Source organism: Stenotrophomonas sp. ZAC14D1_NAIMI4_1 (assembly GCF_003086775.1).
Lineage (GTDB): Bacteria > Pseudomonadota > Gammaproteobacteria > Xanthomonadales > Xanthomonadaceae > Stenotrophomonas.
This window is the reverse complement of record NZ_CP026001.1, coordinates 1,039,834-1,093,412: the sequence shown is the minus strand read 5'-3', so window position 1 is coordinate 1,093,412 and position 53,579 is coordinate 1,039,834. Positions and strand designations below refer to the sequence as shown.

The 53,579-nt window shown below is 67.2% G+C and carries 55 protein-coding genes, 14 tRNA genes and 1 other RNA gene (2 of these 70 only partly in view); 21 read left to right on the top strand and 49 right to left on the bottom strand.

Annotated features, from left to right (window positions below; genetic code table 11):
* From C1927_RS05040 to C1927_RS05000, 9 genes are all read right to left on the bottom strand, one after another.
* A protein-coding gene (locus C1927_RS05040; protein ID WP_108747772.1) for an aminodeoxychorismate synthase component I crosses the window boundary here: on the bottom strand, positions 1–487 show its beginning. It extends 878 nt beyond the left edge of the window; 487 of the gene's 1,365 nt are visible here — the first part of the coding sequence; it begins with the start codon at positions 485–487; the stop codon falls past the left edge of the window.
* 223 nt (positions 488–710) lie between these two features.
* Entirely contained in the window at positions 711–1,973 is a 1,263-nt protein-coding gene (gene fabF / locus C1927_RS05035) for a beta-ketoacyl-ACP synthase II (RefSeq protein WP_108746061.1), read from the bottom strand.
* Positions 1,974–2,115: 142 nt separating this feature from the next.
* Complete coding sequence (gene acpP, locus C1927_RS05030; protein WP_005415509.1) at positions 2,116–2,355, bottom strand: acyl carrier protein; 240 nt, start codon at positions 2,353–2,355, stop codon at positions 2,116–2,118.
* A gap of 153 nt (positions 2,356–2,508) precedes the next feature.
* Positions 2,509–3,252, bottom strand: a complete 744-nt coding sequence (gene fabG, locus C1927_RS05025) for a 3-oxoacyl-ACP reductase FabG (RefSeq protein WP_108746060.1) — start codon at positions 3,250–3,252, stop codon at positions 2,509–2,511.
* A gap of 81 nt (positions 3,253–3,333) precedes the next feature.
* A complete protein-coding gene (fabD, locus tag C1927_RS05020) occupies positions 3,334–4,278 on the bottom strand; it encodes an ACP S-malonyltransferase (protein WP_079220843.1) in 945 nt (314 codons plus the stop codon).
* Between the two features lie 119 nt (positions 4,279–4,397).
* The gene (locus tag C1927_RS05015; RefSeq protein ID WP_079220842.1) at positions 4,398–5,180 is read right to left on the bottom strand and encodes a serine/threonine protein phosphatase; all 783 of its coding nucleotides are present in this window, start codon (positions 5,178–5,180) and stop codon (positions 4,398–4,400) included.
* A 74-nt stretch (positions 5,181–5,254) separates the two neighbouring features.
* Positions 5,255–6,235: a beta-ketoacyl-ACP synthase III gene (locus C1927_RS05010; RefSeq protein ID WP_079220841.1), complete on the bottom strand. Its 981-nt coding sequence runs from the start codon at positions 6,233–6,235 to the stop codon at positions 5,255–5,257.
* Positions 6,236–6,325: 90 nt separating this feature from the next.
* Complete coding sequence (gene rpmF / locus C1927_RS05005; RefSeq protein ID WP_004154640.1) at positions 6,326–6,520, bottom strand: 50S ribosomal protein L32; 195 nt, start codon at positions 6,518–6,520, stop codon at positions 6,326–6,328.
* Between the two features lie 116 nt (positions 6,521–6,636).
* Positions 6,637–7,146, bottom strand: coding sequence for a YceD family protein (locus C1927_RS05000; protein WP_079220840.1), 510 nt, complete (start codon positions 7,144–7,146; stop codon positions 6,637–6,639).
* Between the two features lie 114 nt (positions 7,147–7,260).
* Between C1927_RS05000 and C1927_RS04995 the strand changes: the two genes are divergently transcribed.
* Positions 7,261–7,833, top strand: coding sequence for a Maf family nucleotide pyrophosphatase (locus C1927_RS04995; RefSeq protein ID WP_079220839.1), 573 nt, complete (start codon positions 7,261–7,263; stop codon positions 7,831–7,833).
* 68 nt (positions 7,834–7,901) lie between these two features.
* Here the strand turns inward: C1927_RS04995 and C1927_RS04990 are convergent, their stop codons facing one another.
* Positions 7,902–9,740, bottom strand: a complete 1,839-nt coding sequence (locus C1927_RS04990) for a glycosyltransferase family 39 protein (protein WP_079220838.1) — start codon at positions 9,738–9,740, stop codon at positions 7,902–7,904.
* Positions 9,741–9,784: 44 nt separating this feature from the next.
* Here C1927_RS04990 and C1927_RS04985 point away from each other — a divergent pair, with 44 nt between their 5' ends.
* From C1927_RS04985 to C1927_RS04970, 4 genes are read left to right on the top strand one after another with little or no spacing between them, the layout of a single operon-like run.
* The gene (locus C1927_RS04985) at positions 9,785–10,738 is read left to right on the top strand and encodes a MoxR family ATPase (protein ID WP_079225108.1); all 954 of its coding nucleotides are present in this window, start codon (positions 9,785–9,787) and stop codon (positions 10,736–10,738) included.
* Between the two features lie 2 nt (positions 10,739–10,740).
* Complete coding sequence (locus tag C1927_RS04980; RefSeq protein ID WP_108746059.1) at positions 10,741–11,685, top strand: DUF58 domain-containing protein; 945 nt, start codon at positions 10,741–10,743, stop codon at positions 11,683–11,685.
* Positions 11,678–13,627 carry a DUF3488 and transglutaminase-like domain-containing protein gene (locus C1927_RS04975; protein WP_108746058.1) on the top strand — a complete coding sequence of 650 codons (1,950 nt, stop codon included), beginning with the start codon at positions 11,678–11,680 and terminating at the stop codon, positions 13,625–13,627. Before C1927_RS04980 ends, C1927_RS04975 begins: the two co-directional genes overlap by 8 nt.
* Entirely contained in the window at positions 13,624–14,151 is a 528-nt protein-coding gene (locus tag C1927_RS04970; protein WP_079220835.1) for a Slp family lipoprotein, read from the top strand. The genes C1927_RS04975 and C1927_RS04970 overlap by 4 nt, the downstream gene beginning before the upstream one ends.
* Before the next feature lie 102 nt (positions 14,152–14,253).
* Here C1927_RS04970 and C1927_RS04965 read toward each other — a convergent pair whose 3' ends face one another.
* The 4 genes from C1927_RS04965 to dnaX form a co-directional block, all read right to left on the bottom strand.
* Positions 14,254–14,613: a histidine triad nucleotide-binding protein gene (locus tag C1927_RS04965; protein WP_108747771.1), complete on the bottom strand. Its 360-nt coding sequence runs from the start codon at positions 14,611–14,613 to the stop codon at positions 14,254–14,256.
* 60 nt (positions 14,614–14,673) lie between these two features.
* The gene (recR, locus tag C1927_RS04960) at positions 14,674–15,273 is read right to left on the bottom strand and encodes a recombination mediator RecR (protein ID WP_108746057.1); all 600 of its coding nucleotides are present in this window, start codon (positions 15,271–15,273) and stop codon (positions 14,674–14,676) included.
* A gap of 142 nt (positions 15,274–15,415) precedes the next feature.
* On the bottom strand, positions 15,416–15,736 hold the full coding sequence (locus C1927_RS04955; RefSeq protein WP_004154630.1) for a YbaB/EbfC family nucleoid-associated protein: 321 nt from the start codon (positions 15,734–15,736) through the stop codon (positions 15,416–15,418).
* 6 nt (positions 15,737–15,742) lie between these two features.
* A complete protein-coding gene (gene dnaX, locus C1927_RS04950) occupies positions 15,743–17,803 on the bottom strand; it encodes a DNA polymerase III subunit gamma/tau (RefSeq protein WP_079220833.1) in 2,061 nt (686 codons plus the stop codon).
* A gap of 145 nt (positions 17,804–17,948) precedes the next feature.
* On the opposite strand from dnaX, the gene C1927_RS04945 reads away from it, so the two are divergent.
* Both C1927_RS04945 and C1927_RS04940 read left to right on the top strand, forming a co-directional pair.
* Positions 17,949–18,041: transfer RNA gene (locus tag C1927_RS04945), tRNA-Ser, on the top strand.
* 683 nt (positions 18,042–18,724) lie between these two features.
* On the top strand, positions 18,725–19,873 hold the full coding sequence (locus C1927_RS04940) for a DUF3667 domain-containing protein (RefSeq protein ID WP_108746056.1): 1,149 nt from the start codon (positions 18,725–18,727) through the stop codon (positions 19,871–19,873).
* 11 nt (positions 19,874–19,884) lie between these two features.
* Here C1927_RS04940 and sugE read toward each other — a convergent pair whose 3' ends face one another.
* Positions 19,885–20,202: a quaternary ammonium compound efflux SMR transporter SugE gene (gene sugE, locus C1927_RS04935; protein ID WP_079220830.1), complete on the bottom strand. Its 318-nt coding sequence runs from the start codon at positions 20,200–20,202 to the stop codon at positions 19,885–19,887.
* 185 nt (positions 20,203–20,387) lie between these two features.
* Between sugE and C1927_RS04930 the strand changes: the two genes are divergently transcribed.
* On the top strand, positions 20,388–20,777 hold the full coding sequence (locus tag C1927_RS04930) for a hypothetical protein (protein WP_108746055.1): 390 nt from the start codon (positions 20,388–20,390) through the stop codon (positions 20,775–20,777).
* Positions 20,778–20,942: 165 nt separating this feature from the next.
* Positions 20,943–21,039, top strand: an RNA gene (ffs, locus tag C1927_RS04925) — signal recognition particle sRNA small type.
* A 180-nt stretch (positions 21,040–21,219) separates the two neighbouring features.
* Here ffs and C1927_RS04920 read toward each other — a convergent pair.
* Complete coding sequence (locus C1927_RS04920) at positions 21,220–21,987, bottom strand: MBL fold metallo-hydrolase (RefSeq protein ID WP_079220827.1); 768 nt, start codon at positions 21,985–21,987, stop codon at positions 21,220–21,222.
* Positions 21,987–22,736, bottom strand: a complete 750-nt coding sequence (locus C1927_RS04915; RefSeq protein WP_079225105.1) for a 3-deoxy-D-manno-octulosonic acid kinase — start codon at positions 22,734–22,736, stop codon at positions 21,987–21,989. Before C1927_RS04915 ends, C1927_RS04920 begins: the two co-directional genes overlap by 1 nt.
* Before the next feature lie 21 nt (positions 22,737–22,757).
* Between C1927_RS04915 and C1927_RS04910 the strand changes: the two genes are divergently transcribed.
* The gene (locus tag C1927_RS04910; RefSeq protein ID WP_079220826.1) at positions 22,758–23,804 is read left to right on the top strand and encodes a glycosyltransferase family 9 protein; all 1,047 of its coding nucleotides are present in this window, start codon (positions 22,758–22,760) and stop codon (positions 23,802–23,804) included.
* 51 nt (positions 23,805–23,855) lie between these two features.
* Here the strand turns inward: C1927_RS04910 and C1927_RS04905 are convergent, their stop codons facing one another.
* Positions 23,856–24,242 (bottom strand): DUF6165 family protein, encoded by a 387-nt coding sequence (locus C1927_RS04905; RefSeq protein WP_079220825.1) that lies wholly within the window; start codon positions 24,240–24,242, stop codon positions 23,856–23,858.
* Positions 24,243–24,391: 149 nt separating this feature from the next.
* Positions 24,392–24,482: transfer RNA gene (locus C1927_RS04900), tRNA-Ser, on the bottom strand.
* A 166-nt stretch (positions 24,483–24,648) separates the two neighbouring features.
* Between C1927_RS04900 and C1927_RS04895 the strand changes: the two genes are divergently transcribed.
* Positions 24,649–25,353 (top strand): protein phosphatase 2C domain-containing protein, encoded by a 705-nt coding sequence (locus C1927_RS04895; protein WP_079220824.1) that lies wholly within the window; start codon positions 24,649–24,651, stop codon positions 25,351–25,353.
* 97 nt (positions 25,354–25,450) lie between these two features.
* Here C1927_RS04895 and dnaQ read toward each other — a convergent pair whose 3' ends face one another.
* From dnaQ to C1927_RS04880, 3 genes are read right to left on the bottom strand one after another with little or no spacing between them, the layout of a single operon-like run.
* Positions 25,451–26,179 (bottom strand): DNA polymerase III subunit epsilon, encoded by a 729-nt coding sequence (gene dnaQ, locus C1927_RS04890; protein ID WP_079220823.1) that lies wholly within the window; start codon positions 26,177–26,179, stop codon positions 25,451–25,453.
* 4 nt (positions 26,180–26,183) lie between these two features.
* Positions 26,184–26,636: a ribonuclease HI gene (gene rnhA / locus C1927_RS04885; RefSeq protein WP_079220822.1), complete on the bottom strand. Its 453-nt coding sequence runs from the start codon at positions 26,634–26,636 to the stop codon at positions 26,184–26,186.
* A 12-nt stretch (positions 26,637–26,648) separates the two neighbouring features.
* Complete coding sequence (locus tag C1927_RS04880; RefSeq protein ID WP_079220821.1) at positions 26,649–27,293, bottom strand: class I SAM-dependent methyltransferase; 645 nt, start codon at positions 27,291–27,293, stop codon at positions 26,649–26,651.
* An 11-nt stretch (positions 27,294–27,304) separates the two neighbouring features.
* Between C1927_RS04880 and gloB the strand changes: the two genes are divergently transcribed.
* Both gloB and C1927_RS04870 read left to right on the top strand, forming a co-directional pair.
* The gene (gloB, locus tag C1927_RS04875; protein WP_108746054.1) at positions 27,305–28,069 is read left to right on the top strand and encodes a hydroxyacylglutathione hydrolase; all 765 of its coding nucleotides are present in this window, start codon (positions 27,305–27,307) and stop codon (positions 28,067–28,069) included.
* Entirely contained in the window at positions 28,066–29,271 is a 1,206-nt protein-coding gene (locus tag C1927_RS04870) for a lytic transglycosylase domain-containing protein (RefSeq protein WP_108746053.1), read from the top strand. Before gloB ends, C1927_RS04870 begins: the two co-directional genes overlap by 4 nt.
* 204 nt (positions 29,272–29,475) lie before the next feature.
* On the opposite strand, the gene C1927_RS04865 is transcribed toward C1927_RS04870, so the two are convergent.
* Positions 29,476–31,431, bottom strand: a complete 1,956-nt coding sequence (locus C1927_RS04865) for a peptidyl-prolyl cis-trans isomerase (protein WP_108746052.1) — start codon at positions 31,429–31,431, stop codon at positions 29,476–29,478.
* Between the two features lie 226 nt (positions 31,432–31,657).
* Here C1927_RS04865 and C1927_RS04860 point away from each other — a divergent pair, with 226 nt between their 5' ends.
* From C1927_RS04860 to C1927_RS04845, 4 genes are read left to right on the top strand one after another with little or no spacing between them, the layout of a single operon-like run.
* Complete coding sequence (locus C1927_RS04860) at positions 31,658–32,614, top strand: NAD(P)-dependent oxidoreductase (RefSeq protein ID WP_108746051.1); 957 nt, start codon at positions 31,658–31,660, stop codon at positions 32,612–32,614.
* On the top strand, positions 32,602–33,786 hold the full coding sequence (locus C1927_RS04855; protein ID WP_108746050.1) for a glycosyltransferase: 1,185 nt from the start codon (positions 32,602–32,604) through the stop codon (positions 33,784–33,786). Before C1927_RS04860 ends, C1927_RS04855 begins: the two co-directional genes overlap by 13 nt.
* A complete protein-coding gene (locus C1927_RS04850; RefSeq protein ID WP_159095295.1) occupies positions 33,767–34,369 on the top strand; it encodes a hypothetical protein in 603 nt (200 codons plus the stop codon). The genes C1927_RS04855 and C1927_RS04850 overlap by 20 nt, the downstream gene beginning before the upstream one ends.
* Positions 34,366–35,604: a nucleotide disphospho-sugar-binding domain-containing protein gene (locus C1927_RS04845; RefSeq protein WP_108746048.1), complete on the top strand. Its 1,239-nt coding sequence runs from the start codon at positions 34,366–34,368 to the stop codon at positions 35,602–35,604. Before C1927_RS04850 ends, C1927_RS04845 begins: the two co-directional genes overlap by 4 nt.
* 95 nt (positions 35,605–35,699) lie before the next feature.
* Here C1927_RS04845 and C1927_RS04840 read toward each other — a convergent pair.
* The 12 genes from C1927_RS04840 to C1927_RS04785 form a co-directional block, all read right to left on the bottom strand.
* Positions 35,700–35,776: transfer RNA gene (locus C1927_RS04840), tRNA-Asp, on the bottom strand.
* A gap of 29 nt (positions 35,777–35,805) precedes the next feature.
* Positions 35,806–35,882, bottom strand: a tRNA-Asp gene (locus C1927_RS04835).
* Between the two features lie 31 nt (positions 35,883–35,913).
* Positions 35,914–35,990, bottom strand: a tRNA-Asp gene (locus tag C1927_RS04830).
* Between the two features lie 81 nt (positions 35,991–36,071).
* Positions 36,072–36,148, bottom strand: a tRNA-Asp gene (locus tag C1927_RS04825).
* A gap of 79 nt (positions 36,149–36,227) precedes the next feature.
* Positions 36,228–36,304, bottom strand: a tRNA-Asp gene (locus C1927_RS04820).
* Positions 36,305–36,329: 25 nt separating this feature from the next.
* A tRNA-Val gene (locus tag C1927_RS04815) sits at positions 36,330–36,404 on the bottom strand.
* Positions 36,405–36,415: 11 nt separating this feature from the next.
* Positions 36,416–36,688, bottom strand: coding sequence for an HU family DNA-binding protein (locus C1927_RS04810; protein ID WP_004146343.1), 273 nt, complete (start codon positions 36,686–36,688; stop codon positions 36,416–36,418).
* Between the two features lie 219 nt (positions 36,689–36,907).
* The gene (lon, locus tag C1927_RS04805) at positions 36,908–39,358 is read right to left on the bottom strand and encodes an endopeptidase La (RefSeq protein ID WP_079220813.1); all 2,451 of its coding nucleotides are present in this window, start codon (positions 39,356–39,358) and stop codon (positions 36,908–36,910) included.
* Positions 39,359–39,500: 142 nt separating this feature from the next.
* Positions 39,501–40,790 carry an ATP-dependent Clp protease ATP-binding subunit ClpX gene (clpX, locus tag C1927_RS04800; protein ID WP_079220812.1) on the bottom strand — a complete coding sequence of 430 codons (1,290 nt, stop codon included), beginning with the start codon at positions 40,788–40,790 and terminating at the stop codon, positions 39,501–39,503.
* Positions 40,791–40,917: 127 nt separating this feature from the next.
* Positions 40,918–41,544, bottom strand: a complete 627-nt coding sequence (clpP, locus tag C1927_RS04795) for an ATP-dependent Clp endopeptidase proteolytic subunit ClpP (protein WP_079220811.1) — start codon at positions 41,542–41,544, stop codon at positions 40,918–40,920.
* Positions 41,545–41,619: 75 nt separating this feature from the next.
* Positions 41,620–42,915, bottom strand: coding sequence for a trigger factor (gene tig / locus C1927_RS04790; protein WP_079220810.1), 1,296 nt, complete (start codon positions 42,913–42,915; stop codon positions 41,620–41,622).
* 189 nt (positions 42,916–43,104) lie between these two features.
* A tRNA-Leu gene (locus C1927_RS04785) sits at positions 43,105–43,189 on the bottom strand.
* Between the two features lie 122 nt (positions 43,190–43,311).
* Here C1927_RS04785 and C1927_RS04780 point away from each other — a divergent pair.
* Positions 43,312–43,974, top strand: coding sequence for a DUF2306 domain-containing protein (locus C1927_RS04780; protein WP_108746047.1), 663 nt, complete (start codon positions 43,312–43,314; stop codon positions 43,972–43,974).
* Positions 43,975–43,995: 21 nt separating this feature from the next.
* Here C1927_RS04780 and C1927_RS04775 read toward each other — a convergent pair whose 3' ends face one another.
* The 8 genes from C1927_RS04775 to C1927_RS04740 all read right to left on the bottom strand — a co-directional run bounded on the left by C1927_RS04775 (position 43,996) and on the right by C1927_RS04740 (position 47,090).
* Positions 43,996–44,289, bottom strand: coding sequence for a hypothetical protein (locus C1927_RS04775; RefSeq protein WP_108747770.1), 294 nt, complete (start codon positions 44,287–44,289; stop codon positions 43,996–43,998).
* A 203-nt stretch (positions 44,290–44,492) separates the two neighbouring features.
* Positions 44,493–44,568 (bottom strand) — tRNA-Lys (locus C1927_RS04770).
* Between the two features lie 138 nt (positions 44,569–44,706).
* A tRNA-Lys gene (locus C1927_RS04765) sits at positions 44,707–44,782 on the bottom strand.
* A gap of 79 nt (positions 44,783–44,861) precedes the next feature.
* Positions 44,862–44,938 (bottom strand) — tRNA-His (locus C1927_RS04760).
* A 186-nt stretch (positions 44,939–45,124) separates the two neighbouring features.
* A complete protein-coding gene (locus tag C1927_RS04755) occupies positions 45,125–45,853 on the bottom strand; it encodes a hypothetical protein (RefSeq protein ID WP_108746046.1) in 729 nt (242 codons plus the stop codon).
* 144 nt (positions 45,854–45,997) lie between these two features.
* Positions 45,998–46,723, bottom strand: a complete 726-nt coding sequence (locus tag C1927_RS04750; protein WP_152027038.1) for a hypothetical protein — start codon at positions 46,721–46,723, stop codon at positions 45,998–46,000.
* 176 nt (positions 46,724–46,899) lie between these two features.
* Positions 46,900–46,976 (bottom strand) — tRNA-Arg (locus C1927_RS04745).
* A gap of 37 nt (positions 46,977–47,013) precedes the next feature.
* Positions 47,014–47,090: transfer RNA gene (locus tag C1927_RS04740), tRNA-Pro, on the bottom strand.
* A gap of 180 nt (positions 47,091–47,270) precedes the next feature.
* On the opposite strand from C1927_RS04740, the gene C1927_RS04735 reads away from it, so the two are divergent.
* Positions 47,271–48,029, top strand: a complete 759-nt coding sequence (locus tag C1927_RS04735; protein WP_159095294.1) for a Bax inhibitor-1/YccA family protein — start codon at positions 47,271–47,273, stop codon at positions 48,027–48,029.
* A 137-nt stretch (positions 48,030–48,166) separates the two neighbouring features.
* A complete protein-coding gene (locus tag C1927_RS04730) occupies positions 48,167–48,787 on the top strand; it encodes a flavin reductase family protein (RefSeq protein WP_079220804.1) in 621 nt (206 codons plus the stop codon).
* A 3-nt stretch (positions 48,788–48,790) separates the two neighbouring features.
* Here the strand turns inward: C1927_RS04730 and C1927_RS04725 are convergent, their stop codons facing one another.
* The 6 genes from C1927_RS04725 to grxC all read right to left on the bottom strand — a co-directional run bounded on the left by C1927_RS04725 (position 48,791) and on the right by grxC (position 53,432).
* Positions 48,791–49,540, bottom strand: coding sequence for a sulfite exporter TauE/SafE family protein (locus C1927_RS04725; RefSeq protein ID WP_108746045.1), 750 nt, complete (start codon positions 49,538–49,540; stop codon positions 48,791–48,793).
* A gap of 25 nt (positions 49,541–49,565) precedes the next feature.
* A complete protein-coding gene (locus tag C1927_RS04720) occupies positions 49,566–50,474 on the bottom strand; it encodes a LysR family transcriptional regulator (RefSeq protein ID WP_079220802.1) in 909 nt (302 codons plus the stop codon).
* A 52-nt stretch (positions 50,475–50,526) separates the two neighbouring features.
* Positions 50,527–51,270, bottom strand: coding sequence for a cysteine hydrolase (locus tag C1927_RS04715; RefSeq protein ID WP_079220801.1), 744 nt, complete (start codon positions 51,268–51,270; stop codon positions 50,527–50,529).
* Between the two features lie 166 nt (positions 51,271–51,436).
* Entirely contained in the window at positions 51,437–52,441 is a 1,005-nt protein-coding gene (locus tag C1927_RS04710) for an isocitrate dehydrogenase (protein ID WP_079220800.1), read from the bottom strand.
* A 311-nt stretch (positions 52,442–52,752) separates the two neighbouring features.
* Complete coding sequence (locus C1927_RS04705) at positions 52,753–53,145, bottom strand: carboxymuconolactone decarboxylase family protein (protein ID WP_046986956.1); 393 nt, start codon at positions 53,143–53,145, stop codon at positions 52,753–52,755.
* The gene (gene grxC, locus C1927_RS04700; protein WP_079225103.1) at positions 53,142–53,432 is read right to left on the bottom strand and encodes a glutaredoxin 3; all 291 of its coding nucleotides are present in this window, start codon (positions 53,430–53,432) and stop codon (positions 53,142–53,144) included. The genes C1927_RS04705 and grxC overlap by 4 nt, the downstream gene beginning before the upstream one ends.
* Before the next feature lie 88 nt (positions 53,433–53,520).
* Between grxC and C1927_RS04695 the strand changes: the two genes are divergently transcribed.
* Positions 53,521–53,579, top strand: partial view of a M48 family metalloprotease gene (locus C1927_RS04695; RefSeq protein WP_174208670.1) — the beginning only. Its footprint extends 1,642 nt past the window's final position; 59 of the gene's 1,701 nt are visible here — the first part of the coding sequence; its start codon is at positions 53,521–53,523; its stop codon lies beyond the right edge, outside the window.

The following is a 53,579-nucleotide window of genomic DNA, read 5'->3' as shown; positions in this document are numbered from 1 at the left end:
GCAGTGCATCCAGCAGCGCCTGTTCGCCCGCTTCGGCGATGACGAAGCTGGCATCGTTCTCGTGGTCGTGCAGCACGGCCGCCGGGCAGCGCAGGGCCAGCGCGGTCGGGCGACCGTCGTCGCGCGCACGCGCCGGCAGCACGGTTTCAATCTGGCTGGCGACTTCGTAATCGAGCATCAGCGCCCAGCCGCCACGGAACGGCAGGCTGTGGCTGCCATCGTGCGGCAGGCGCGCGGCCTGCCAGGCACGGTCCAGCACCTGCAGGAAGCTGCCGGCGTGTATGGCGTCGTGCTGGTCGCGCACCTGGCCGTCGGCGTCCAGCCGCAGGCTGTCGCCCTGCGCGGCCAGCAGCAGGCTCCAGCGGCCCTGGGCGGTGCCCGAGGCGGTGGATTCCATCAGCAGCGGGAAGCGCGCCGGGTCGTGCTGCTGCAGGGCCAGCAGGTCGATCGGGTGCGGCAGCGGGTGGATCAGCGGGGCGTGGGTCATGGCGGCCAGTTCGGGGTTCAGATGCACGGAAGCCGCCTTGCGGCGGCTCCGTGGTGCACGGCGTTGATCCGTTTGTCGGATTGCCGATAGGTAGAGTCGACTGTCAGTCGACTGCTTTCCCATCAACGATCACCGCGGCGGATCGAAAGGCAGTCGACTAACAGTCGACTAACAGTCGACTCTACCAATGCGACGTCGAGCATGGCGCGACGTCGCAACTCGGTCAGACGCGCTTGAAGATCAGCGTGCCGTTGGTGCCGCCGAAGCCGAAGCCATTGGACATCACCACGTCGACCTTGGCCTGGCGTGCTTCGTTGGGCACGTAGTCCAGGTCGCAGCCTTCGCCCGGCTGCTGCAGGTTGATGGTCGGCGGGATGATGTTGTCCTGCAGCGCCATCACCGAGAAGATCGCTTCCACGCCGCCAGCAGCACCCAGCAGGTGGCCGGTCATCGACTTGGTGGAGCTGACCATCATCTTGTAGGCGTGGTCGCCGAAGGCGGCCTTCATGGCCATGGTTTCGCCCAGGTCGCCCAGCGGCGTGGAGGTGCCGTGTGCGTTGAGGTAACCGACCTGTTCCGGGGTCACGCCGGCGTCGCGCATGGCCATGGCCATGCAGCGGGCAGCGCCTTCGCCGTTCTCGCTCGGCGCGGTCATGTGGTACGCGTCGGAGCTGGCGCCGAAGCCGGCCAGTTCGCAGTAGATCTTGGCGCCACGGGCCTTGGCGTGTTCGTACTCTTCCAGCACCAGGATGCCGGCGCCGTCACCCAGCACGAAGCCGTCGCGGTCCTTGTCCCACGGGCGCGAGGCCTGATCCGGGGCATCGTTGCGGGTGCTCATGGCCTTCATCGCGCAGAAGCCGCCCAGGGCGGTCGGCGAGGAACCGCGCTCGGCGCCACCGGCCACCATCACGTCGGCATCGCCGTACTGGATCATGCGCATGGCGGTACCGATCGAATGGTTCGAGGTCGCGCACGCCGAGACCGCCGAGAACGACGGGCCCTTCAGGCCGGTGATGATGCTCAGCTGGCCCGGCAGCATGTTGATGATGGTCTTGGGCACGTAGAAGGGCGAGATCTTCTTGCCCTCGTGGAAATCGATGGTCTGCTCTTCAATGCCCAGCAGGCCGCCGATGCCGGCGCCGACGATCGCGCCGATGCGCTCGGCGTTGGCTTCGGTGATCTCCAGGCCCGCATCATGCAGGGCCATGAAGGAGGCACCGAGGCCGTAATGGATGAACGGGTCCATCTTCTTGGCATCCTTGCCGCTGACCCGGTACTTGCCGAACAGTTCGTTGTCGGCGGTGATGTCAAAGCCTTTGACCTCACCTGCAATCTTGGTGGTGAACCGATCCAGGTAGGCATCAGAAACGTTGGTCAGCGGACCGATGCCCGAACGACCCTGGGTGATGCCTTCCCAGCTGCTGGCCAGATCATTGCCCAACGGCGAGACGATACCCAGGCCGGTTACGACGACGCGACGCTTCATTGCTGATTCTCCTGACCCGATGATGTCAACGGGCAACTCGGTTCTACTGCGGTGTGATGCTCAAACACACGGGGCCGCAACTGCGGCCCCATGGGGTGCGGTGCGCGGCGAGCGGAACCCGCGCGCGCACTGCCGTCTGACATCAGGCCTTGACGTGGGCCTTGATGTAGTCGATGGCGGCCTGCACGGTGCTGATCTTCTCGGCTTCTTCGTCCGGGATCTCGCACTCGAACTCTTCTTCCAGGGCCATCACCAGCTCAACGGTGTCCAGCGAGTCAGCGCCCAGGTCATCGACGAACGATGCGCTGTTGGTGACTTCTTCTTCCTTGACGCCAAGCTGTTCGACGACGATTTTCTTGACGCGTTCTTCGATGGTGCTCATGGGGTATCGCTCCAGATGGAGTAGTGGTTCAAAAGTGGTCGCCATCGGATGGCGATGGCCGTGGGATAGTGTAGTGGAAACCGGCGGGGCCTTGCATAGGTGCAAAAAACCCAGCAGATCAACCACTTGCGGCGCAATCCGTGCGCCCCTTGCTTACGGCATGTACATGCCGCCGTTCACATGGAGGGTTTCGCCGGTGATGTAGCCGGCCGCCGGGCTGGCCAGGAAGGCCACCGCATGGGCGATGTCTTCCGGCGAACCGAGGCGTTCGAGGGCGATGTCGTTGATCAGGGCGGTGCGGGCTTCTTCCGGCAGCGCCTTGGTCATGTCGGTGTCGATGAAGCCGGGAGCCACGACATTGACGGTGACGCCGCGCGAGCCGATTTCCTTGGCCAGCGACTTGCTGAAACCGATGATGCCGGCCTTGGCGGCGGCGTAGTTGGCCTGGCCGGCATTGCCGGTCACGCCCACCACCGATGCGATGTTGATGATGCGGCCCTTGCGCGCCTTCATCATGCCGCGCATGACCGCCTTGCTGGTGCGGAACACGCTGGTCAGGTTGGTGTCGATGATCGACGCCCAATCGTCTTCCTTCATGCGCATCAGCAGGTTGTCGCGGGTGATGCCGGCGTTGTTGACCAGGATCGAGATGGCGCCGAATTCCTTGGCGATGCCGTCCAGCACGCTTTCCAGGGCGGCAGCGTCGGTGACGTTCAGCGCGCGGCCGTGGCCGCCGTGGGCCGCCAGGCGCTCGCCGATCGCGGCAGCGCCGGATTCGGTGGTGGCGGTGCCGATGACGGTGGCGCCCTGGGCGGCCAGCAGATCGGCGATGGCGGCACCAATGCCACGGCTGGCGCCAGTGACCAGTGCGATTTCACCCTGCAGGGGCTTGCTCATGATGTTGTCCTCAAACGTGGGCAGCGACCGCGCCCGTGCCGCTTGCAGCGGCCACCGGCACGGTCGGCAGGAACAGGGGGATCAGGCCGACCACGCCTCGCGGGCGCCTTCGAAGTCGCCCGGGGTGGCCAGGGAACGGCCGTCGATGGACTTGTCGATGCGCTTGATAAGGCCGGTAAGCACCTTGCCCGGGCCACACTCGGCGATCTGGGTGATGCCACGGGCCGCCAGGGCCTGCACGCAACCGGTCCACTGCACCGGCTGGTACAGCTGCTGCACCAGCGCGGTACGGATGGCATCGACGCCGTCATGCACCTTGGCATCGACGTTCTGCACCACCGGCAGCTGCGGTGCCTGCCAGGACAGGCCGGCCATCACTTCGGCCAGGCGGTTGGCGGCTTCGCGCATCAGCGGGGTGTGCGAGGGCACGCTGACGGCCAGCTTCACGGCCTTGCGCACGCCCTTTTCGGCCAGCAGCGCCAGCGCGCGATCGACCGCGGCAGCGTCGCCACCGATGACAATCTGGCCCGGCGAGTTGAAGTTGGCCGGCACCACGATCTGGCTGCCCGCCGCTTCGGCGCAGACGTCCAGCACCAGCTGGTCCTCGGCGCCAAGCACAGCGGCCATGGCACCAACGCCGGCCGGCGCGGCTTCCTGCATCAGCTGGCCGCGCAGGCGCACCAGGTGCGCACCGTCATGCAGGCTCAGTGCGCCGGCAGCGACCAGCGCGGTGTATTCGCCCAGGCTGTGGCCAGCCAGGACCGACGGGCGCGGACCGCCTGCGGCGTTCCAGGCGCGCCATGCGCCGATGCTTGCGGCCAGCAGGGCCGGCTGGGTGTATTCGGTACGGTTGAGCATTTCCTCCGGGCCACCCTGGGACAGCGCCCACAGGTCGACGCCGGCACCATCGGATGCTTCGGTGAAGGCTTCACGCACCTGCGGGTGCAGCTCGGCCAGCTCGGCCAGCATGCCCACGGACTGCGAGCCCTGACCGGGGAAGACAAATGCGAGGGTGGATACGGTCACGCGGTCATCCGCTTGTTGCAATCGAAGCGGGCCATGATAAGGGCGAATCCCCCGTGTCGTCTGTACGTGCGCGTATGCAGGGCGTATGGAGTCCGCCGGGCATGGCCCGGCGGATGCGATCAGCAGAACAGCTGCAGGACGTCCAGCTCGCCATCGGCGAACCAGTCCACGCACAGGCCCACCACCATGATCAGGCCCAGCGTCGTGGCGCCGTGGGTGATGAAGATCGACTGCGCCAGCGCGCGGGCCGAGCGGCCCAGCTTCATGCAGACCCGGGCCAGGCCCTGCAGCCGGCCACTGACCGAATGCACGTGCGCGCGCACCGGCGCCTGCACGCCATTCATGGCCTCGGCCATCATCGCCTGCAGGTGCTGCGGGCGGTCGGCGTAATACTTGGCCACGCCATAGCCGAACATCAGCCAGTCGCGCGCCTGGGCCTCGGCCAGGTCCATCACTTCCAGCGGGTCTTCCTCGAAATCGATGAAGCCCACGTTCTGCCCGTCCCAGGTGAGGTTGCGCGGCACCGGCTGGCCGAAATACGCGCCACGGCCATGGGCCTCGGCGAGCGCCTTCATGGCCGCCGCCACCAGCCGGTCACGACCGGCATCATCGGCTTCGCGCAGGCAGGTATTGAAGGACCCGCCGTTGTCACCGATCACCAGCGCGGCGTGGCCGCTGCCGATCACTTCGGGCACGTTGACGCCCTGCGCATGCAGCTCGCCCAGGCGGCGCGCCTCGGTTTTGCACGCAGCATCTCCCCCGCGGTGCGGCGGCGGACGCAGGGCATCGAGGTGGAAGCGGCGGGCGATGAAATTGAGCAGGCCCAAGGCGAATGCGCGGCTTCCCTTGCCGTACTGCTTCAGCCAGGCGCGCTGCCCTTCGATGACGATGGGCTCAACCATGACGGATCTCCTGAAACGCGTTACGGCCCCAGAGGGGCCGTAACGACAGACTTCACGTTGTCGTAACTACGCTATCAATAGCGCAGCAGGGCCGAACCCCACGTGAAGCCGCCACCGAAGGCTTCCAGCAGCAGCAACTGGCCGCGCTCGACCTTGCCCGAACGCACCGCGGCGTCCAGCGCCAGCGGCACCGAGCCGGAGGAGGTGTTGCCGTGGCGGTCGACGGTAACCACGACCTGATCCATCGACATGTCCAGCCGCTTGGCGGTGGCTTCGATGATGCGCAGGTTGGCCTGGTGCGGGATCAGCCAATCCAGGTCGGACTTGCCCAGGCCATTGGCCTCCAGGGTTTCGTCCACGACCGAGTCCAGCGCCTTGACGGCGTACTTGAACACGTCGTTGCCCTTCATGTTGATGGTGCCGCCGCCGTTGCCGCTACCATCCTTGAAACCGACCGACACGCCGACCGGGTTCCACAGCAGCTCTTTCTTGCTGCCATCGGAATGCAGGTGGGTGCTGAGGATGCCGGTTTCTTCGTCGGCCTTGAGCACGACCGCGCCGGCACCGTCGCCGAACAGCACGCAGGTGGTGCGGTCTTCCCAGTCGACGATGCGGGTCAGCGTTTCGGCGCCGATCACCAGCACATGGCGGGCGTCACCGGAACGGATGAACTTGTCGGCCACGCTGAGCGCGAACACGAAGCCCGAGCAGGCCGCGTTGACGTCGAAGGCGGGGCAGCCCGACGCACCGAGCTTGGCCTGGATAAGGCACGCGGTGGACGGGAAAATAAGGTCAGGGGTGGTCGTACCGACCACGATCATGTCGAGCTGGGAAGCGTCGATACCGGCCGCTTCAAGCGCACGCACCGCGGCGTGGTAGCCGAGGTCGCTGGTGGTTTCGCCTTCGGCCGCGATGTGCCGTTCACGAATACCGGTGCGCGACTGGATCCACTCATCCGAGGTTTCGACCATTTTTTCCAGGTCGGCGTTGGTCAGGACTTTTTCCGGCAAATAGCTACCGGTGCCCGCGATCCTCGAGTAGATCCGCTTGCTCATCATGTTTCCTGTTGCGCAGGCTGCCGATCACCGGCATGCCCGGGGAAGAAGGCAAAGGCCGCTGCCCTGGGGCAGCGGCCTTCCGGCACATCAATCTTCTTCGACGGCCGAGGTCTTGGTCTGGATGACCTTCTTGCCGCGGTAGAAACCGTCAGCAGTGATGTGGTGACGCAGGTGCACTTCGCCGGTGGTCGGGTCGGTCGACAGCTGCTTGGCGCTCAGGGCGTCATGCGCACGGCGCATACCGCGGCGGGACGGGGTGACACGGGATTTCTGGACAGCCATGGGATTGCTCCAAACTCGGTTCGATTTGCTTCGTCGTATCGTCGCGCAGGACGCCAGCGCCCAGCACACTTTCGCTTTCGCCGCAGCCGCCGACGACAATCCGGCTGCTAATGCTTTTACTCTTTCTTCAGTGCCGCCAACGCCGCAAACGGGTTGGCCTGCTTTGTTTCTTCTTCGGTCGGCGCCCAGTCCTTGTTGACTGCCTCACCGTCCGGCGACAGCGGTACCACCGGTACTGCCAGCACCAATTCATCTTCGACCAGGTCCAGCGGACGCAGCTGCCCATCTTCCGGCACCAGCAACGCCTCGTACTCCTCGGGCAGGGACGATTCCTCGTCCTCGTCGCGGATCAGGCCAAGCCTCTGGGTCATCTTCACCGGCAACAGGAATCGCTGCATGCTGCGCTGACAGGTCAGCGGCAACGCGGTATCGATGGTCAGTTCCACATAGGATACCCGCAAGATGTCGTCGCGACCGAATTCAAGCGAGTAATTGCACTCACCGTCGGTATCGGCGACCAACCCTTGCAGGCGAGTCAAATCAGCCAAAGAGACCTGGCCGTCGAAGCGCCTTCGCGCTACGACCATCCGCCAAGCATCCAGCGTTTCGGGCACGTTCGCGGACATAAGCCGCTGAATACTAAGGATCGGGACCGCCGCTGTCAAATGCCCGCCATACAGGGGCTTGCTGGCAGCGCCGATACCGGGCCAGACTGCCGCGCCCTGCCCCGGAATTGTCGCATGTCTGCCCTGCTCCTGGCCTCCACTTCCCGCTACCGCCGCGAGCTGCTGCAGCGCCTCGGCCTGCCCTTCGACTGCGCACGCCCGGAGGTGGACGAGACCCCGCAGGCCGGCGAGGCGCCACTGGCCCTGGCCGGACGGTTGGCGGCCGCGAAGGCCGCCGAGGTCGCCGCACGGCACCCCGGCGCGTGGGTGATCGGCTCGGACCAGGTGGCGGACCTGAATGGACAGCCGCTGGGCAAGCCCGGCACGGTCGAGGCCGCCTGCGCGCAGCTGGCGGCGATGGCCGGGCAGACAGTGCGCTTTCATACGGCCATCAGTCTCACGCGCGATGGAGAATCGCTTGCGGCAATGGACCTGACCGAAGTGCGCTTCCGCCCGCTGCAGGCCGAGGAAATCGCCCGCTACGTGGCCGCCGAACAACCGTTGGACTGCGCCGGCAGCTTCAAGTGCGAAGGCTTGGGCATCAGCCTGTTCGAGGCGATCGACAACCGCGATCCCACCGCCCTGATCGGCCTGCCGCTGATTGCCCTGTGTGCGCTGCTGCGCCGGGCCGGGTTCGCAGTGCCGTAATTTGTAGAGTCGAGCCATGCTCGACTGGATGTAGGGAGCAGTCGAGCATGGCTCGACTCTACAAAGGTTTACCGACCCACCTCGAACGGCTGTTCCTGCCAGTCCTCCACGCTGCCATCGCGGCCATGCAGGCGCAGGCCCAGCCAATGCCGGCCAGGTGACAGCCCCAGCGTCTCCACGCTGGCATCGAAGCCGGCATTCGGGTGCTGCGGGTCGTTGGACATCGGCCACATCGGGCGGATGTCGAGCTCGCGACCGTACTGGGCATCGCCCACCGGCTGCCCGTCCACCAGCACTTCCACGCGCGCCAGGCCGACGCCGTCCTTGAACGCCCACCCCTTCACCGCCAACGTGCCCGACACCGCTTCGCCATTGCCCGGCGAATCGAGATAGGCCACCGCCGGCGTCACGCACTCGCCCTCGTCACGCTGCGCAGGCAGGCGGAACAGCAGGAAGCGCTGGAAGCCGTGATCGTTGCTGACCACCCGCGGCGGCGGCAGCGGCCCGACCTGCGCGCACACCGCGTGGTAGCGCGGCACCAGATCACGGAAGCGCTGGTCGCTGGGCGACAGCACCAGCAGCATCGGCCCGCTGCGCTCGCCTTCGTGCACCTGGCCCCACTGCGCCAGCTGCGCGGTGCGCCCGTGCTTGTCGTTCAGCGGGTGCGGCAGCACCAGGATATCGGCGTCGCCCAGTTGGAAGCCGAGCTCGGCACCCACCTTGAAGTTGCCAGCCAGCACGCGCGTGCCTTCCGGCATCTTTGCCAGTTCGTCGCGCACGGCGGCGGCCAGCGGCTCCCAGCCGGCGAAGTTGCGCGGGTAGTACTTGTCACCGGCCAGCTGCTCGCGCAGCGAGGGCGTGGATGCCATCAGGTAATAGCCGAAGGACAGCGCCATGCCGATGCCGGCCAGCCACCAACCGGTACGGCGCAGCCAGCGCGGCCAGCCGTTGAGCACCACCGGCACCGCCACCAGCAGCGCCAGGTAGCCGGGCAGCGGCCAGTGGAAGCTGATGCGCTCGACATCGGTGAAGAAGCCCAGCAGGAAGATGCCCAGGGTGGACACGCCACCGACCAGTCCGAAGTAGCGCCACTGCACGCGCGCGCCACCACCACTGCGCGTACCGGCCAGCGCCACTTTCCACATCGCGATGCACAGGATGGGCGTGACCAGCATCGGCTGGATGACCAGGAACCACAGGCCCCGCCACTCGAACGCCCAGGGATGGCGCTCGACCACCTGGAATTTCAGGCCGGCATCATGGTTGTCGGCATTCCAGGCCAGCAGCGGCAACCAGGCCAGCACGCCCACCGCCAGCGCCACCCACACGCGCGGGTCGGTCAGCATCCGCCGGCCCTGCGGCAGTGCCAGCAGCGCGATGAAGCCGACGCCGATCACGCCGATGAAGCGGTAATGGCTGAGCGCGCCGATCAGCAGGCCAAGGCCCAGCATGATGGCCGAGGACGCATCGACGTTGCGCAGCAGGCGTGCACCGGCATCCAGGCACAGCACAGCGGCCAGTGCCATCGGCACATCGGGCACGGCCAGCAGGCCCAGCGTGGCCGACAACGGCATCAGCAGGGTCAGGCTGCCCGCCTGCCAGCCAGCCACGTTGCCGAACCAGCGCGTGGCGATGCGCATGACCAGCAGTGGCAACAGGGCGCCGATGGCCAGGAACGGAAGACGCAGGGCCAGCACGTGATGGCCACCGATCTCCACGCCCAGGCGCGCCAGCCACGCGGTCAGCCCGGGCAGGTCGGAGTACGCGGCGGCCAGGTGCTGGCCTTCCTGCCAGTAGAACGCTTCATCCACGAACAAAGGCAGACGTGCGGCCACAAGCAGCTTGGCCGCTGTGACCAGCGTCCACAACCAGAGAAAAATCGTGCGTGCGCGTTGTTCGCCCTGCATTGCTCTATGGATAGAATCGAATGGTTCCCGAACGTGAGACGACCATGCCAGCTCCGTCCCCCATGCCCAGCATGCTAACCGATCAACTGCGCCAGGCCCTGCGGGAGGCACAGGATCAGGTCAATGCACTGGTGCTCGGCAAGGTGCCGGAAGTCAGGCTGGCTTTTGTCGCCCTGCTTTCCGGTGGCCACCTGCTCATCGAAGATCTGCCCGGCCTGGGCAAGACAACGCTGGCCCATGCACTGGCCAGCAGCCTGGGCTTGAGCTTCCAGCGCGTGCAGTTCACGTCCGACCTGCTGCCGGCCGATGTGCTGGGCGTATCGGTCTACGACGCCGGTACGCGCCAGTTCCAGTTCCACCCCGGCCCGGTGTTCTCGCACGTGCTGCTGGCCGACGAGATCAACCGCGCGCCGCCGCGCACGCAGAGCGCATTGCTGGAGGCGATGGCCGAACAGCAGGTGACCCTGGACGGGCAGACCCATCCGCTGCCCGATCCGTTCTTCGTGATCGCCACGCAGAATCCGGTCGATCTCTCCGGCACGTTCCCGCTGCCCGATTCGCAGCTGGATCGCTTCCTGCTGCGGCTGGCCATGGGCTACCCCAGCCCGCAGGCCGAGCGCGAACTGCTGCGCGGCACCGACCGCCGCGACCTGATCGCGCGTGCCGTGCCACAGCTGGATGACAACCAGGTGCGCGAACTGCGCGCTGCAGTCAGCCAGATCCACGTGAGCGACGCCCTGGTGGATTACGTGCAGGCCCTGCTGACCCGCAGCCGCCAGCATGCCGGCGTGCGCGTGGGCCTGTCGCCACGTGCCGGCCTGGCCCTGCTGCGCGCCGCCAAGGCGCACGCGCTGCTGCTCGGCCGCGGCCACGTGGTGCCCGAAGACGTGCAGACCCTGTTCGTCGCCGTGGCCGGCCACCGCCTGGTCGGCGAGTCCGAGTCGAACACGGGGCCGGCGCTGGCGCGCGCGATCCTGCAGACCGTCGCGGTGGATTGAGGATGCCTGCACGCGGCTCACGCCTGCTGCGCCTGGCGCGCCCGCGCACGCCCGAAGCATTGCCGCAGCGGCTCCACCGCCGGCGCATCTATGTGCTGCCCACGCGCTTCGGGCTGTTCGTGGCCGTGTTGCTGTCGGCCATGCTGCTGGGCGCACTGAACTACAACAACAACCCGGCCCTGCTGCTGGCGTTGCTGTTGGCGGCAGCCGCCATCGCCAGCACCATCGCCGCCCACCTGCAGCTGTCGGGCGTGCAGGTCGATGCGATCTCGGCCGAACCGGTGCCTGCCGGCCAGCCGCTGCGCCTGCGCGTGGACCTGTCGCTGCGCGATCCGCGGCCACGGCACGGCCTGGAACTGCAGGTCGGCGACAGCCAGGCCTGGACCGACCTTCCCGCACAGGGCCGGGGCGAAGTGGAACTGGACGTGCCCACCGAACGCCGTGGCTGGCTCGACCTGCCACGCATCCGCCTGTCCAGCACCCAGCCGCTGGGCCTGGTGCGCGCATGGTCCTGGGTGTGGCCGGAACAACCGCTGCTGGTGCACCCGGTGGCCGAAGCAGTGGCGCAGCCCCTGCCCGAACAGGGCAGCGACCCGCTGCACACCCGCGCCCATGCCAGCGGCGAAGAACTGCACCAGCTGCGCCCGTACCGCGCCGGCGACCCGCCGCGCAGCATCGCCTGGAAACACTCGGCACGGCGCGACACCCTGCTGGTACGCGAATACGAGAAGCCGGTCGGCATCGAAGTGGTGCTGGACTGGCGTGCACTGGCCACGCTGCCGACGGAAGTGCGCATTTCGCGCCTGGCGCGCTGGGTCGACAGCGCCGAACGCGAAGGGCGCCGCTACACGCTGCTGCTGCCCGGCCAGCCCGCGCTCGGCCCCGGCCAGGGCGCGAGCCACCATCAAGCGTGCCTGCGCGCACTGGCACTGATGCCCCATGACTGAGCCCGCCCTCCTGCTGGATCGCAATGCACGTGGCTGGACCCTGGCCAGCGCTGCGCTGGCACTGCTGCCCCTGCTGCTGCAGCTGCCCGGGCCGCTGGCGGCACTGATCGCGGTGGCGGGCGTGGCCACCGCTGCGCTGTCGCTGCGAGGCGTACTGCCCATACCGGTGCGCCTGCTGCTGGTGCTGGCCATGCTGGGTGCCATCGTCTGGCAGATGGGCGCGGTGCGCCCGGGGCGTGACACCGGCTGCGCATTGCTGGCAGCGATGCTGGCGATCAAATCCAGCGAGCTGCGCAGCGTACGCGATGCACGCAGCCTGCTCGGCTTCGCCCTGTTCGCGCCGTTTGCCGCCTTCCTGCTCGACCAGGGGCCGCTGACCACCCTGCTGGCCGCGCTGGCCGGCATCACCGCCCTGCTCGCCCTGCAGCGGCTGGCCCACAACGAAGGCCGCAGCGCGCCGCTGCCGCTCACTGGCCAGGTGCGCGGCGTCGGCCGCCTGCTGCTGATCGGCCTGCCGCTGGCACTGGCCTGCTTCTGGCTGTTTCCGCGGCTGACCTCGCCGCTGTGGGGCGTGCCCGAGCGCGCGGTCGGCACGCCGGGCCTGTCCGAATCGATGGAGCCGGACCAGTGGCTGGACCTGATGGCCGACGACACCCCGGCGCTGCGCGTGCAGTTCTTCGGTGCCGCGCCTCAACCGGAGCAGCGCTACTGGCGCGGACCGGTGCTGAGCCGGTTCGATGGCCACGTCTGGACGCGCGACCGCAACGCCGATTACCGGCCCATGCCGCAGGTGGCGCATGAAGGCCAGGGCTGGGACTACCAGATCGACTACGAGCCGACGGACCGCCGCCTGCTGGTTGCGCTGGACCTGCCCACGGCAGCGCCGGAAGGTGCGATGCTCAATGCCGAGATGAGCCTGGCCAGCCAGCGCACGCTGTCGGCGCTGAGCCGCTGGCGCCTGCACTCGGCACCCGCAGCACGCTTCGATGCCGACCTGCCGGACAACCAGCGGCGGGCGGCGCTGCAGCTGCCGGCCAACTTCAACCCGCGCACCGCGGCGCTGGCCCGGCAGTGGCGGCAGGAAGCCGGCACCGACGATGCTGCCGTGGTCCGCCGCGCGCTGGACTGGATCAAGGCTGATTTCTCCTACACGCTGGTGACGCCGCCGCCCGGGCGCGATCCGGTGGATGAGTTCCTGTTCGGCTACAAGGCCGGCTTCTGCCAGCACTTCAGTTCGGCCTTCGTGGTGCTGATGCGCAATGCCGGCGTTCCCGCGCGCGTGGTGACCGGCTTCGCCGGCGGCACCCGCAACCGGGTGGGCGATTACTGGGTGGTGCGGCGCATGGATGCCCATGCCTGGGCCGAAGTCTGGCTGCCCCAGCGTGGCTGGGTGCGGGTGGACCCGACCGCAGCGGTCGCGCCCGAGCGCATCCTCGATACGCTGGAAGACCGCCTTCCCGAAGGCGGCGACCTCAACCTGCAGCAGCGCTGGCTGCAGGCTGGCCAGCTCGGCGACTGGCTGCGCCGGGGCTGGAACGACCTGGTGCTGTCCTTCGACGCGCGCCGCCAGCAGCAGCTGCTGCAGCCGCTGGGCCTGGATGACCTGGGCCCGGGCCAGCTGCTGGCCGGGTTCGTGGCAGCCGCCGTGCTGGCGCTGGGCTGGATGGCCTGGCTGCTGGCCCGTGGCGAACGCGAGCGCGACCCCTTGCTGCGCGCCTGGCACCGGCTGGGCCGTCGCTACGCGCGGCTGGGGCTGGCCCGCGAGGCGCACGAACCGGCCCTGGCCTGGGCCCAGCGGGTGCACGCCCAGCGCCCCGATCCGGGCCTCATCGCACTCAGCCAGCGTTTCGTCGAAGCGCGCTACGCTGGCACTCGAACCGAGCTCGCCCCATTATTGCGGGACCTGCGCAGGCATCGCCCGACTTCCGGAGCTACTTCATGAACACCAAGTTCCTTCTCACCGCCGTGGCCGCCCTGGCCCTGTCGGCCTGCGCCACGGCCCCCAAGCCGCTGCAGGGTCAGTTCAGCGTGGTTTCCCCGCGCGACTCGGTTGCCACCCAGCAGGTCGGCACCCCCGTTCGCTGGGGTGGCCGCATCATTGAAACCCAGCCTGGCCAGGGCGAGACCTGCTTCCAGATCATCTCGCGCCCGCTCAATGGCAGTGGCCGCCCGAACACCACCTCGTCCGACGCCAGCGACGGCCGCTTCATCGCCTGCCGCGCCGGCTTCTACGACCCGGCCGTCTTCGAGGAAGGCCGTGACGTGACCTTCATCGGCAAGATCGATGGTTACGCCAACACCCGCATCGGCGAGTACGACTACCGCCTGCCCAAGCTCTCGGCCGACGTCATCTACCTGTGGCCGGAACAGCGCCAGGTCGATGTGGTGCCCTACCCGTACAGCCCGTGGGGCCCGGGTCCGTGGGGCCCGTACTGGGGCGGCTACCGCGGCTGGGGCTGGTGGTAAGCCCGCGACGGTTGACGTAATGCAGAAGGCCGCCCTCGGGCGGCCTTTTTGTTGGCGCCATCCACGGTGGGTGCCAACCGTGGGTCGGCACGGAAGGTTGCCTCAACGCCCCGGGGTACCGAAATGGCCCAGCGGCGCACCGGCCAGCAGGTGCATGTGGATATGGAACACTGTCTGCCCGGCATCCTCGCGGCAGTTCATCACGATGCGGTAGCCCTCTTCGGCGAAGCCTTCGCTGCGCGCATACGCGGCGGCGGCCAGGGCCAGCTTGCCGATCAGGTGCGCCTGCGAGGGCTGCAGGTCGTCCAGGGTCGGGATGATCTCGTTCTTCGGAATGAACAGCACGTGCACCGGCGCCTGCGGCGCGATGTCCTTGAAGCCCAGCACCTCGTCATCCTCGTAGACGATGGTGGCCGGGATCTCGCGACGGATGATCTTGCTGAAGAGGGTTTCGGTGCTCATGGTCGGCCTCGGCGGGATGTCTTCCGCATTGTAGGCCGGCCACGCCACGCGCGGCCGCGGTCAATCGCGGAATTCGCTGCGCGTCCCGAACGCATGCGACAGCGTGCCGCGATCAACGTATTCCAGTTCGCCACCCAATGGCAGGCCCTGCGCCAGGCGGCTGGGCTGCACCTGACGCGCACGCGCCAGCTGGGCGAGGTAATGCGCGGTGGCTTCGCCTTCAACGGTGGCGCTGGTGGCGATGATCAGTTCCTGCACTTCGCCCTGCGCCAGCCGCTGTTCCAACTGCTCCAGGCCCAGCTCGCGCGGGCCCACGCCATCGAGTGGCGAGAGCCGGCCCTGCAGCACGAAGTAGACGCCGCGGAAGCCGGTGGCGCTCTCGATGGCCAGGCGATCGGCCGGTGATTCGACCACGCACAACTGGCTGCGTTCGCGACTGTTGTTGGCGCAGGTCGGGCACAGCTCGGTTTCGCTGAAATCGCGGCACTGCGCGCAATGGCCGATGCGTTCGACCGCCAGCGCCAGCGCATCGGCCAGGCGCTGCCCGCCTTCGCGTTCGCGCTCGAGCAGGTGGTAGGCCATGCGCTGCGCGGTCTTCTGGCCGACGCCAGGCAGCACCCGCAGTGCATCGATCAGTTGTTCAAGCAGGGGTGCGGACACGGCGACAGGCTTTGTAGAGTCGAGCCATGCTCGACTGATTTGCTTGGTAGAGTCGAGCTTGCTCGACTGAAGTTGGAACAGCCGAGCTAGCTCGACTCTACGCGGTCGATGGCACCCGCTTGCACGGGTGCCACGCTGAACATCAGAACGGCAGCTTCATGCCCGGCGGCAGCTGCATGCCGGCGGTGGCCGAACCCATCTTCGACTTCGATTCGGCGTCGATCTTGTTGGACGCATCGTTGAAGGCGGCGGCGATCAGGTCTTCCAGCATTTCCGGATCGCTGGCCAGCGACGGGTCGATGCGCACCTTGCGGCATTCCTTGGCGCCGGTCAGGGTCACGCTGACCATGCCGCCACCGGCGCTGCCGGTCACTTCGATCTTGGCGATTTCTTCCTGGGCCTTCTGCAGGTTTTCCTGCATCTTCTGGGCCTGCTGCATCAATTGGGCGATGTTGCCGCGCATAGTGTCTTACTCGTCAAAAGAACGGATGGAATCGGAAACAACCCGGGCGCCATGCTGCTGGATCAGCAGCTGCACTTCCGGATCGTCCATGAAAATGGCCTCGGCGGCCTGTTGCCGCTCGCCACGCTGGCGGTCGGCACGCTGGTGCAGGGTCTCGGCCGGTACGTGTTCGGTCTCCACGGTCTCGACCACGATCCTCGGCGCCTGACCCAGGGCCTTTTCCAGCATTTCGCCCAGGGCGGACAGCGCGCGTTCGGAACGCAGGTATTCAAATCCGGGCGAAAGGCCCAGTTTCAAGGTACCGCCCTGGCAGCTGATGAAGGCGGCATTGGCCGCCAGCTGCCGCGAGGGGCCGCTCAGGCCGCTGTTGGCCACCAGATCCAGCCAGTCCTCGGCGCTGGCCAGATCGGACACACCCTCCTGCGCAACTGGTGCCGCTTTCGGTGCGGCCGGGGCGATCGCGATGCCTTCGGCCTGGAACGTGCGTTCCGGCTCGGCCGCCACAGCAACCGGTGCCGGGGCCGGCGGCTCCTGCCACGGCGCGACCATGGCCGCTTCCGGGGTGGCCATCACGACCGGCACGTCGATCTCCTCCGCCAGCGCCTGATCGCGTGCCTCGGCCTCATCCGTGGCCCACGGCGGCAGATCGTCGGCGGCCACCTGCGGCGCCGCTTCGGCCTTCACCGGCGGCGGCGACTCGGGTTCCTGCACCGGGACCGGTTCAGGCTCCGGCGTCGGGTCCGGCTCAGGCTCAGGTTGCGGAGCCGGCTCAGGTTCGGGGTCAGGCTCGCGCGGCGCGGCCTGCACCGGCGCGGTCACCTCGGCCACGGCCACAGGGCCCGCCGCAGCGGCCGCAGCCACAGGCGCGGCGTCCTGGCTGCCGGCACCGGCATGGCCACCGCCGGCGTTGCCGCCGCTGGCGCCGCCACCGACAGCCCCTTCGACCGTCTTCGGCACCGGCGGCACCGCGGCAGCCGGGCGGAACGCCAGCATGCGCAGCACCGCCATCTCGAAGCCGGCACGCGGGCTGGGGGCCAGCGGCAGGTCACGACGACCGTTCAGGGCCATCTGGTACCAGAGCTGCACCACTTCCGGGCGCAGGCGCTCGGCGAAGGCGGCGGCATCCAGGCCCTCGGCAGGGGCGGCGGCGCCGGGCACCAGCTGCTGCACCTGGATGCGGTGCAGGCCTTCGGCCAGCGCTTCCAGCACGCCACTCCAGTCAGGCGAAAATTCGGCCAGCGCGGCCACCACCTGCAGCAGGCGCGGGCCATCGCCCTCGGCCAGTGCATCAAGCATGGCGGCCACCTGGGTACGGTCGACCGTGCCCAGCATGGTGCGCACCACGTCCTCGCGCAGCGCGCCGCCGGCGTAGGCGATCGCCTGGTCCAGCAGCGACAGGCCGTCGCGCAGGCTGCCATCGGCGGCCTTGGCCAGCTGCACGATGGCGCTGCCGTCGGCCTCGATCTCCTCGGCGGCGAGGATGCGGGTCATCTGCCCCTGGATCTGGTCCTCGTCCAGGCGCTTGAGGTTGAACTGCAGGCAGCGGCTGAGCACGGTGACCGGCAGCTTCTGCGGGTCGGTGGTGGCCAGCAGGAACTTCACGTGCTCCGGCGGCTCTTCCAGCGTCTTCAGCAGCGCGTTGAACGCCGCCTTGGAAAGCATGTGCACTTCGTCGATCAGGTAGACCTTGTACTTGCCGCGGGAGGGCATGTACTGGGCGTTCTCGATCACCTCGCGCACGTCATCCACGCCGGTGTTGGACGCGGCATCGATTTCCAGCAGGTCGATGTAGCGGCCGGCGTCGATGTCCAGGCAGGCCGCACACTGGCCGCACGGGTCGGCGCTGGTGCCCTGTTCGCAGTTCAGCGACTTGGCGAAGATGCGCGCGATGGTGGTCTTGCCCACACCGCGGGTACCGGTGAACAGGAACGCGTGGTGGACCCGGCCGCTGTCCAGCGCATTGCTGAGCGCACGGACCACGTGTTCCTGGCCCACCAGCTCGGCAAAACGCTTCGGACGCCACTTGCGGGCAAGCACGAGATAGGACATCAGGCCACCGTCTTCCATCGGATGTTCCATTGTGCCATGCCTGTCCAGCCCCCTCGCCTCCGGCACGCCCACTGCACATCGATGACTGGGGGTGCTTGTGTATGGCCGCGCCGCCCGCTAGAATCTGCGCCCCTGCTGAGGCGTTTGCCGATGGCAGGGATCCGGAGAGGTGTCCGAGTGGTTGAAGGAGCACGCCTGGAAAGTGTGTAAGCGTCTAAACCGCGCTTCGGGGGTTCGAATCCCCCTCTCTCCGCCAGACAAACGCAAAAGGGCCGCCCATAGGGTGGCCCTTTTGCGTTTGTCTGGCGGATGGGATGGGTGGTGAGAAGCCCCGCCGGGGTTCGACGGTTCTGCAGGAGCAGAACCGGACAGCCGCAGGCTGGTCCCGAGGCGCAACGCGCATCGGGATCGGGTGCATGGATGCACCCGACAATCCCCCTCTCTCCGCCAGATAAATAAAAAAGGCTGCCCTTCGGGCGGCCTTTTTTATTTATCTGGCGCGGGACGCGAAGTGCGCTGCGCGCGCTTCGCCCCATGCGTTGCTGCGCAACGAATGGGCCCCTCCCGTTGCCTGCCTCTCCCCGCCCCTGTCGGGGCAGCCCCTCAACAGAGGGGCTTGTGCCTCCAGACAGATCAGTAGATCCACGCCATGCGTGGATGGCGCGCCGTCCGATGCCCCTCATCTGGCAGGCGCTTTTCCTGTTTATCTGGCGCGGGACGCGAAGTGCGTTGCGTGCGCTTCGCCCCATGCGTTGCTGCGCAACGAATGGGCCCCTCCCTTTGCCTGCCTCTCCCCCCGAAGGCAGTAGATCCACGCCATGCGTGGATGGCACGCCACACCGCTCCCGCGCACCCACAAACACCCCGATCCAAAAGCTGAACGAAACCTGAAAAGTCGCTATCGTAGGCGACTTCAACCAATACCCGGCCCTTCGCCCGATGACCTCGACCGACAGCGTGCACGCCGCCCTGCCCGACGCCGGTTCCCCGGCGCATGGCACCTGCGAGAACTGCGACACCGCCCTGCATGGCCACTACTGCCACCAGTGCGGGCAGTCCGCGCACAACCCACTCAAGCATGTCGGCCACGCCATCGAGGAAGTCTTCGAATCGTTCTGGCACCTGGACGGGCGCATCTTCCGCACGCTGCGCGACCTGTGGGTGCCCGGCCGCATTGCACTGAACTATCTCAAGGGCCGCCGGGTGGGCTACGTGCAGCCGTTGCGGCTGTTCGTCATCCTCACGCTGTTTACGTTCTTCATCGGCAAGATGTTCGTGCACGTTGACGATTTCAGCGTGGGCGCCAGCGGCAATTCGCTGTTCGGCAAAGCCACCACCGCCGAGCAGGTCGAGGCGGTGCGCGCGCAGCAGATGGCACTGATCGACCAGCAGGCCGGCACGGCCAATGCCGGCAACCCCGGCCTGGCCATTGCCAGGGCTGCGGTCAATGCAGCCGCGGCGCAGCGCAAGGCCGAACTCGGCACGCCCGCTGACGCCACCGCACCCGCGGCCGGCGACGACCCCGGCACGTTCTTCAACTACAGCATCAACGGCAAGCCCTGGGATGCAGACAGCAACCCCATCGTGCTGGCCGGCCTGCCGCAGTTCGCCAACAACTGGCTCAACCGGCGCCTGCAGAACGGCAATGCCAACATCCAGCGCATGGGCGGCAAGACCGATCTGTACATGCAGGCGATCCTGACCGCCCTGCCCGGTGCGCTGTTCTTCCTGATGCCGGTGTTCGCGCTGGTCCTGCGCATCGCCTACATCCCGCGCCCGATGGGCTACCTCGAACACCTGGTGGTGGCGCTGTACAGCCACTGCTGGCTGATGATGGTGGTGCTGGCGACCTTCCTGGTCGCCAGCATCAGCAACGCGCTGGCCTCACCCCTGATCACCACGCTCAGCCCATGGCTGCTCGCGCTGCTGTGGCTGTCGGTGCCGGTCTACCTGCTGTGGATGCAGCAGCGCGTCTATGGCGGCAACAAGCTGCTGACCCTGCTGCGCTACGCCCTCATCGGCGGCGTCTACCTCTTCCTGGTCAACGTCGTGGTGATGTATGCGGCACTGGCAGGCATTTCCGCCTGACCGCCGCAGCTTCAACTACTGGAGAGCTTCATCAGCACCAGGCCGGAAACAATCAGCACGGCCGCGCCGATGCGCATCGCACTGACCTGTTCGCCGAGGAACACGATGCCGACCACAAAGGCACCGACCGCGCCGATGCCCGTCCAGATCGTGTAGGCGGTACCCAGTGGCAGCGTGCGCATGGCCACGGCCAGCAGCCAGAAGCTGGCGATCATGCCGACGAGGGTGATCACGCTGGGAGCAAGACGGGTGAAGCCCTCGGACTGCTTCATCGCCACGGCCCAGACGATTTCCAGCAGGCCGGCAAACAACAGATAGATCCAGGCCATGACGGCCCTCCTCTTGGTAGGGCCAGGCCGTCCTGGTCATTGATTCCCGATGCGGGGGAGGTCGTTCCTCCTGCGGCCGCATTCTAGCAACGCCGGATGCGCGGGGCCGTGCTGCGCGCACTGTGATTACACGGGGTTCAGGCGGAGCGGCCATGCCATGATGGCGCTTTCGTCCGGGGTGCTGCATGAGCGTTGAAGAGGATCTGACGACGTGGCTGGCTGCAACGTTGCGCGAACCACGCCCGGCATCGCTGCGCAGCTACTGCTTCAACCTGGTGGACGGTGCGGCCGCCGACGAAGCCAGCTTTACCCTGGAACTGGTCGGCTGCGAGCGCTTCGATGCCAATGACCCGGACTGGCCATGCGACGAGTGCTGGCGCCCCAGCCATCCGCCACTGGAAATCGCCACCGCGTTCACCGGGCCGGACTGGGAAAGCTGCCTGGAAAACATGCGCGGGCTGCTGTTGCCGTTGGTGCAGGAAGGCACGCCGGGTGCGCCACTGCGCATGGCCCAGGGCGTCGGCCTGGGCTTCGTGGACGGCGACCTGCACCTGCTGTGGCAACGCGGGGATTGAAAACCGCGCGTGACGCTGGCGCGTACCTGCCCGCCTGCGCTAGAATGCTCGCCTGCCATCGGCCAGCCGATGTGCAGTCCGGCTGTGGTCTCCGGCGCGCGACGCGCTGCTTCCCCTGATCCGTGAACCGGCCGCCCTTGGGCGGCCAACGTCTCTATGGTGGCCCCGTCGGCCCCTCGCGACGCTAGGTCGAAAATCCCGCCAGGGCCGGAAGGCAGCAACGGTATCGATCGACGCGGGCGCCGAGGTCAGCCGGCGGGGCCACCGCCTTTTTGGGCGATGCCCCGCCCGCGCTTCGCCGGGCATGGCCCGGCGCTACCGACGCTCATCGCTCAGACTCTGGTAGATGCCAACCTTGGTTGGCGCGCCTCGCCGTGCATGGCCCGGCGCTACCAGGCACTCGTTCTGATGCATTCCAGGCAGGTGGACCGGCCCATGGCCGTCACGGCGGATCCTGCGCCAGCACGTGCGGCGCCGTCGGGGTCGCCAGCGGCACGCACTGCCCCGGCTGCGCCACGCGGTGCCCACGCGCGGCCAGCGCCTGGCCATCGGCCGCGCTGGCGTAGTGGTAGAGCATCATCCGCGACTGCAGCTCGGCGCTGTACTCGCGCTCCAGGTCGTCCACGCCGGTATGCGAAGGATTGCCATGCAGTCCGCAGTCGTGGGCGATCAGTTCGTTGTCGTTGGCAAAGCGCGCCAGCATCTCCGGAATCGGCCGGGTATCGCCGCTCCAGGTCAACGCGCCCTGCAGGCGCAGGCCATAGGCGGTCTCCGGCCAATGATGGCGTGCCGGGAACACTTCCAGGCGCACGCCCTCATGCCAGAACGCATCGCCCACCACGACCAGCTGGAAGGCATCCCAGAAGTTGGCGCCACCTTCGGCCAGCACGTTGGGGTAATCGCCCACGCGCTTGTGCAGCAGCGGCACCACGGTGGCCGGCACGTACAGGCGCACTTTGCCGCGCCGGTGCGTGTTGAAGAAGGTATCCACGAACAGCCGCTCGAAGCCGGCCACGTGGTCCAGGTGCACGTGGGTGACGAACAGCGCCTGCGGCAGGTGCCCGTAGTGCGCCTTGAAGGCGGTCAGGCCCTCGCCACCGCAATCGATGGTCAGCCACGGACGGCCATCACGCTCGATGACCGACATGGGCGAGCCCAGCTCGACCGCCGACGCATTGCCGACCCCGAGAAAACGCAACGACCAGTCCATCAGGTGCCCCGGTTCCAGGCCATGTCATAGGCGCGACGCAGCCGCGCGTAGTCCTTCTGCACGTCTTCCACGCTGCGCTCGCCGCGCAGCTTGACCAGCGAGCGCAGCAGGCGCTTGAGGTTGCGCTCCCGCCAGGCGGTGGCCGGGATGCGGATGACCCCACGGTCGAAGTCGATCAGCCAGCCGTGGCCATTGCCATCGAACAGGATGTTGTGGGCGTTGAGGTCGGCATGGTCGAGGCCAGCGCGATGGAAGCGCGCGATCAGCCGGCCCGCCTCTTCCCACGGCGCGCCACGGCCGGCCACCAGCGCGCGGTCGGCCAGCGAGCGCACGCCTTCGATGCGTTCCATCAGGATGGCCGCGCGGTAGCGCATGCCTTCACGCATGTAGAAGGCCGCTATCGGCCGGGGCACCGGCAGCTTCTGCGCGCGCAGGGCGCGCATCAGCCGGAATTCGGCAAAACTGCGGGTACGGTCGGCGCCGCGCCAGATGTACTGGTCCCGGCTGAGCTTGGCTGCCAGGCCGCCGCGCAGGTAGTGGCGCAGCACCCCCGGACCAAAGGAGGCATCGACGAACCAGGCACTGCCCCGCCCGCCTTCACCCACCGGCCGGGCCTTGCTGCCCCAGTGCTGGGGCGAGAACAGGCCGACGTCGGCTTGCCGCAGCCGCTCGCGGTCGAACAGAATGGCCCCGATGCCGCGACCCTCGCGGCATGGCGTCAGCGCTTCATTGGCGTCAAATGCGACCATCATCTTTGAGTCTAACAACACATGGCATCAGCGTCCTCATCCTTGTGCCTCCTGCGCCTGTCTGCCCTGGGGGATGTCACCCACGTTGTTCCCCTGGTGCGCACCCTGCAGGCCGCGCGCCCGGACACGCCGATCCACTGGATCATCGACAATGTCGGCCACAAGCTGCTGGATGGCCTGCCTGGCGTGGTGTTCCATGCGTACGACAAGAAGACCGGCATGGCCGGGGTCAAGGAGCTGCGCACGCAGCTGCCGCCGGGCCGCTTCGAAGCGCTGCTGCAGATGCAGGTCGCCTTCCGCGCGAACCTGCTGTCGGCCTTCATTCCGGCCGAGCGCCGCATCGGCTACGACCGCAGCCGCTCCAAGGACCTGCACGGATTGTTCATCAACGAACGTATTCCCGATCGCCCAGGCATCCACGTGCTCGATGCCATCGGCAGCTTCTGCGAACCGCTGGGCCTGCGCCAGACCGACGTGAGCTGGGACCTGGCCGTACCGCCGTCTGCCTACGAATGGGCAGCGGCGCAGTGGCCCGAGGATGGCCGCCCGGTGCTGATGATTTCGCCGTGCTCCAGCCACGTCATGCGCAACTGGTACGCCGACCGCTATGCCGCCGTGGCCAACCATGCCAGCGCGCGTGGCTGGCAGGTGGTGCTGTGTGGTGGCCGCAGCGAACTGGAGCGCAGCATGGCCGATGCCATCCTCACCCAGCTGACGACGCCGGCGCTGGACCTGGTGGGCAGGGATACGCTGAAGCAGCTGCCGGCCCTGCTGGCCCGCGCCAACCTGGTGATGACGCCTGATTCGGGCCCGATGCACATCGCCAACGCGATGGGCACCAAGGTGCTGGGCCTGCATGCGGCCAGCAACCCGCACCGCAGCGGCCCCTATTCCGACCGGCGCTACTGCGTGGACCGTTACGACGATGCCGCGCGCAAGTACCTGGGCAAGACTGCCGCCGATCTCAAATGGGGCACCAAGATCGAGTTCGACGATGTGATGGAACTGATCACCGTCGAGGACGGCATCGCCGCCTTCGAGCGCTACGTGGCCGATCACCTCGGCTGAGCGACCGGTGCGGGCCGCCCGTGGCCCGCACCCTCCACGCAGGGCGTGGGATTACTTGTAGGACTTCTCTTCCACGTACGCCGAGCCCAGCGCGAGGTTGATCGCCTTCTTGATGCGCGCGCGCTCGTCGTTGCGCAGGTAGACGCTGCGGGCCAGGTCGACGAACGCCTGGTCGAAGGCCTGCGCCTTCTCCTTCAGGCGGACCTCGTCCTCGATGTCCCACAGCTGCTCGTTGACCGCCTTCAGATCGGCACGCAGCTTGGCGATGTCCTTCACCGCGGCCGGGTGGCCCATCCAGGTGGTATCCAGCGCGGACAGCTCGCGGCGCACGTTGGCCAGCTTGCCTTCATCGCTGATGCGCTCGGACTTGATCTGCAGGATCGAGATCTTGTCCAGCAGCTCGCCGAAGGAAACAGGCACAAGGATTTCAGCGGTCATGGCAGCGCTCCAGCAGGTAATGGCACATGGTAACCCGCAGTGTGCGAACGGCATCCACGCACGGCGTGGATCTACTGACCCGTCGGAGGGCTGTCCCGCGCCAGATCAAAAAAAAACGGGCTGCCCTGAGGCAGCCCGTTTTTTTAATCTGGCGGAGAGGGGGGGATTCGAACCCCCGAGGCGCTATAAACGCCTGCCTGATTTCGAGTCAGGTACATTCAACCGCTCTGCCACCTCTCCAGGTATTCCCCGGCGAACCGGGGACGCGCATCATACGAGGAAGCGCGGCAGACCACAAGCCATTGCGGCCCATCATGTGAAAATTTTCTGACTGAACGCCTTGCCGGATGTCCGCTTGGCCGTGATGATGCCGTTCTCCCCGGCATGACCCCGCCCAGCAACCACCATGATTGAATTCGGACACCTCACCCACCCTGGCCTGCGCCGCGAGCTCAACGAGGACACCTATTACGGTGACAGCGAGCTGGCCCTGTGGCTGGTGGCCGACGGCATGGGTGGGCACGCCTGCGGCGAGGTGGCCAGCGCCCTGGCACGCGAGACCATCGTCCGCGAGATCCGCCGCGGCGCGCCGCTGGCGCACGCCATCCGCACCGCCGATGAAGAGATCATCCGCGCGTCGCGGCGGCGCAACGACACCCTGCCGATGGGCACCACCGTGGTCGCCGCACGCGTGCAGGGCAACCGTTATGAAGTGGCCTGGGTGGGCGACAGCCGTGCCTACCTGTGGCGCGACGGCCAGCTGGCCCAGCTCAGCCAGGACCACAGCGTGGTGCAGGAACTGGTGGCGCAGGGCAACCTGACCGCCGAACAGGCGCGCGCCCACCCGCACCGCAACGTGGTCACCCAGGCCCTGGGCGTGACCGACCCGAACCATCTGAACGTGGCCACCACCAGCGGCGAACTGCGGCCGGGCATGCAGCTGCTGCTGTGCAGCGACGGCCTGACCGAAGACGTCGACGACCGCGACATCGCCCGTACCCTCGCCTACGACGATGCCAGCGCCCAGGAATGCGTGGACAGCCTGGTCGCCTCGGCCCTGGACGGCGGCGGGTCGGACAACATCACGGTGATCCTGGTGCGCTGCCACTGAATCCTGGAGCCGAGCATGGGCTCGGCTCTACAGTAGATCCACGCCATGCGTGGATGACGCGCCGTGGATGCCGGCCAGCGGCCGGCACTACCACTACTTACGCGCTTGCGGCCTCTTCCACCTTCGGGCCATCCCACAACGCGTGGCCGGCCTTCTTGCGCAGGCGCTCCAGGCGCGCGGTGTGCGCCTCCAGCTCCGATGCCGTGGCCACCACGCGCGGACGCGGCAGCAGCGTGCTGGTATCGAATGCCAGCAGCGCGGCACCGTCGGCCCCGCTGTCGTCTTCCAGGCCGAAGCCGATCTCTTCCTGCCCCGAGGTCAGCGCGATGTAGACATCGCCCAGGATCTGCGCATCGAGCAGGCCACCGTGCAGTGCACGGTGCGAGTTGTCCACGCCCAGGCGCCGGCACAGGGCGTCCAGCGAATTGCGCTGGCCGGGGAAGCGCTCGCGCGCCATCGCCAGGGTATCGATCACCGTGCAGCGGTCGGTGATCTTGCCGTACTGCGGCCCCAGCAGGGACAGCTCGTAATCCAGGAAGCCCAGGTCGAACGCCGCGTTGTGGATGATCAGCTCGGCGCCATCGATGAACGCCAGAAACTCATCGGCGATCTGCGCGAACTCGGGCTTGTCGGCCAGGAAATCCAGGCTCAGGCCGGTGACTTCCTGCGCGCCCTGCTCGAAGTCGACGTCGGGCCTGATGTACTGGTGGTAGTTGTTGTTGGTCGGGCGGCGCTTGAACAGCTCCACGCAGCCGATTTCAACGATGCGGTTGCCCTTCTTCCATTCCAGGCCGGTGGTTTCGGTATCGAGGATGATCTGACGCATGGGCTCAGTTTACCGGGCTGCCGTCGCGGATCTGGATCGCGGCGTTACGCGCCAGGGTGTCGACCCGCTCATTGTCCGGGTCGCCGGAGTGGCCCTTCACCCAGCGCCAGTCGATCTGGTGCCGCAGCGTGGCCGCATGCAGGCGCTCCCACAGCTCGCGGTTCTTCACCGGGTCGCCGCCGGCCGTCTTCCAGTTCTTGCGGATCCAACCCGGCATCCACTGGGTCAGGCCCTGCCGCACGTACTGCGAATCGGTGTAGAGCACGATGTCGCACGGCTCGGTCAGCGTCTCCAGCCCGGAAATGGCTGCCATCAGCTCCATCCGGTTGTTGGTGGTGTGCGCTTCGCCGCCGCTCAGTTCGCGCTCGTGGCCCTTGTAGCGCAGCAGAGCGGCCCAGCCACCGGGGCCGGGATTGCCGAGGCAGGAACCGTCGGTGTGGATTTCAATGGTTTTCAATACAACTCCAGATCAGGTAGCAACGGTGCCGTGCCAGCGCACCGGCAGCGGGGTCGGCCCGGGCAGGGCCAGCGTACGTTTTTCGGCATGGAACAGGCAGGCCGCGCGCAGCGGCGCCCAGCCCGCGCGACGGCGGCTGCCAGCCCCCTGCCACAGCGGCCCCAGGTAGCGGGTGTCATCGCATTCCAGCCCATGGCGGGCCAGCAGCAGGCGCAGCCGCTGCGGCGTGCGCACCACCAGCCCATGCTGGCGCCAGCGGGTGCGGTACGGGCTGAACGGGTTGAGGCTGCTCAGCCACAGCTGGCCGCCGGGCATCAGCACGCGCGAGCACTCATCCAGCAGGTAATCGGCATCGGCGGCGGTCACGTGCTGCAGCACGATGGCGTTGACGCTCTCGTTGGCCAGCGGCAGCGGCAGCGCGCAGCGGGTATCTCCGGCATAGCCGGCGCCGTCGCGGTACAGGCGCAGGCCGCGGCCGCCCAGCTGCGCATCCTCCAGCCAGGATGCCGTGGGGGCGATCCACAGCCATGGCTGGGACGGCAGGGTGGCCAGCCGTGGCAACAGCAGCTGGCGCTCGAGCACGCGCAGGGCCGCCGCCGGCTCGCTGTCGAACCACGGCACCAGGCTCGCTTGACGGTGGCTCTGCAGCAGGGGCATGGTCCAATTCTATGCGACTGACTGCCCTGCCCGCATTTGCGGATAACTACATCTGGATGCTGATCGCCGACGATGGCGCCGCCGTGGTCGTCGACCCCGGCGATGCCGCGCCCGTGCTGGCCCTGGCCGACCAAGGCCTGCGCGTGGACACCATCCTGCTGACCCACCACCACGACGACCACATCGGCGGCGTACCCGCGCTGCAGGCGCGTTTTCCCAGCGCGCGGGTCATCGCTCCGGTCGAGGAGCGGATCCCGACTGCCACCAAGCGGGTGGGCGAAGGTGAACGCGTTCAGGCACTAGGCCGGATGTTCCACGTACTATCCGTGCCCGGGCATACCCGCAGCCACATCGCGTTTCACACTGCTGAACATCTTTTCAGCGGAGATTCGTTGTTCAGCCTGGGCTGTGGACGCCTGTTCGAAGGTACGCCGTCCCAGCTGCTGGCGTCGATGCGCAAGCTGGGTACCTTGCCCGTGCAACTGCTGCTTTGTTGCGCCCATGAGTACACCGTGTCAAATGCCGTCTTCGCGCGGCATGTCGACCCCGCCAACGCTGCCCTGTGGCAGCGCCAAGAGGAGGCTTTGGCCATGCGCCGCGATGACCGTTCCACCCTGCCGGTAACCCTGGCCAACGAACTGGACTGCAATCCGTTCCTGCGTGTGCACACCGCGCCGATCCGCGCGGCGGTGTCGGCGCACCTGGGGCGCGATGTCGTTGACGACGTCGATGTCATGGCCGGTCTCCGGCACTGGAAAGACGGCTTCCGCGCATGATGCGCCGAAGTCTGCCGCTGGCCCTGGGCCTTGTCCTGGGGCTGGCCGGAAACGCGGGCGCGCAGTCGCTGGGCGCCGGCATCAGCCAGAACCTGACCGCCGCGTCGGCCGTGCCGATGGACCCGGCCCTTCTGCCGGCCGCATCGGTCCGCAACGGCCAGGAGATCTTCGCCAGCTTCCGCGAGGGCCTGGCCGAACCGACCTGTGACGCTGACGCAACCAGCCCGCGCTGGCAGAAGCAGTTTGCCCACGCCCCCTCGCGCCTGGCCAACCAGGATGACGATGCGCTGGTGCTGTTCGGCTATGTGGTCGAAGAACTGCGCAAGGCCAGCCTGCCCACCGAATTTGCGCTCATCCCGTTCGTGGAGAGCGGCTACCGCCCCAACGCCCGCAACGGCAGCGGCCCGACCGGCCTGTGGCAGTTCATCGCCACCACCGCGCGCAACCACCGCGTGCCGATGGCCAACGGCTACGACGGCCGCCTGTCGGCGGTCGATTCCACCCAGGCCGCGGTGCGCTACCTGAAGACCCTGCACGGCATGTTCGGCGGCGATTGGCGCCTGGCGACCATGGCCTACAACGCCGGCGAGTACCGCGTGCTGCAGTCGATGCGCAAGGCGGGGATGAACGCCCAGAACGCCAAGCCGGCCGCCCTGCCCGGCCTGTCGCCGGTCACCCATGCCTACGTCGAGAAGCTGCATGCCCTGGCCTGCGTGCTGGAAGACGTGGAAGACAAGCCCAGCGTGATGGCCTCGCTGGACCGCACGGTGCCGGTGCTGAAGGACCACACCCTGCCGGCCGGCACCAGCGTGCAGCAGTGGGCCGCGCAGCGCGCGCTGGACCCGGCACGCATCGCCCGCCTGAACCCGGCCCTGGCCGGCAACGGCCGCCCGTCGGGCACCACCCGCGTGCTGGCCCCGGTCGCTGCGGCCTCCGCGCCGGTGTCCGATATTGCCTCGGTGGCCACCGCCACGGGTGCCGTCACCGCCACTGCAAGCCTGCAGCCGGCCCCGCAGGTCGCCAAGGTCGTGGCCAGCGCCGCTGACCGCCCGCGCAACCGCCGCCACACCGTGCGCAACGGCGAATCGGCGTGGACCATCGCCCGCCGCTACGGCATGCCGGTCAAGGCGCTGCTGTCGCTGAACGGCCTGAGCGGCAGCGCCGTGCTGAAGCCGGGCGCCGTGCTGCGCATCGAAGACTGATCGCGGCACTCCGCTGTCTGTAGAGGTCGAGCCTGCTCGACCGCTCTTCTGCCCTTCCGCTCTTTGTAGAGTCGAGCTTGCTCGACTGCTCTTCTGCACGTCTCTACAAAAGCAGTCGAGCAAGCTCGACTCTACATACAACGGACGCGCCAACAAAAAAGGCCCGGCATTGCCGGGCCTTTTCCGTCCTGCCCGCCGTGTGGCTTACAGGTTCGCTTCGGTGGTCTGCACCAGGAACTTCTTGCGCATCGCGTCGATGTAGGCCTTGGCCGCAGCCATGCCGTCGATCTGGCTCAGCTGGTCCTTCAGCTGCTTCTGCTGTTCCGGCGTCACTTCCTTGATGTTGCCCGGCGTGACCTTGTTCACCACGAAGACCAGTGCGTGACCGTTGACGTCAACCTTGCCGTAGCTCGGCTTGCCTTCGGCCGGCACCGGCGCGCCAAAGATGGCGCGGTTGATTTCCGGGGTCGGCACCGGCTGGCTGCGCGGCAGGCCCGGCATCGGGCTGACCTGCAGCTTGTCGCTGGCCACCAGCGACTGCAGGCTGGCACCGCCCTTCAGCTTGGCCAGCAGGGCATCAGCAGCCTTGTCGCTGGCCTGGCGCTGGCGGTCGGCACGGATCGCGGCGATGACCTGCTCGCGGGCCTTGTCCAGCGGCAGCGCCTGTTCCGGGGTGTGCGCGGCCACGCGGATCACGACACTGTGGTTGGTGCTGCCGCCCAGGGCGATCGGATCGCTGGAGGTACCGTCCTGCACCATCACGTCGGAGAACGCCGAACGCAGCACGGCCGGGTCAGCGGCGATGCCGCTGGCGGTGGCACGGGTGATCGGGCCCAGGGTCTGCACCGGCAGGTCCACCGACTTGGCCGCGGCGACCAGGTCGCTCGGGCTCTTGTTGATGGCGTCGACCAGGCGGCCGGCCAGATCGTTGAAGCCACGCTCGCCGTCGGCCTTCAGCTGTTCGGCGGCCAGCGTGTCGCGCACTTCCTCGAACGACTTGCCTTCGCCACCGCGCACGGCCGCGACCTTGATGATGTGGTAGCCGAAGTCGGTCTTGACCGGGCCGATCACGTCACCCGCCTTGGCGGCGAACAGCGCGTCTTCGAACGGCTTGACCATCGCGCCACGCTCGACCCAGCCCAGGTCACCGCCCTGGTCCTTGGAACCCGGATCTTCCGAGTTGGCCTTGGCCAGGGCGGCGAAGTCGGCACCGGCCGCCTTGGCTTCGGTCGCCAGCTTGGCGGCCTTGGCTTCGGCACCGTCGCCGGTGATCAGGATGTGCGAGGCCTGGCGCTGTTCCGGGGTCGCGAACTTCGCCTTCTCTTCCTCGTAGCGCTTGCGCAGGGTCGCCTCATCGGCCGGCACCGGCGCCGGCAGGTTGGCACCGTTGAGCTCAACGTATTCCAGCGTGACCGACTCGGCCTGGCGGAAATCCTTGCCGTGGCTGTCGTACCACTGCTTGATCTGCGCATCGGTGACCGGCGCGGTATCGGCCGGCACTTCCGGCAGCGCGACCAGCTCGACGTCACGGGTTTCGCCCAGCAGCTTCAGCAGGCGCTCGGTCTCGGCCTGGGTGACGAAGCCGGAGTTCTGCAGGCCGGCCGGGATCACCGACTGCTGCAGGCTGGCACGCACTTCTTCCTGGAACTGCGCCGGGGTACGCGGCGGATTGCCACCGCCCAGCGCCAGCCGGTAGTTGTTTTCATTGAACTTGCCATCGCTGCCGAGGAAGGCCGGGATGGTCAGGATGTAATCGCGCACGGCACCATCGCCGACAACCACGCCGGCCTGTTCGCCCACCAGGCGCACGACCTGCTCGTCGACCAGCTGGTCAAGCACGGCCAGCTTGTTCTCGGTGCTCTCGAACGCGCGCGGGTCGAAGTTCTCGCCCTGCTGCTGGCGCTCACGCATGCGCTCCTGCTCGAAGCGGGTACGGAAATCCTGCGCGCTGATCTCGTGGTGCTGCCACAGCATGCGCACCGGCCACCACGACGGCGCCGAGCGCCACCAGGTCGGCGGTGCCGAAACCTTGGCCACGTTCTGTGCGCCGACACCACCGAGGTAGCTGTTGTCGATCACGAACAGGAACGGAATCATCAGCAGCCCCAGGATCACGGTGACGATCCAGCCTGAGGTCTTGTCGCGGAGTTTCTGCAGCATGGTGAGGAATCACATGGCCTGATTGGCGAGCCCGGCAGTGTAACCCGCTTCGCGGCCCGCACCAAAAACGGCGCGGAGGCAGGCAGGGCAAGGATCTGCGCCCCATGCGCGCTGTCCACGCCGTGCCTGCGATGGCCGCACGCGCAGCAGCCGGCGCATACTGGGCGGTCATCTGGGCGGCCCGCCCCGGCTGCGGCGCGTCACAGGCACAAGGAGGAATACGTCCATGCGCATCCTGGTCACCGGCGCCTCCGGCTTCGTGGGAGGCGCCCTGCTGCGCCGCCTCGCCGACGTGCCCGGGGTGGAGGCGCTGGGTGTCGCCCGCCGGCCGCTGCCCCTGCCCCACTACGTTGCGCTGGACCTGTCGCGGCCGTTCGAGCTGCCGTTCCGGCCCGACGTGGTGGTCCATGCCGCCGCGCGGGTCACCCCCTGGGGCAGCCCCGCGCAGTTCGGGCAGCAGAACGTGGACACCACCGCGCAGGTGATCGACTTCTGCCGCCGCGCCGGCCATCCGCGCTTGTTGCTGGTGTCCAGCACCGCCGTGTTCTACCGCGAGGCGCACCAGTACGATCTGGACGAAGACAGCCCGATCGGCCCCGCCTTCCTGAATGAATACGCCCGCAGCAAGGCCGCCGCCGAACGCCTGCTGGCCGGCTACGAGGGCCCGTCGTGCATCCTGCGCCCGCGCGCCGTCTTCGGCCCGGGCGATACGGTGCTGCTGCCGCGCCTGCTGGCGGCCGCGCGGCGCGGCGGCGTGCCGCTGCTGGTCAGCCCCGGCGGTCCGCCGCAGATGGACCTGATCCACATCGACACCCTGGTGGAGTACCTGCTGCGCGCCGCCCAGGCGCCGCGGCTGGGCCCGGCCTACAACCTGACCAGCGCGCAGCCGGTGGACCTGCATGCCCTGCTGCAGCGGTTGCTGGCCGCCCTGCAGCTGCCACCGCCGCACCGCCGCGTACCGACCGCCCTGGCCCTGCGTGCCGCCAGCGTGGTCGAAGCCGGTTGGCGCGCCCTGCGCCTGCGCAGCGAGCCGCCGATCACCCGCTTCGGGGTGGCCGCCTTCGCCTATTCAAAGACCTTCAATCCGCAGCGCATGCTGGCCGACCTGGGGCCGCCACGGGTGTCGATGGAAGACGGTATCGAACGTTTCATCGACGAGCAGCGTGCGCAATGGGCGGCCTGAGCCTGAACGGGGTAGCGCTGGCCAGCCTGGTGCTGGCAGCCCTGTACCTGCTGCTGATGGGCCTGAAGGCAGCCGGCGCGCTGCGCATCCTCGGCCAGCGGCCGCTCCGGCCGCAGGCACCGGCCGGGTACGACGGCAGCGGCGTGGCCATCCTGCAGCCCATCCTCGGCGGCGACCCGCTGCTGGCGCAGGTGTTGCAGCACAACCTGCGGGCCCTGCCCGGCGCACATTTCCATTGGCTGCTGGACGACGCCGACAGCATCGGGCTGGCCACCGCCGCGGCGCTGTGCGCGGCGCATCCCGGCCACCACATCACCTGCCTGCGCTGCCCGGCCGCGCCGGAGGGCACCAACCCGAAGACCTTCAAGCTGGATGCCGTGCTGCCGCAGGTGCGCGAGCCGGTGCTGCTGGTGCTGGACGACGACGCGCGCCTGTCAGCGGCGGCGCTGGCGCAGCTGGTCGATGAGCTGGGCGCGGCCGACGCCGATCTGGTCACCGCCCTGCCGTGCTACCGCGATGACGGCGCCGCCGGTGCGCGCTTGATGGCGCAGTTCGTCAACAACAATGCCGTGCTGACCTACCTCGGCCTGCTGCCGTGGCTGGCACCGCTGTCGATCAACGGCATGTGCTACGCGCTGCGCAGCGAGCGACTGCGCGCGCTGGGCGGATTCACCCCGTTGCTGCGGATGCTGGCCGACGATCTGGCGCTGGCCCGCGCGCTGCGCCGGCAGGGTGCGCGCCTGTTCCAGTCCACCGCGCCGGTGGAGGTGCAGACGCATGTGCCCACCCTGCAGCGCTATCGCCAGCAGATGCACCGCTGGATGCTGTTCGCCGTGCTGCTGCTGCGCGACGAGTCACCACGCCTGCGCCTGCTGATCGGCGTACTGCATGGTCTTCCGCCGCTGCTGCTGTGGGCGCTGCTGATACTGGCCGCAGTGCCGCCGATCGGACTGCCGGCCCTCGTGGCCGCGCTGGTCGTGCTGCTGCGCACCTGCCTGCTGTTGCAACTGCAGCGCCGCGCCGGTGGGCGCGCCCGGCATCGCCCGCTGGCGTCGCTGCTGGCCGAACTGCTGCAGCCCCTGCACCTGCTGCACGCCGCCTGCGTACGTCGCATCCGCTGGCGCACCCGGCTGTACCAGGTGCGCGCCAACGATGATTTCCAGGGGGGCTGAATCGATGCCGGGCGCCCGCACGCCGCTGCAGCTGGCCTTCCTGACCGGGCAGAGCGATCCGGCCCGCTGCGCGCTCAGCCCGCAGCAGCGCGCCTTCGGCCAGGCCCTGCTGGCGCCGGGGCGGGTGCTGCACCCCTGCAATTTTCCTTACGACGCCGCCACGCCCGATCACCAACCGGCCGCACTACTGGCCGCCAGCTGGCACAACACCCGCCATTACCTGCGCTCGCGCCGCCCAGGCTTCGCAGCGACCCACGGCCCCGCGCTGGCCCAGCTGCTGCAGGCCGCACCGCACACCCTGCTGCTGGCCGGCAGCTGCGGGCTGGAACTGCTGGCCAACCTGGAGCTGCCGCCGGCCCTGGCGCAGCGCTGCAGCGTGCTGGCCTACGGGCCGGTGGCGCGCCGTGCACCGCAGGTGGCGCAGCTGCAGGTGCTGGTCGGGCGGCAGGACTGGGTCTCGCGGCTGGGCTGGCGCGGCGCGCGGCAGTGGATCGACAGCGGCCACATGGACTACCTGCAGCAGCCAGCGGTGCTCGCCATCGCCCGCGAACTAGCTGCGCGCCTGCAGCAGGAACAGGCATGAAGATCGAACTGCTCGCCCCGCCCTACAGCGGCCACCTGCATCCGATCCTCGCCATCGCCCGCCAGCTGCAGCCGCAGCATGAGGTGACGGTGCTGAGTACGCCGGGCGCGCAGGCCGCGATCTCCGCCAGCGGACTCAACGGTGGCGTGCTGCTGTCGGCGGACCAGGAAGCGGCGCTGTGGCAGATCGCCAACCCGCCCACGCCGGTCAAGGCCAACCCGCTGCGGCTGCACGCCCAGCTGACCCAGGCGCTGCGCCTGATGGAACAGATGCGACAGGCGCTGCAGGAGCGCTGGCAGCATGCGCGCCCGGATCTGGTCATTGTTGATTTCACCCTGCCACCGGCAGGCCTGCTGGCAGCCGAGCTCGGCAGCCGCTGGTGGACCAGCCTGCCCTCGCCCTGCGTGCTGGACTGCAGTGACGGTCCACCGCCATACCTGGGCGGGCTCAGCCCCGCGCGCACTGGCTGGCAGGCGCTGCAGCACGCCTGCGGCCGGCAGCTGACCCGCGTGTTCAAGCGCGGCGTACACGCGTGGCAGCGCTCGGCCATGCAGCGGCTGGGGGTGCCGTCGATCTATCGCGCCGATGGCAGCGAGCGGGTCTATTCAGATGAATGCATCCTCGCGCTGGGCGTGCCGGAACTGGAATTCCCCCGCACCTGGCCACGGGCGCTGCAGTTCATCGGGCCGATGCTGCACACCCCACCCGGCACCCATGCGCCGCCGCCATTCGTACAGGGTGCGCGGCATCTGCTGGTCACCGCCGGCACCCACCAGGACTGGATCAAACCGCGCCTGGCCGAGGCGGCGGCGACGCTGGCGGCGCTGCATCCGCAGTGGCAGATCCACGTCAGTGATGGGCACGCGGATGAAACACACAGCGCCCCGCAGCCGCTGCCGAACCTGCACCGGCTGCCCTTCGTCGATTACGCGCGCCACCTGCACCGCTATGACCGGGTGCTGCACCACGGCGGCGCCGGCGTGATGTACCACGCGCTGCGCGCGGGCGTGCCGTCGCTGGTATTTCCGCTGGATTACGACCAGTTCGACCACGCCGCACGCCTGCAGGCCGCAGGCGCGGGGCTGTGGCTGCGTGACCTGGACCAGCTGCCGGCGCTGTTCGCGCGCGCGTTGCAGGCCGATGCGTTCCCGGGGCTGGCGGCCCTGCAGGCGTCGGTGCAGCGGCATCTGGCGGTGGAAGCGGTGCTCGACCGCGTCGCATCGCTCGAGCGGTAGCGCCGGGCCACGCCCGGCGTAGATCGACCCCGAAAAAGCAAAATGCCCGCAGGTCCAGGACCGACGGGCATCTTCGTTGACACTTCAAACTCTGCTGGCGGAGCGGACGGGACTCGAACCCGCGACCTCCGGCGTGACAGGCCAGCATTCTAACCAGCTGAACTACCGCTCCACATGGGCAGAACTTGTTGGGATCCGGGATGGCGGAGCGGACGGGACTCGAACCCGCGACCTCCGGCGTGACAGGCCAGCATTCTAACCAGCTGAACTACCGCTCCACAGCACTTCCAGATACCCCTGCTTGCAACTTGGCGGAGCGGACGGGACTCGAACCCGCGACCTCCGGCGTGACAGGCCAGCATTCTAACCAGCTGAACTACCGCTCCACGTTTGCTGCAAACCTTTCTGTTTCTTCCGGCCGAGGCCGGTTGAAACAAGGCGCCCGGTTGCCCGGAAGCCTTTGAAACTGGCGGAGCGGACGGGACTCGAACCCGCGACCTCCGGCGTGACAGGCCAGCATTCTAACCAGCTGAACTACCGCTCCAGTTGTGTTGCTGTTTTCCCGCAGGGCGAACCCTTGAAGAAAACAAAGCCCCCAGTTGCCCGGGGGCCTCGCGTCAAAGTGGCGGAGCGGACGGGACTCGAACCCGCGACCTCCGGCGTGACAGGCCAGCATTCTAACCAGCTGAACTACCGCTCCACACTTAACTTTTACTGCGGTGCTGTGGTGGGTGCTGAGGGTTTCGAACCCCCGACCCTCTCCGTGTAAAGGAGACGCTCTACCGCTGAGCTAAGCACCCCAGCGAGCCGCTTAGTTTACAGCATCCTTCAGGGCCTTACCAGCCTTGAACGACGGATTCTTCGAAGCAGCGATCTTGATGGTGTCGCCGGTCTTCGGGTTGCGGCCGGTGCGGGCAGCACGGTCGCGGACCTGGAAGGTACCGAAGCCAACCAGGGTGACCGCATCGCCGTCCTTCAGCGCCTTGGTGACGGCAGCAACGACGGCATCGACAGCGCGGCTGGACTCGGCCTTGGTCAGGTCGGCGGCTTCAGCAACGGCATCGATCAATTCGGTCTTGTTCATTCTCTACAACTCCTTTGGCGGTGGGTTCCGCTTATTCGACAGGGAAGCAACCGCACGCGATGCGCGCACGGCCGCCATGTGGAAACTGTTCGCCGAATTCAGTGATCACCAGACTGCGATCACTCATTCGCGGGTGCTGCTTTTATACCAGCGCCCCTACCCCCACGCAAGGTGGAAAGCCAGCAACGACGCGGGTTTCAGGCATTTCGACAGCGCGCGTCAATGCTTGACGCGCGCGTTTCCACTCGGTTTGGCCTTGCTGCGCACCGTGACGCGCTGCGCACTCTTGCGCGCCTTCTTCGGTGCCAACGGACGCTCCAGCGCCAGGTCCAGCACTTCCTCGATGTACTTCACCGGCACGATCTGCAGATCGCGGGTGACGTTGGCCGGAATGTCAGCCAGGTCCTTGCGGTTCTCCTCGGGGATGATGACCGTGCGGATACCGCCACGCAGTGCCGCCAGCAGCTTTTCCTTCAGGCCACCGATGGCGGTGACGCGACCGCGCAGGGTGATCTCGCCGGTCATCGCCACGTCGGCACGCACCGGCACCTTGCTCAGCATCGACACCAGCGAGGTGACCATCGCCGCACCGGCACTGGGGCCGTCCTTCGGCGTGGCGCCATCGGGCACGTGCACGTGCACGTCGTGCTTCTGCAGGAAATCCGCATCGATACCGAAGCCGACAGCGCGCGAACGCACCACCGACAGCGCTGCCGACGCCGATTCCTTCATCACGTTGCCGAGCTGGCCGGTCAGGATCAGCTGGCCCTTGCCCGGCACCAGGGTCGATTCGATCTGCAGCAGATCGCCGCCCACTTCGGTCCAGGCCAGGCCGGTGACCAGGCCGATCTCGTTGGCTTCTTCGGCGCGGCCGAAATCGAAGCGGCGCACGCCCAGGTACTTGTCCAGGTTCTTGCTGGTGACGCTGACCAGGGCCTTGGACTTCTTCGCGCCCTTCTTCGCCTTCACCGGCTGCGGGCCGGCCAGGGCGATTTCCTTCACCACCTTGCGGCAGATCTTGGCGATCTCGCGTTCCAGGTTGCGCACGCCGGATTCGCGCGTGTAGTAGCGCACGATGTCCTGGATGGCATCGCTGCCGATTTCCAGTTCTTCCGGCTTCAGGCCATTGGCCTTGATCTGCTTCGGCGACAGGTAACGGGTGGCGATGTTGAGCTTCTCATCCTCGGTGTAGCCGGGGATGCGGATCACTTCCATGCGGTCCAGCAGCGGGCCCGGAATGTTGAGCGAGTTGGAGGTCGCCACGAACATCACTTCGGACAGGTCCAGGTCCACTTCCAGGTAGTGGTCGTTGAACGCGTTGTTCTGCTCGGGGTCGAGCACTTCCAGCAGCGCCGAGGACGGATCGCCACGGAAGTCCATCGACATCTTGTCGATCTCATCGAGCACGAACAGCGCGTTCTTGCTGCCGACCTTGTTGAGGTTCTGCACGATGCGGCCCGGCATCGAACCGACGTAGGTACGGCGGTGGCCACGGATCTCGGCCTCGTCGCGCACGCCGCCCAGCGACATGCGCACGAACTTGCGGTTGGTGGCCTTGGCGATGGACTGGCCCAGCGAGGTCTTGCCCACGCCCGGCGGCCCGACCAGGCACAGGATCGGGCCCTTCATCTGCTTCACGCGCGACTGCACCGCCAGGTATTCCAGGATGCGGTCCTTGACCTTGTCCAGGCCGTAGTGGTCGGCGTCCAGGGTGTCCTGCGCGGCCTTCAGGTCCTTGCGAACCTTGGTGCGCTTCTTCCACGGCACGCCCAGCAGCCACTCGAGGTAGTTGCGCACGACGGCAGCCTCGGCCGACATCGGCGACATCTGCTTGAGCTTGTTCAGCTCGTTGCGTGCCTTGGTTTCCACCGGCTTGGGCATGCCGGCTTCGGCGATCTTGCGCGCCAGTTCTTCCAGCTCGCCCGGCGCGTCGTCGAGGTCACCCAGTTCTTTCTGGATGGCCTTCATCTGTTCGTTGAGGTAGTACTCGCGCTGGCTCTTTTCCATCTGCGACTTCACGCGGCCGCGGATGCGCTTTTCCATCTGCTGCACGTCGATCTCGCCGTCGACCAGGCCCACCAGCATCTCCAGGCGCTCGCCCACGGCCAGCGTTTCCAGCAGGCGCTGCTTGTCGGCCAGGCGCACGCTGATGTGCGCGGCGATGGTATCGGCCAGGCGTGCCGGCTCATCGATGCCGGCCAGGGTCTGCAGCAGCTCCGGCGGCAGCTTGCGGTTGGTCTTGACGTACTGCTCGAACAGCGACATCAGCGAGCGGGCGATGGCCTCGATCTCGCGCGGTTCGCGCGGGTCGGCCGCGTCGATCTCCACGGCCTGGCCGTGCAGCGAGCCATCACGCTCGTCGACCTGGGTGACCTGCACGCGCGACAGGCCTTCGACCAGCACCTTGATGGTGCCGTCGGGCAGCTTCAGCAGCTGCAGCACCTGCGCCAGCGTACCGACCTGGTAGAGGTCGGCCGCATGCGGGTCATCGGTCTCGGCCGACTTCTGCGCCAGCAGCAGGATGCGCTTGTCTGCCTCCATTGCCTGTTCGAGCGCGTGCATGGACTTGTCACGGCCGACGAACAGCGGGATGACCATGTGCGGGAACACCACTACGTCGCGCAGCGGCAGGACCGGCAGGTCGAGGGTTTCACTTGGGGAACGGGCCATGGGGGCTCCAGGGAAGGGGAAAACCGCCTCCGGGAGGGCATCTTCCGGAGACAAAAAAAGCCGATGGCCCCGTTATGGGGCCATCGGCTTTCAGATGCAAGGCGTTCGTTCAAACTCCTTTCAAATCAAGGATTTGAAAGGATCACTCGGCGCCTGCGGCCTTCTGTTCAGGGGCCACCGGGGTCTGGTAGATCAGGTACGGCTCGGACTTGTGCTCGATCACCGATTCATCCACGACCACCTTGCTGACGTTTTCCTGCGAAGGAAGGTCGTACATGGTGTCCAGCAGGACCGATTCGACGATGGTGCGCAGGCCACGGGCGCCGGTCTTGCGCTTGAGCGCCTTCCTGGCGATGGCCGACAGCGCGTCCGGACGGAACTCCAGCTCGACGTTCTCCATCTCGAACAGCTTCTTGAACTGCTTGGTGATGGCGTTCTTCGGCTCGGTCAGGATCTTGATCAGGGCCGGCTCGTCCAGCTCCTCCAGGGTCGCCACCACCGGCAGGCGGCCGACGAACTCGGGGATCAGGCCGAACTTGATCAGGTCTTCCGGCTCGACTTCGGCCAGCACCTTGCCCACTTCCACCTTGCGCTCGGCGCTCTTGACCTTGGCACCGAAGCCGATGCCGCCGGCGTCGTTGGAACGCTGCTGGATCACCTTGTCCAGGCCGGCAAACGCGCCGCCACAGATGAACAGGATGTTCTTGGTGTCCACCTGCAGGAATTCCTGCTGCGGGTGCTTGCGGCCGCCCTGCGGCGGAACGCTGGCCACGGTGCCTTCGATCAGCTTCAGCAGGGCCTGCTGCACGCCTTCACCGGACACATCGCGGGTGATCGACGGGTTCTCGCTCTTGCGCGAGATCTTGTCGATTTCATCGATGTAGACGATGCCCTGCTGCGCCTTCTCGACGTCGTAGTCGCACTTCTGCAGCAGCTTCTGGATGATGTTCTCCACGTCCTCGCCCACGTAACCGGCTTCGGTCAGCGTGGTGGCGTCGGCCATGGTGAACGGCACGTTGAGCAGGCGGGCCAGGGTTTCGGCCAACAGCGTCTTGCCCGAACCGGTCGGGCCGACCAGCAGGATGTTCGACTTGGCCAGTTCGACCTCATCGTTCTTCTGCCGGCTCTCGATGCGCTTGTAGTGGTTGTAGACAGCCACGGCCAGGGTGCGCTTGGCCCGGTTCTGGCCAATCACGTACTGGTCGAGCACCTCGAGGATCTCGCGCGGCTTGGGCAGCGAACTGCGCGCCGACTGCGCCTTTTCCTCGAGTTCTTCACGGATGATGTCGTTGCACAGCTCCACGCACTCATCGCAGATGAACACGCTCGGACCGGCAATCAGCTTGCGCACTTCATGCTGGCTCTTTCCGCAGAAAGAGCAGTAGAGGATCTTGCCGGTGTCCGTGGAACGACCTTGGCGGTCTTCGCTCATGCTTCGCTTACCCAGTTACCCCACCCGCTGAACGGGGGTTCGATTCGAGAATAGCACAGGGCCGGAGGGACACCAGTCCCGGTCCGACCCTGCAGGAACGGGGCCTCCCTGGCCCCGTGAAGGCCGATCAACCGGCCTGGATCGACTCTTCCGGACGACGCTCCAGCACCTGGTCGACCAGGCCGTAGGCCACCGAGTCGACCGCGCTCTTGAAGTTGTCGCGCTCGGTGTCGCGGGCGATCGTCTCCAGCGACTGGCCGGTGTGCTTGGCCAGCACTTCGTTCAGGCGCGAACGCAGGGTCAGGATTTCACGGGCATGGATGTCGATGTCCGTGGCCTGGCCCTGGAAGCCGCCCAGCGGCTGGTGGATCATCACGCGCGAGTTCGGCAGCGCATAACGCTTGCCGGCAGCACCCGAAGCCAGCAGCAGGGCGCCCATCGAGGCGGCCTGGCCGACGCAGATGGTGCTCACGTCCGGCTTGATGTACTGCATGGTGTCGTAGATCGCCATGCCGGCGGTGACCACGCCACCCGGCGAGTTGATGTAGATGCTGATGTCCTTTTCCGGGTTTTCCGCTTCCAGGAACAGCAGCTGCGCCACCACCACGTTGGCCATGTGATCATCGATCGGGCCCACGAGGAAGATCAGGCGCTCCTTCAACAGGCGCGAATAGATGTCGTAGGCACGCTCGCCGCGGCTGGTCTGCTCGACCACCATGGGAACCATGTTCAGGGCTTTGGTCCGGTTGTCCATTTCGTGAGGTACCTGTCTTGGGGGAAACACCCCCGCGCCAGGGCAGGCGCGGGGTATGGGGAGATCCGCCCCGTATTACTGGCGGATCGCGTCCTGGAACGACAGCTTTTCTTCGGTGTGCTGGGCACGCTCGGCGATCCAGTCGATCACCTGCTCTTCCATCACGCGGTTCTGCAGGCCAGACATCAGCTGGGGGTCGTTGCGGTACATCTCAATGACCTGCTCCGGCTCTTCGTAGGTCGAAGCGATCAGACGCATCGTTTCATTCAGGCGCTTGGGCTCCAGGCGCAGGTCGTTGGTGCGGGCCACTTCGCCCACCACCAGGCCGACCAGCACGCGCTTGGCGGCGGCATCCTTGAAGCCTTCGTGGGCATCGGCCGGGACGTCACCGACGTTCTGGCCGTTGCGGCGGGCCTGCTCGACCTGCTGGGCCAGCATGGCGCGGGCTTCGTTCTCGACCAGGCGCGGCGGCATTTCCACCGACGCGTAAGCGGCGATCAGCTGCTCGCCCACTTCGCGGCGCAGGCGGTTCATCAGGGCGCCCTTCAGCTCGCGCTCCAGGTTGGCGCGGATGTCGCTGCGGAACTGCTCGACGTCGCCGCCCTTCACGCCGAAGCTCTTGATGAAGGCTTCATCGACGGCCGGCACGACCGGCTCGGACAGCTCGACGACCTTGACGGTGACCTGCACGGTCTTGCCTGCCAGCACCGGCACGCGCCAGTCAGCCGGGAACTCGACGTCCAGGGTCTTTTCTTCGCCCTTGGCCAGGCCGACCAGGCCCTTTTCGATGGTTTCGAACATCATGCCCTGGCCGAGCACGATCGAACCCTTCTCGGTGCCTTCGGCCGGCAGGCGCTCTTCGCCGGCCTGCGACCAGGTTTCCAGCGCGACCAGGTCGCCGTCCTGCGCGCCACGGGTGACCGGGGCCCAGGTGCGACGCTGGTTCTGCAGGTTCTCGATCATCTGGTCGATGTCGGCGTCGGTGATCTCAGCGGTGTGGCGCACCACGGTCAGCTTGCTGACGTCGATGTCGCCGAAGTCCGGCACCACTTCGACGGTGGCCACGAAGGAGAATTCACCTTCCTCGCCCTTGTCGATGCGCGGGCTGCCGACGATGCGCAGGTCGTGCTCGCGCACGGCGGCATCGAAGGTTTCGCGCAGCAGGCCGTCCAGCGCCTCGCCACGGACCTGCGCGCCGAAGCGCTGCTCGATCACCTTGGCCGGCACCTTGCCCGGACGGAAGCCCTTGATGCGGGTGGTACGGGCGATTTCGCCCAGGCGGCCGTTGATGTGGCTCTGCAGACGGTCTTCCGGCAGCGAGAAGCTCAGGCGGCGTTCCAGGTTGCCGATGGTTTCGATCGAAGCTTGCATGTTGACTCCTGCCACCGGTGGCCCACGCCCCCGGCTCGATGATTGGGATGAAACGGTTGTAAGGACACGACGTCTGGGACGCGCCTGCTTGCCGCAGCCCTTTAGTTTCGCCCAATTCGGCCTGCACTGCCAGCGCGTGGCGGTCAAGGGGCCGCAGGGAGCCCGATCAGGGCGGGGACAGGCCGGCACTGGTGCGAAAGGGGGGACTCGAACCCCCACGCCTTGCGACACTGGAACCTAAATCCAGGGCGTCTACCAATTCCGCCACTTTCGCGTGGCCGGCACAGGGGTTCATTGTCGCAGGCGGGGCTGGAAAGCGAAAGGCGTGACAAAGCTGAATGCGAATTACCGCGTGTTTCGCGCAGACTCGCCGGATTGCCCTGGCCGGACATCCCGATGGAGCACATCAGCACTGCCCCGCCCTCCCCGCGCACCTGGAACGCCTGGTGGAAGGCCACCTTTTGGCTGCTCGGCCTGGCCGTGGCCGGGCACTTCCTGTGGGCCACCGCGCAGCGCTATGTGCAGGTGACGCCCGAGGCCTACGGCATGTTCTGGGACCGGCGCAGCTGGCTGTGGCTGCACATCACCGGCGGCAGCCTGGCCATGCTGGCGGGGGCCAGCCAGTTCGTGGCGGCGTTGCGCCGGCGCTGGCCCACCCTGCACCGCTGGCTGGGGCGCACCTATCTGCTGGGCATCCTGCTGGGCAGTGCCGCCGTGGTCGGGCTGCTCATCACGACCCAGGGCTGGCTGGCACTGAAGCTCGCGTTTGCTGCCACCGGCCTTGCCTGGCTGATCACGTCATTGCGCGGCTACCGCACGATCCGCCGCGGCGAGATCGACGCCCATCGGCGCTGGATGCTGCGCAGCTACCTGGTGACCCTGTCGCCGGCGGTTTTCCGCCTGTTCCTGCTGGTACCGGCGTTGATGCAGCTGGCATCGCCGCTGGTGATGGTACCCAGCCTGCTGGTGCTGAGCTGGGCGCTGCCGCTGCTGGCCTACGAAACGGGACGCCGCCTGCCGCGACTGCGTGCGGCGCCGGTGCGGGCCCGGATGGCCTGAGCCACCGCGGGCCCTGCGGGATTACTGCGCTGGCTGGGCCGGTGCAGACGAGGACGGCGCCGCTGCAGGATCGGCTTTACGCAGTTCGACCGAGGAACCGTCTGCTGCGCGGGTGACCTCGACCGCCTCGGGCGTTGCGCCATCTTCCGATGGCACTGCCGGCTTCCCCGGCACCATGTCCGTACCCGCATCGCGCTCCACCGTCTGCGCGTGATCTTCGGCGGTCGCAGGCGGCTCGCCCGCCGTGCAGCCCACCAGCGCGAGCAGCAGCGCGCCAGACACGATCAGCCCCGCATCCCGTTTCATTGCAATCATCAACACTCACTCCACCTGCATGCGCCACTGGCGCGGAACATTCATTGGGAATGATGCGAAGTGCGATCGGTGAGATGCAGTGCACAGCATTGAAAACACTGATGACGCATGTAACCCGGTTTCAAGCATGGATGCGCGACTACCGCCGATCACCTGATCACAGACAAGAAAAAAGCCACTTGGCGAACCAAGTGGCTTTCGTCTGGTGGGCTGTCAAGGATTCGAACCTTGGACCTATTGATTAAGAGTCAACTGCTCTACCAACTGAGCTAACAGCCCGAAATCGGGGCGCGAATTATGACCCCATCCGCCTGGGGGATGCAAGCACTTCGTTCAACATCGTTGACGTCCGCGCTGCTCCGGGTACCGCACTATCTGAAGAAAAAAGCCACCTGGCATACCAGGTGGCTTCCGTCTTGGTGGGCTGTCAAGGATTCGAACCTTGGACCTATTGATTAAGAGTCAACTGCTCTACCAACTGAGCTAACAGCCCGTGAAACTCAGACGCACATTGTAGCGTGCATTCTGTTTATTGCAATACCGTGTCGGCGTTGCCGATGCGGTTGAAACAGTGGGGTGGCTGAGGGGATTCGAACCCCCGACCACCGGAATCACAATCCGGTACTCTAACCAACTGAGCTACAGCCACCACTGAAACTTTGCTTCATCGCCGATGCGGCTGGCGTTGGAGCCTGATACGTTGCCTTGAGCGGGCGGAAGCAGAAGTTCCGTCCCCCGAAGCGAGTCCGGCATTTTCCGGGAGTCGCGCGGGAATTGCAAGCACTTCTTCACATTGATGTGCAGGGGCCTGCCCGGGGCCGACGGCACCCGCCACTCAGGGATCGCTGGCCGAGATGACCCGGGTCGTTTCGCCTGCTTCATCCAGGAACGCCAGCGTCGCCTCGCCCTTCGGCGTGACCTGCAACTGCAGCCGCGGATTCCCCTCTGCATCCAGCAACTGCAGCATCGCGTTGCGCGAACCGGACTTGCCGAGGAAGACGCGACGGGTGATCGCCGCCTCGCCCGCCTTGGCCAGGCGTTCGTCATCGGCCGAAAAAGTCGGGCGCTTCAGGCCATCGGCCACGTCGTTGAACATCAACCCCGCGAAACTGCCCTCCGGACCGTCCAGACCCAGCAACTGCAACTGCTGGTCCTGCTGGTAACGATCAAAGGTAAGGCTCATCCCGCTGTCCGGACGCCCATCCTTGCCCAGCGCACCGTTGAAGATCAGGCCACCGTTCTCGGTGCCCTCGTCATTGAGGAACAGCATGCCGGCCATGGGCCGCTTGTGCGCAGTGATCTCCTCGCCTTTCATGAAGCCACCGGGGAAACGCGTGCGATTGGACACGACCAGGCGCAGGGTGCCGTCAGGTTCGCGGATGTTGATGCGCTGCGCATCGATGACATCGAACGAAGCATCGCGATGGGCGCTGGCACCCATCAGCAGGCCGGCCACCGCCAGCAGGGTGACGCCGCCGCAGTACAGCGAAAGCCGCCGTTGGCTGCTGCGCAGGCGCTGCACTTCCGCGGCGAGGTCGTTGTCCCGGGCTGCCTGTTCCGTCATGCATCTCACTCCTTTGATGGGGCACGAAATGCGGACAACGCGCTGCCCCGGACGGCCTTGTCCGAGCGCTGACTGTAGCGAGTGGCCGCCAGGAGGGCAAAGCGCCGCAAGCCAGCGACGCTTCGCCCCTGAACCTCCTGCCGCTCAGTGGGTCTGGTCGGCACCCGTCAGGTAGACAGGCTCCGGATCAACCACGGAATTGACTTCCTTGGACAGGTAGCCACCCTGCACGTTTTCATAGCGGATGGCGGTATCCCAGACGACGGCGGTGACAACGCGCCACCGTGCCTCCGGCAGCTTGGAGAACTTGAAGTTCCCCGACGCATCACACATCGCGTGGTGGACCAGAACCCTGGCCCGCTCATCAAGGCTTGCGGTGACCGGATCCATCACCCCCTCGAAATACGGTCCGATGGGAATGGCATACACGTCACTGCCGGCACAGGTCACGATGCCGCCGCCGCGCTGGCGCAGGAATGCCTGCCCCATGATGGAGGTCGTCCCCTGCCCCACGTAGTTCTCGTACCGGAATGCTTCCACATCCCAGTAATCAGGCGCCGCCACGATGGGCTCGGGGTTCTTGCAGCGGTAGTAGTCGGCGATGACCTCGCTGCGCTTGCCGATGAAGCCCAGCACCTGCGAGTTCTTGTCGGAGTTGACGACAACGACGGTGTCAGCGCCGACACGCGCAGCGTTTTCTTCATGCCATGGGTTGCAGTGATCAAGACTCCGCGTGGTCTTGCACAACTTGCGCTCCACCCTGACGCAGGCGGAAACATCGGCGTCATTGTCGATCTTTGCGAAGGATTCCGCCGTCGCCGCCATCGGCAGCAGGCACATCACTGCCAGAGCCATTCCGTGCTTTTTCATTTCACCCCCGTTCCTGATCGGCAATCTTCGCACGATGCCGAGCGGTCCCGGCGGGGGTTGCGGCTGGACAGGATGCAGGCGGGCTGCCGGTGCAGCGTGGGCAGGAGGCAATACCGGAGGCAACTCCGGAAGGGCTCAATACTGACCAGAAAGGAAGTCCAAGCCATTGATTCCAATGGCGCGCCCGACAGGAATCGAACCTGTAACCGCCGGCTTAGAAGGCCGGTGCTCTATCCAGTTGAGCTACGGGCGCCCGAACCGGAACGGCGTCCAATCCGACGTAATGGGATTGGTCGGGGTAGAGGGATTCGAACCCCCGACATCCTGCTCCCAAAGCAGGCGCGCTACCAGACTGCGCTATACCCCGGCACTGCAATCCCCTCGGGCAGGGCCCGGGGAGCTGGTCATTGTGAACAAGCGCAGCGCAGCCTGTCAACGCAGCGGGCCCGACCAGGCGCCACCGCTACGCCACCTTACCCGGCCATGGGCTATGCTCGCGGCAATCGGCCGGATGGCCGTAACCACCCCTTTCGCACGGAGATCTCGCATGCGCAGCGGCAACCCGGCTCTTTCAGAGTCGACTTTCCTTGATCTGGCCAGCGGCTCGGTGGTGACCCACCCCGACCAGGCGATGACCCTCAACGGCACCGTCAACAAGACCGGCATCCTGCTGCTGCTGACCGTGCTGACCGCCGCCTTCGCCTGGAACCAGTCGATCAACCCGCTCGGCGAGGTGATGCCCAGCGCCACGCTGTACACCATTGGCGGCGCGATCGGCGGCCTGGTGCTGGCAGTGGTGACCTCCTTCAAGAAGGAATGGTCGCCGGTCACCGCGCCGATGTACGCACTGGTGGAAGGTCTGTTCCTGGGCGCCATCTCGGCCCTGTTCAACATGAAGTTCCCGGGCATCGTGTTCCAGGCCGTGCTACTGACCTTCGGCACCCTGTTCGCCCTGCTGCTCGCCTACCGCAGCGGCCTGATCAAGGTCACCGAGAACTTCAAGCTGGGCGTGGTCGCCGCCACCGGTGGCATCGCTCTGCTCTACCTGGCCTCGTTCGTGCTGAGCTTCTTCAACATCAACGTGCCGATGATCCATGACGCCAGCCTGCTGGGCATCGCCTTCAGCCTGTTCGTGGTGGTGGTGGCCGCGCTGAACCTGGTGCTGGATTTCGATTTCATCGAGACCGGCGTGGCCCAGCGTGCGCCGAAGTACATGGAGTGGTATGGCGCATTCGGCCTGATGGTGACCCTGGTCTGGCTGTACGTGGAATTCCTGCGCCTGCTGTCGAAGATCCAGCAGCGCTGAACCCAATCAGGCCGTAAACGACAAGCCGTGATCCGCAAGGGTCGCGGCTTTTTCGTGGGTCTCACGCGGTAGAGTCGAGCTTGCTCGACTGCCTCCGATCCAGTCGAGCAAGCTCGACTCTACGGAACCCCCACCCCATGTCCGACACTTTCCACAGCTACCGCCCGGCCGACGGCCACCGCCTGCCGCACGATCCGTTCAACGCCATCATCGGCCCGCGCCCGATCGGCTGGATCTCCAGCTGCGATGCCGACGGCGCCCTGAACCTGGCGCCGTACAGCTTCTTCAACGCCTTCAACTACACCCCGCCGATCATCGGCTTCTCCAGCCAGGGCCGCAAAGACTCGCTGCACAACATCGAGGCCACCGGCGAATTCGTCTGGAATCTGGCCACCTTCGACCTGGCCGAGGCGATGAACGAAAGCTGCCGCGCGGTCGCGCCGGAGGTCGATGAGTTCAGCCTGGCGGGACTGGCGCCGCTGGCGTCCACCCAGGTGCGCCCGCCGCGCGTGGCGCAGAGCCCGGTCAGCATGGAATGCCGCTGCACGCAGATCGTGCGCCTGCGCGATGCCGCCGGCCAGGACACCAACGGCTGGCTGGTGCTGGGTGAGGTGGTGGCGGTGCATATCGATGCGCGGCTGCTGGTCGATGGCATCTATGACACCGCTGCGGCCGACCCGATCCTGCGCGGTGGCGGCCCGGCCGATTACTTCCGGGTGAGCGCCGAACAGCGTTTCCGCATGTTCCGCCCTGCCTGAGCCTCAGCGCGACAGCAACACCGGCAGCGCCGAGCACAGCAGGGCGATGCCGGACGCGGTCAGCAGGCCCAGCACGATCTGCCGGAAGCGCGCCTCGCTGATGCCGATGTACAGCCGCGCGCCGAGCAGCGTCGGCACCAGCATGGCCGGGGCCACAATGGCGAAGTACGGCAGCATCTGCCGGGTGACCATGCCATTGCCCACGTAGGTGGCCATGGTCACCGCCAGCATGGCCAGGTTGAAGTTCTGGATGACCGCGCGCTGCTCGTCCTTGCCGAAGCCGCGCAGCGTGCTCCACAGCGTCGGCACCGGCCCGGCGAACCCGCCGATGCCACTGAGCACGCCACCGGCCATGCCGGCCACTGCGTCGCCGATGCGCCCACCGACCGCGATCGGCGGCAGCCGGCGCACCACCAGCATCACCGGGCACCAGACCGCCAGAAAACCACCCAGCAACGCCTTGAACCAGGCCATGTCCAGCTGCGGCAGCACCAGCACGCCCAGCGGAATGCCGGCCAGGCCGCCCAGCACGAACGGCAGCAGCAGGCGCAGGTTGAAGCCGCGCCGCACGGTGAACACCGCCAGCAGCTGGCCGGTGAGCGCACCGAATACCGACAGCGCTGCGGCCAGGCGCGGGTCCAGTCCCCACGCCCAGAACGACATCGCCACCATCCCGAAGGCGAACCCGGACAGCCCCTGTACGAAACCCGCGACGATCGCGCCGATCGCCACCAGCAGATAGACCGGATCCATCACGTTCCTCGTTGCCGTGGCGTGGCTACTCTGCCCCGCCCGTCCATGCAGCGTAGTGCGCCGCCAGGTGATCGACCAGCGCGCGCACTTTCGGTGCGAGTGCACGGGCATGCGGGTACAGCGCGAAGTAGCAGCGCTGGCCGGCATTCCAGGCCGGCAGCACGCGGATCAGGCGGCCGGCGCGCAGATCCTCCTGCACGGTCAACGCCGTGAACAGGCTGATGCCCATGCCGGCCAGCACCGCTCCGTGCAGGGCCGGCGTGGCATCCACGCGCAGGCGCTGGCCGGCCTCGATGCTGGCGCTGGTACCGCGCGGCCCCTGCAGGTGCCACGGCGCACTGGCGGCGGTCGGGCTGAAGCCCAGCAGCGTGTGCTGCTGCAGGTCCGCCGCCTGCCGCGGCAGGCCGTGCCGGGCCACATAGGCCGGTGCCGCAACCAGGATGCGCGGGCAACGGGCCAGCTCGCGCGCCACCAGCTGGCTGTCCGGCAGCGACGGCGCAATGCGCAGGGCCAGGTCGAAGCCACCGCCGACCACGTCGACCAGCTGATCGTCGGCGGACAGGTCCAGCGAGACCTGCGGATAGCGGGCGAGGAAGCCGGGCAGCCAGTGCGGCAGTTCCTGGCTGGCCACCACCTGCGGCACGCTGATGCGCAGGCGGCCGCTGGGCTCGGCCTGCCCAGCGCGCGCGCGGTCATCGGCGGCCTGCAGGCGATCCAGCAGGCCCACGGCATCGCGGTAGTAGTCACGCCCGGCTTCCGTCAGCGACAGGCGGCGGCTGTTGCGGTCGAGCAGGCGCACCTGCAGGTGTTCTTCCAGTTGCCGCAGCTGCCGCGACATCGCCGAATGGGTGGTGCCCAGGCGCTCGGCGGCGGCGGTGAAACTGCCCGCTTCGACGATGGTGCGCAGCGCGCGCAGGGCGGCGAAGTGGTCCATCGAGGGCAGCTCCCGGTTGCGGAGCCCGCGATCTGCGGGCCCCGCCAGCTTATCAAGCGCCGTCGCCGGCCCTGCGCACTGGCAGCGCCAGCAGCGCCTCGGTGCTGATGACCTCACCAAAGGCATCTTCGATCTGTGCCAGCGAGGCTTCGTGCAGCGCGCGATGACCGATGCGCTGGCCGCCGGCCAGATCCAGGTCACGGCTGGCGGTGGCATCGCCGGCCACGATCACCCGGTAACCGCGCGGCGCCGCAGCGGCATCGCGCGCTGCACCCACCACGCAGGCATGGGTCTGCAGGCCGGTAACCAGCAGGGTGTCGATACCAGCGTCCTGCAGCACCGTGTCGAGCACGGCGGCCGATGCACCAGCAAACACGCTGACATTGTCCTTCTGCACCACCGTCTCGCCCTGGCGCGGCTGCAGATCGCGATGGAAGGCGGCATTGACGCTGCCCTGCGCGAACAGCGGCGCGCCGGCCGGCAGCACGTGCTGCACGTGGATCACCCGGATGCCGTTGGCGTCGGCGAACTGCACCACACGCTTGGCCTGCTGCAATGCGGCCACGCCATCGGGAATGACCATGCGGCCACCGGCGAAGCCGGGCGCGGCGCTGGCATCGAAGTATTCGTTCTGGAAATCGATGACCAGCAGCGCGGTCTTCGCCGCATCGAGAGATGTGGTTGAGGGGGCACCGGCCATGTGGCGGATGGTGGGATGGGCCGGCTCGGCCGCGGCGACCGGTGCGGTGGCGGCCATGCCGATCAGGCTGGCCAGGCCGAAGGCGGAAAGGTTCATGGGCAACTCCTGTGCGGTGGGAAGTAGGCACAGGATGCGGAGCGGATGGCGCACGAACCAGCCGCCTCCGGGCACATGATCTGTGCGGGAAACGCACCGTTGCCCATAAACGCAACGGGGCGCCCGAAGGCGCCCCGCTGTGGATCAACCGAGGTTGGCCGGCCGCTTACAGGCGGCTGGCGATGGCCTGGGCGAAGCTCATGGTGGTACCGGTGCCGCCGAGGTCGCCGGTCAGCGAATCCTTGGCTTCCATGGTGGCCACGATGGCCTTGCGCAGGCGCTCGGCGTTCTCCGGCTGGCCGATATGGTCCAGCATCTGTGCGGCCGCCAGCAGCAGCGCGCACGGGTTGGCCTTGCCCTGGCCGGCGATATCCGGCGCGGTGCCGTGCACGGCTTCGAAGATCGCCGCGTCCTTGCCGATGTTGGCACCCGGGGCCAGGCCCAGGCCGCCGACGAGGCCGGCGCACAGGTCGGAGATGATGTCGCCGAACAGGTTGGTGGTGACGATCACGTCGAACTGTTCCGGACGCATCACCAGCTGCATGCAGCAGTTGTCGACGATCATTTCCTGGAACTCGATCTCCGGGTACTGCGCGGCCACTTCACGGGCGACGTTCAGGAACAGGCCCGAGGTCGACTTGATGATGTTGGCCTTGTGCACGGCGGTGACCTTCTTGCGGCCGACGCTGCGGGCCAGCTCGAAGGCGTAGCGCACGATGCGCTCGGAGCCCTTGCGGGTGATGCGGGTGCCGGAGAAGGCGGTCTCGCCGTCAGCCGAGACTTCCTGGCCTTCGGCCAGGTACGCACCTTCGGTGTTCTCACGAACGGTGATCAGGTCGACCTTGTCGAAGCGCGACTTGGTGTTCGGGAAGGTGTGGGCCGGACGCACGTTGGCGTACAGGTCGAAGTGGCGGCGCAGGCTGACGTTGATCGAGGTGAAGCCACCACCGACCGGGGTGGTCAGCGGGCTCTTCAGCGCGACCTTGTTGCGCGCGATCGATTCCAGGGTCACCGCCGGCATCAGGTCGCCGTGCTTTTCCAGGGCCGCCAGGCCGGCGTCCGCATCTTCGTACTCCAGGCCAGCGTTGAGCTGGTCGAGGACGAACAGGGTGGCGTCCATGATTTCCGGGCCGATGCCGTCGCCGCGGATGACCGTAATTTTCTGCGTCATTGATCGATGTTCCGAACAGGGGGGAATACGCCGTCCGGACGTGCCCGGAAACGCCGGCGCTAAGGAAGTTTCACCCGCAATTATGCCTTAGCCGGGCCCGGCTACCCAAGTAGACCATGGTCCCGACCCCGGCAAAGGCATAATTGCCCGCGCATTCCTCCTCTACCCCCGCCTGCCGGCGCGCCCCTTCAACAAGAAGGGGCTCCTGGGCTGAGAGATCGCGGTAAAGGCCCCTGCGCGCGTCCGGTAGCGCCGGGCCATGCCCGGCGGCCGTTTGTTCAGGTGTCCGCCGGCCAGCGGCCGGTGCTACCTCAGTGCTCGTGCGCTTCCGGGGCGGCGGCGCCGCCTTCAAGCTGGTCGAGGAAGTCGACCGCGCGACGCAGGTGCGGGATCACGATGGAACCGCCAACCACCAGGCCGACCGAGAAGGTCTCGAAGAACTCCTCGCGGGTCACGCCGGCGTCCTTGCACTGGGCCACGTGGTAGCTGATGCAGTCGTCGCAGCGCAGCACCATCGAGGCCACCAGGCCCAGCAGTTCCTTGGTCTTCACGTCCAGCGCGCCGGCCTGGTAGGTCTGCGTGTCCAGGGCGAAGAAGCGCCGCACCACCTGGTTCGGCTCGCCCAGGATGCGCTCGTTCATGCGCTTGCGGAAATCGGTGAATTCGGCGATGCGGTCCTTGCTGCCGTCGTCGGCCGCGCTCATGCCTGGCCCTGCCCGGCCAGCAGCGGCTCGAGCTTGCCTTCACGGTGCAGGGCCATCATGTCGTCGTAGCCGCCGACATGGACGTCACCGACGAAGATCTGCGGCACGCTGGTGCGGCGGGTCAGGGACATCATCTTCTCGCGCTCGACCGGGTCCAGGTCGATGCGGACCTCGGTCCACTGCTGGCCCTTGCTCTTGAGGAAGTTCTTGGCGGCCACGCAGTACGGGCAGACGGCGGTGGAATAGATGGTGATGGCGGGCGAACCGCCAGCGGGCTGGGCTGTCACGGGAAACTCCACGATGGATCGACGGTCCATATATGGTACCGGTGTGCTGGAATTTCCACGCCACGACCGCAACACTGTGGATTAACGAATGGTTGCCCCCTGCCCTGCCACGCTTGGCGCGCCCTGCCCGAGGACCTCCCGCTTGCG

Excerpts from the sequence above, each read along its gene's own strand:
- C1927_RS05010 (WP_079220841.1), bottom strand. The coding sequence starts at position 6,235 with ATGAGCAAGCGGATCTACTCGAGGATCGCGGGCACCGGTAGCTATTTG.
- C1927_RS04715 (WP_079220801.1), bottom strand. The coding sequence starts at position 51,270 with ATGAACCTTTCCGCCTTCGGCCTGGCCAGCCTGATCGGCATGGCCGCC.
- C1927_RS04705 (WP_046986956.1), bottom strand. The coding sequence starts at position 53,145 with ATGAGCGCGGCCGACGACGGCAGCAAGGACCGCATCGCCGAATTCACC.
- sugE (WP_079220830.1), bottom strand. The coding sequence starts at position 20,202 with ATGGCCTGGATCTATCTGTTGTTTGCCGGCCTGCTGGAAATCGTCTGG.
- gloB (WP_108746054.1), top strand. The coding sequence starts at position 27,305 with ATGCGACTGACTGCCCTGCCCGCATTTGCGGATAACTACATCTGGATG.
- clpP (WP_079220811.1), bottom strand. The coding sequence starts at position 41,544 with ATGGACAACCGGACCAAAGCCCTGAACATGGTTCCCATGGTGGTCGAG.
- fabG (WP_108746060.1), bottom strand. The coding sequence starts at position 3,252 with ATGAGCAAGCCCCTGCAGGGTGAAATCGCACTGGTCACTGGCGCCAGC.
- fabF (WP_108746061.1), bottom strand. The coding sequence starts at position 1,973 with ATGAAGCGTCGCGTCGTCGTAACCGGCCTGGGTATCGTCTCGCCGTTG.
- C1927_RS04940 (WP_108746056.1), top strand. The coding sequence starts at position 18,725 with ATGACCTCGACCGACAGCGTGCACGCCGCCCTGCCCGACGCCGGTTCC.
- C1927_RS04920 (WP_079220827.1), bottom strand. The coding sequence starts at position 21,987 with ATGGACTGGTCGTTGCGTTTTCTCGGGGTCGGCAATGCGTCGGCGGTC.
- C1927_RS04910 (WP_079220826.1), top strand. The coding sequence starts at position 22,758 with ATGGCATCAGCGTCCTCATCCTTGTGCCTCCTGCGCCTGTCTGCCCTG.
- C1927_RS04735 (WP_159095294.1), top strand. The coding sequence starts at position 47,271 with ATGCGCAGCGGCAACCCGGCTCTTTCAGAGTCGACTTTCCTTGATCTG.
- lon (WP_079220813.1), bottom strand. The coding sequence starts at position 39,358 with ATGGCCCGTTCCCCAAGTGAAACCCTCGACCTGCCGGTCCTGCCGCTG.
- C1927_RS04930 (WP_108746055.1), top strand. The coding sequence starts at position 20,388 with ATGAGCGTTGAAGAGGATCTGACGACGTGGCTGGCTGCAACGTTGCGC.
- acpP (WP_005415509.1), bottom strand. The coding sequence starts at position 2,355 with ATGAGCACCATCGAAGAACGCGTCAAGAAAATCGTCGTCGAACAGCTT.
- C1927_RS04905 (WP_079220825.1), bottom strand. The coding sequence starts at position 24,242 with ATGACCGCTGAAATCCTTGTGCCTGTTTCCTTCGGCGAGCTGCTGGAC.
- C1927_RS04775 (WP_108747770.1), bottom strand. The coding sequence starts at position 44,289 with ATGATTGCAATGAAACGGGATGCGGGGCTGATCGTGTCTGGCGCGCTG.
- C1927_RS04750 (WP_152027038.1), bottom strand. The coding sequence starts at position 46,723 with ATGAAAAAGCACGGAATGGCTCTGGCAGTGATGTGCCTGCTGCCGATG.
- C1927_RS04870 (WP_108746053.1), top strand. The coding sequence starts at position 28,066 with ATGATGCGCCGAAGTCTGCCGCTGGCCCTGGGCCTTGTCCTGGGGCTG.
- C1927_RS04965 (WP_108747771.1), bottom strand. The coding sequence starts at position 14,613 with ATGAGCACCGAAACCCTCTTCAGCAAGATCATCCGTCGCGAGATCCCG.
- C1927_RS04730 (WP_079220804.1), top strand. The coding sequence starts at position 48,167 with ATGTCCGACACTTTCCACAGCTACCGCCCGGCCGACGGCCACCGCCTG.
- C1927_RS04980 (WP_108746059.1), top strand. The coding sequence starts at position 10,741 with ATGCCTGCACGCGGCTCACGCCTGCTGCGCCTGGCGCGCCCGCGCACG.
- C1927_RS04975 (WP_108746058.1), top strand. The coding sequence starts at position 11,678 with ATGACTGAGCCCGCCCTCCTGCTGGATCGCAATGCACGTGGCTGGACC.
- dnaQ (WP_079220823.1), bottom strand. The coding sequence starts at position 26,179 with ATGCGTCAGATCATCCTCGATACCGAAACCACCGGCCTGGAATGGAAG.
- C1927_RS04895 (WP_079220824.1), top strand. The coding sequence starts at position 24,649 with ATGATTGAATTCGGACACCTCACCCACCCTGGCCTGCGCCGCGAGCTC.
- C1927_RS05015 (WP_079220842.1), bottom strand. The coding sequence starts at position 5,180 with ATGGTTGAGCCCATCGTCATCGAAGGGCAGCGCGCCTGGCTGAAGCAG.
- C1927_RS04725 (WP_108746045.1), bottom strand. The coding sequence starts at position 49,540 with ATGGATCCGGTCTATCTGCTGGTGGCGATCGGCGCGATCGTCGCGGGT.
- C1927_RS04810 (WP_004146343.1), bottom strand. The coding sequence starts at position 36,688 with ATGAACAAGACCGAATTGATCGATGCCGTTGCTGAAGCCGCCGACCTG.
- C1927_RS04990 (WP_079220838.1), bottom strand. The coding sequence starts at position 9,740 with ATGCAGGGCGAACAACGCGCACGCACGATTTTTCTCTGGTTGTGGACG.
- rpmF (WP_004154640.1), bottom strand. The coding sequence starts at position 6,520 with ATGGCTGTCCAGAAATCCCGTGTCACCCCGTCCCGCCGCGGTATGCGC.
- dnaX (WP_079220833.1), bottom strand. The coding sequence starts at position 17,803 with ATGGAAGACGGTGGCCTGATGTCCTATCTCGTGCTTGCCCGCAAGTGG.
- C1927_RS04755 (WP_108746046.1), bottom strand. The coding sequence starts at position 45,853 with ATGACGGAACAGGCAGCCCGGGACAACGACCTCGCCGCGGAAGTGCAG.
- C1927_RS04845 (WP_108746048.1), top strand. The coding sequence starts at position 34,366 with ATGAAGATCGAACTGCTCGCCCCGCCCTACAGCGGCCACCTGCATCCG.
- clpX (WP_079220812.1), bottom strand. The coding sequence starts at position 40,790 with ATGAGCGAAGACCGCCAAGGTCGTTCCACGGACACCGGCAAGATCCTC.
- C1927_RS05000 (WP_079220840.1), bottom strand. The coding sequence starts at position 7,146 with ATGTCCGCGAACGTGCCCGAAACGCTGGATGCTTGGCGGATGGTCGTA.
- C1927_RS04780 (WP_108746047.1), top strand. The coding sequence starts at position 43,312 with ATGGAGCACATCAGCACTGCCCCGCCCTCCCCGCGCACCTGGAACGCC.
- C1927_RS04880 (WP_079220821.1), bottom strand. The coding sequence starts at position 27,293 with ATGCCCCTGCTGCAGAGCCACCGTCAAGCGAGCCTGGTGCCGTGGTTC.
- C1927_RS04915 (WP_079225105.1), bottom strand. The coding sequence starts at position 22,736 with ATGGTCGCATTTGACGCCAATGAAGCGCTGACGCCATGCCGCGAGGGT.
- C1927_RS04865 (WP_108746052.1), bottom strand. The coding sequence starts at position 31,431 with ATGCTGCAGAAACTCCGCGACAAGACCTCAGGCTGGATCGTCACCGTG.
- C1927_RS04710 (WP_079220800.1), bottom strand. The coding sequence starts at position 52,441 with ATGACGCAGAAAATTACGGTCATCCGCGGCGACGGCATCGGCCCGGAA.
- C1927_RS04995 (WP_079220839.1), top strand. The coding sequence starts at position 7,261 with ATGTCTGCCCTGCTCCTGGCCTCCACTTCCCGCTACCGCCGCGAGCTG.
- C1927_RS04970 (WP_079220835.1), top strand. The coding sequence starts at position 13,624 with ATGAACACCAAGTTCCTTCTCACCGCCGTGGCCGCCCTGGCCCTGTCG.
- C1927_RS04855 (WP_108746050.1), top strand. The coding sequence starts at position 32,602 with ATGGGCGGCCTGAGCCTGAACGGGGTAGCGCTGGCCAGCCTGGTGCTG.
- C1927_RS04860 (WP_108746051.1), top strand. The coding sequence starts at position 31,658 with ATGCGCATCCTGGTCACCGGCGCCTCCGGCTTCGTGGGAGGCGCCCTG.
- C1927_RS04985 (WP_079225108.1), top strand. The coding sequence starts at position 9,785 with ATGCCAGCTCCGTCCCCCATGCCCAGCATGCTAACCGATCAACTGCGC.
- tig (WP_079220810.1), bottom strand. The coding sequence starts at position 42,915 with ATGCAAGCTTCGATCGAAACCATCGGCAACCTGGAACGCCGCCTGAGC.
- C1927_RS04720 (WP_079220802.1), bottom strand. The coding sequence starts at position 50,474 with ATGGACCACTTCGCCGCCCTGCGCGCGCTGCGCACCATCGTCGAAGCG.
- C1927_RS04955 (WP_004154630.1), bottom strand. The coding sequence starts at position 15,736 with ATGCGCGGCAACATCGCCCAATTGATGCAGCAGGCCCAGAAGATGCAG.
- C1927_RS04850 (WP_159095295.1), top strand. The coding sequence starts at position 33,767 with ATGATTTCCAGGGGGGCTGAATCGATGCCGGGCGCCCGCACGCCGCTG.